Source organism: Streptomyces sp. NPDC058697, from assembly GCF_042715345.1.
In the GTDB taxonomy this organism is placed as follows: Bacteria; Actinomycetota; Actinomycetes; order Streptomycetales; family Streptomycetaceae; genus Streptomyces; species Streptomyces liliifuscus.
In genome coordinates this window covers 1-57671 of sequence record NZ_JBHXSU010000024.1, presented here as the reverse complement: position 1 = coordinate 57671, position 57671 = coordinate 1, and the positions used below count along the sequence as shown (strand labels likewise).

Sequence of the window (57671 nt, the reverse complement as noted above, 5' to 3'; positions counted from 1 at the left end):
TCGCGGTCTCGTTGGGCGGAGGTGACTCGGCCGACGCGGCGCAGACCGGTGCCTCCCCGTCGCCCGGCGAGTCCGCCGGGAAGCCGGTCTTCGCGCACCCAGGGATGCTGCACAACGCCGGTGACCTCAACCGGGCCAAGGTGCGCGTCGCCGCCCGCCGGGAGCCCTGGACGGCTGGCTGGCAGCGGCTGACCGCCAACCGGCACTCCGCGAGCACCTGGGCCCCCAGGCCGCAGGCCACGGTCGTCCGCGGCGGCACCGGCCAGAACTACGTGACCCTCTACAACGACATCCACGCCGCCTACCAGAACGCCCTGCGCTGGAAGATCGCCGGCACGAAGGACAACGCCGAGGCGGCCGTCGCGATCCTCAACGCCTGGTCGGCCACGCTCACCACGGTCACCGGCAACGCCGACCGCTTCCTGGCCGCCGGGCTCTACGGCTACCAGTTCGCCAACGCCGCCGAGCTGGTGCGCGACCACGACGGCTTCGACCTGGTCCGCTTCCAGAAGATGATGCTCAAGGTCTTCCACCCCATGAACGAGGACTTCCTCACCCACCACAACGGCGCCGTCATCACCAACTACTGGGCCAACTGGGACCTGTGCAACGTGGCTTCCGTCATGGCGATCGGCATCCTCTGCAACGACAGGGCCCTGTTCGACCGCGCGGTGGAGTACTTCAAGAAGGGCGCGGGCAACGGCTCGATCGGGAACGCCATCCCCTTCGTCCACGAGTCAGACGACCTCGCCCAGTGGCAGGAGGCCGGCCGCGACCAGGGGCACACCGCGATGGGCATCGGCCAGATGGGCGCGATCTGCGAGATGGCCTGGAACCAGGGCGTCGACCTCTACGGCCACGACGACAGCCGGTTCATGAAGGCCGCCGAGTACGTCGCCAAGTACAACCTCGGCGGCGACGTGCCCTTCACCAAGTACACCTGGCGCAGCGGCACCGGGCGGGGCAAGTACAACGAGCAGGCTGTGATCTCCGGCATAGCGCGTGGAGAGACTCGTCCCGTTTGGGAGATCCTGCACTACCACTACGCGCGCCGCCGCCGGCTCTCCGTTCCGAACATCACGGCCATGGCTGAGAGGGTGCGTGCGGAAGGCGGGGGCGGCGACTACGGGCCGAACAGCGGCGGCTTCGACCAGCTCGGCTTCGGGACGCTGCTCTACGCCAAGTGACACCTCTTCGGGAAGGGACGGACGTGAACGGGCGGCAGTGGCGTACGACGATCGCGGCGGCGCAGGCCGGTGACCGGCGCGCGCTCGACGAACTCGTCGAGGGCTGGCTGCCGTTGGTCTACAACATCGTCGGCCGCGCGCTGAACGGTCATGCGGACGTCGACGACGTCGTGCAGGAGACCATGCTGCGGGCCGTCGACAACCTCGGCACACTGCGTGATCCGGACAGTTTCCGCTCCTGGCTCGTCGCCATCGCCATGCGGCAGATACGCGACCGGGCCAGACGCCGGACCTCCGAGTCACTGGCCGACGACGCCGCCCAGGAGGCCACCGACTTCGCCGAACTCACCGTGCTGCGGCTGCAGTTGGAGGGCCAGCGGCGCGAGGTCGCCGAGGCGGTGCGCTGGCTCGACGACGAGGACCGGCAACTGCTGTCGCTGTGGTGGCTGGAGGTCGCGGGCGAACTCACCCGGCGCGAACTGGCGGCGGCCGTGGGTATCAGCCGCCAGCACACCGCCGTACGCGTCCAGCGGATGAAGGCCCGCCTGGAGGCCGCGCGCGGCATCGTGCGGGCGCTCGACTCGTCCTGCCCCGGACTGCGCGAGGTGACCGCCCGCTGGGACGGGCGCCCCGACTCGGTGTGGCGCAAGCGGCTGGCCCGGCACATCAGGGGCTGCCGACACTGCGCCGCGCCCGGCGAGGCGGTCGTACCGGCCGAACGGCTGCTCGTCGGGCTCGCGCTCGTCCCGATCCCGGTCGGCTTCACGCTCTCGCTCGCCCTCGGCGGCAAGACGGCGGCCGCCGCGACGACCGCCGCCACGGGGGTCGGCTGGTCGGCCAAGGTCGTCGCCGCGCTCACCAAGCCCGCCGTCGCCATGACCGCCGGGGCGACCATCGTCGCGGGCGGCGCATACGTCGTCACCCAGCCGGACTCGGCGCCGCCCAGGGCCGCCGCGCCACCCACAGCGGCGAGCACCTCGCGACCGAAGGCACCGAGCCCCACCGCGAAGCCCAGCCCGTCACCGTCTCCCAGCAGAACCCGCCAGGACCTGTACGGCACGGTCGTCGACGCCCTCGACAAGGCCCCGGACCCGAACGCGCGCCCCGGGGACCTGCCGCGCCGCCCCGAAACCGGGCTCACCAGCACCGGCGGGCCCAAGGCCGTGATGCAGCACCGCGGGGACAGCGTGACGCTCAGCGGCCGGGGCTATGTGCTGGTGCGCTGGCAGATCTCTCCCAAGTCGCGGCCAGGCGCCCTGGTCATGCCGGCCTGGACCGGCCTCAAGGGGAAGCTGTTCCACGTGGCGTCGGGCGGCGGCCGCCGGATGGACGACACCTTCGCGGAGAACGCCGACGGCTACACCTCCGGCATGGGCGGGCCGCGCGTCGGATACACCGTCCTGCCGGCCGGCACCCAGCAGATGTGGCAGAACGAGTACTTCTACGTCGACGGCACCGTCACCCTCGTCCAGAACGAGCGCGGCGCCGACTACGGGCTGATCGTCTTCCCGTCGAACCGGGACGCCGTGACCCAGGACGTCATGACCGGCCCCGCCCAGGGCGCCATCCGCTACGGCCTCGTCCGCGACACGGGAAAGGACACGACACCGATCCCGCAGTACGTCACCCGCTCGACCCCGGCGGACGCTTCGACGGTCCGTCAGAAGTCGCGGGTGACGGGCTAGTTGCCCGGTCCTGGGCGGCCATCACCTCGTCCCCGTGGTCGAAGGCCCACGCCCCGAACGACTCGATCGGGTCGAGCAACGTCCGCCCCAGCGCGGTGAGTTCGTACTCCACCCGGGGCGGCGACCCGGGGTACGCGCGCCGCAGGACCAGACCGTTGAACTCCAGCCGCCGCAGGGTCTCCGTCAGCACTTTCTGGCTGATCCCGCCGATGTGCTCACGCAGTTCACCCGGCCGCCTCGGCCCGTGCCGCAGTGCCCAGAGGACCACGGCGTTCCAGGTGTTGGAGAGCAGGTCGAAGGCGAGCCGGGCACGGCAGTCGGCGAGGAAGAACGGTTCGGTGCTCACACACCGAATGGTGCCCGAGCGGCTTCCTACTGTCGGGGGAGACCGACTCACGGACCGGAGGTACGGGCGGATGCGGATAGGGATTCTCGGCAAGGGCGGCATGGCGGACGCGCTCGGCACGCAGTGGCGGCGGGCCGGACACGAGGTGCTCGCGGGCAGCCGCTCGGGCGGACTGAGGGAGGCGGCCGAGTTCGGCACGGACGCGGTGATGCTGGCGCTGCCGTACGCGGCGGTGGTCGACGTGGTCGCCGGTCTTGAGCCCACGCTCCGCGGGCGGGTGCTGATCGACTGCACCAACCCGGTGGGCCCGGGCTTCGCCCTGCTCACGGCGGGCGGACCCGCGGCGGCCGAGCGGATCGCCTCCGCCGCCCCGGCCGCGCCCGTCGTCAAGGCCTTCAACCTCTGCCACGTGGACGTCTGGCGGCTGACCCCGCCGGTCTTCGACGGCCGCCCGCTGGCGGTCCCGCTGTGCGGCGACGACGAGGCTGCGCTGACCGTCGTACGCCGGCTCGTACGCGACCTGGGCTGCGAGCCGTTGAACGCGGGCGGCCTGGACCGGGCCGGGCTGCTGGAGGCGACGGCGGCGCTGCTGATCGGGTTGTGGGTCGGGGAGGGAGCGGACGCCCAGGCGATCGCCCCGCCACGGGAGTTCGCGCAGCCCTCTGGCTAGGCCTTTGGGCCCTTGCGCAGGGCGCACAGTGTGTCGATGCGGTTGGTGGTGATCGAGTCGACGCCTGCGTCGAGGAGGCGCCGCATGGAGCGGCGGGTGTCGGGCGTCCACACGGACACCAGGTACCCGTCGCGGTGCGTACGGGCGATCACGTCCCGATTGGCAAGCCCGAAGCGGTAGTTGAGCCATCGGGGCCGTACCGCGTCGAGCAGCGCGGGCCGCGGGGGCGCGAGGGTCGTCCAGGTGAGGGCGATCTCCGCGGCGGGGTCGGCGGCGCGGACGGCGAGCATGACGTCGGCGCCGGCGCAGTAGTACACGCGGTCCTCGGCGCCGAGGTCACGGATGACACCGACGATCCGGCGGACGGCACGCGCGTCCGCCGGACCCGGCAGATCGACCATGAGCCGGCCGTCGTCCGTCGCCTTCAGGGCTTCCTCCAGCGTGGGAACACCGCCGGAGGTCAGGCCCCGCACCTCGTCCCAGGAGAGCGACCGCAACGGCCGGTCCTGCTCCCACAGCCGCTTCAGCGTGCTGTCGTGCAGCAGCACGGGCACGCCGTCGCGGGTGAGCCGGACGTCGATCTCCACCGCGTCCGCGCCCCGTTGGAGCGCGGAACGCAGGGAGTCGATCGTGTTCTCGCGGGCGCGGTAGGGGTCGCCGCGATGGGCCACGGCTGTCACGGTACGCATGGGCCCATTGTGCTGGCTCAGGGAGCGAGCCAGGCAGAGGTGTAGGTGTCGATGTCCGCCGCGAGCTTCGCCTTGCCGGTGTCGTCGAGGAAGGAGGCCTCGACGGCGTTCTTGGCGAGCGCGGCGAGACCCCGCTCGTCCAGGTCGAGGAGGCGGGCGGCGACCGCGTACTCGTTGTTGAGGTCGGTGCCGAACATCGGCGGGTCGTCGGAGTTGATGGTGACGACGACTCCGGCCCGTACGAACTCCTTTATGGGGTGCTCGTCGAGGGTGCGGACCGCGCGGGTGGCGATGTTGGAGGTGGGGCAGACCTCCAGCGGGATCCGGTGCTCGGCGAGGTGCGCGAGGAGCTTCGGGTCCTGGGCGGAGCTGGTGCCGTGTCCGATGCGCTCGGCACGCAGATCGGTCAGCGCGTCCCAGATCGTCTCCGGTCCCGTCGTCTCGCCCGCGTGCGGGACGGAGTGCAGGCCGGCCGCGATCGCACGGTCGAAGTACGGCTTGAATTGCGGCCGGGGCACGCCGATCTCGGGTCCGCCGAGCCCGAAGGAGACCAGGCCCTCCGGGCGGAGCTTGTCGGTGGTGGCCAGCCGGACCGTCTCCTCGGCGGATTCGATTCCCGCCTCGCCCGGGATGTCGAAGCACCAGCGCAGTACGGTCCCGAAGTCGGCCTCGGCGGCCGTGCGCGCGTCCTCGATCGCCTCCATGAAGGCACCCTCGTCGATACCGCGACGGGTCGACGAGAACGGCGTGATCGTCAGCTCGGCGTAGCGGATCTGCTGGCGGGCCATGTCCCGGGCGACCTCGTACGTCAGCAGACGTACGTCCTCGGGGGTGCGGATGAGGTCGACGACGGACAGGTACACGTCGATGAAGTGGGCGAAGTCCGTGAACGTGAAGTAGTCGGCCAGGGCCTCGGGGTCCGACGGCACCTTGGAGTCGGGGTGGCGGGCGGCCAGTTCCGAGACGATACGGGGGGAGGCGGAGCCGACGTGGTGGACGTGGAGTTCGGCCTTGGGCAGTCCGGCGATGAAGGCGTGCAGGTCGTGGTGGTCGGTCAAGGGTCTCTCCCCGGGACGGCGTCCGGCCGTGTGTCCGGCGGACGCGGGTGATCGGCTGATCGGTGGTTCAGGGATCATCGTAGGACGCGGTCCCTGCGGGGGAGGCCCGGGCCGTAGCATGACGCTACGTACGACAGAGGGGACTCCGCGCATGTCCGACGACGCGCAGACGCCGGGTGCGGCGGGCGGCGACGAATCGGGGGTCCGCCCCGAGGACGCGGCTCCCTCGGCGAAGGTTCCGCTGAGCAAGCCGCCCGCCGAGCCGAACCCCTGGGCCCCGCCGGTGGACGCGGCCCCTGGGGAGGGTGCCGGCCCTCCGCCGCCTTCGGTGCACGACCAGCAGACGGTGACGTCGCTGCCGGGCGGGATGCCGCAGGTGCCGTGGGCGGGGCCGGGTGCGGGTTCGGTTACGGGGCCGGGTGCTCCGGTGCCGCCCGGCTCGGGCTCTGCGGCCCCCTCGGCCCCCTTGCCCGGCTCAGGCCCGCAGCCCTGGGCCGATCCGTTCGCGCCGCCGGCCGCCTCGGCTCCGCCGAATCCCTACCCGTACGCGCCCCCGGCCGGGCCCCACCTCCACCCCGCTCCCGGTTCCTCCGTCCCGCCGCCTCCCATCGCGCCCGAGGGCCCTGGGCAGATGCCGTACGGATACGGCTACCCGGGCTACGGTGGCCCCGGCTACGGCTGGCCGGGGATGCCGATGGCGCCCAGCAACGGGCTGGGCACGGCCGGGCTTGTGCTCGGCATCATCGCGGCGGTGGGGTTCTGCTTGTGGCCGGTCGCCCTTGCCTGCGGGATTCTCGCGGTGATCTTCGGTGCGATCGGGCGGGGGAAGGCTCGCCGGGGCGAGGCCACGAATCCCGGCCAGGCGCTGGCCGGGATCATCTGCGGGGCCGTCGGTATAGCCCTGGCCATCGCCTTCGTGGTGGTGTTCCTCATCGTCCCCGACGACTCCGAAAGCGACTCGGGAACCGTTGACGACGGCTTCAACACGTCGTTGACCGTCTCCGGCTGACCTGCGGCCCGGTGGGGGTTGGTCGCGCAGTTCCCCGCGCCCCTGGGGTGCGTGGGGCTTGACGGTGTGTGTCGGGTGCGGGCCGTCTGTGGCCGGTCGCGCAGTTCCTCGCGCCCCTGGGGTGGGTGGGGCCTGATGTTGTGTGTCGGGTGCGGGCCGTCCTTGGCTGAGCGCGCAGTTCCCCGCGCCCCTGAAAAGCGTAGGGCGCCTCATGCCTTTTTTGGGGGCGCGGGGAACTGCGCGAGCAACCCACGACAACCCGCACCCAGCCCACGGACCCGAATCCCCCCAGGGGCGCGGGGAACTGCGCGCTCAGCCAAAGACGGACCGCACCCAGCAAGCGAACCCGACGCCCCCTGGGGCCAAGGGGCGCGGCCCGCCCCCGTCACGCAGCCGCCCCCAACCGCCCCCGTGCCTCCATCAACGCGAACCCCAGCAGGTTCGGCCCCCTCCACCGCTCTGGATCGAACGCTCGGTCGTCGTCGGCCGACAATCCGATGCCCCACACCCGGTCAAGAGGGCTGGCCTCAACGAGGACCCGCTCCCCCGTACCCAACAGGAACGCCGCCAGCGAACCGTCCGAGGCGAACTTCCCCACGCTCCCCTCCACGACGATCCCGAACCGCTCCCGCTCCCACACCGCCTCGTCGAACCCCCGCACCAGCCGCCCCGCCTTCTTGGCGAGCGCGGGATTCGGGGCGTCGAGAGCGAGCCGCTCAGCCCGCTCGTCACCGAACAGCCGCGCTTTCCGCGCCATCATCCAGTGCTCGGCCGTGCGGTACTCCACTCCGTCCACCGTGAACGGCGACGGCCACCACTGACTCAGACAGCCCGCCCCCACCTGCCCGTCGGCCCGCGCCCGGTGCCCCCAGAAGTGGAGGTACTTGACCTTGACCCCCGACCGGACCGCGCTGACCAGCGCGTCCCGCGAATCGATCTTCCCCATGCACGCGAGTCTGGCAGGAACCACTGACACTCCGTCCCGCCTTTTCCAAGCGAACTCGACACCTGGTCGACAGATTCCGTCGCGTAACCAAAAGGCAACAACGGAATCACTTGTTGGAGGGCCGTTGCTCTGTCAGGATCGGCACTCAAATCGAGCTGGAGCTACGCCGACCCCCGGTCAACGGGGAGGACGGCGGAGGAGAGCGACATGCACAATCCGGGCCATCGCTTCCAGGCACAGGACCGCTTCGAGGCGGGCGCGCAGTACATCGCGGGCCGGCCGACGAAGGGCACGTCCGGCCGCACCCACGCGGTCGTCGACCCGGCCACCGGTGACGACGTCTACACGTACGAGCTGGCGAGCACCGTGGACGTGGACGCGGCGGTCGCAGCCGCCCACGAGGCGTTCCCGGGCTGGGCCGCGACCACCCCGGGCGAGCGCTCGGACGCCATGCACCGCTTCGCCGCCGTGCTGGCCGACCGCGCGGAGGAGTTCGCGCAGGCGGAGTCCCTCCAGTGCGGCAAGCCGATCAAGCTGACCCGGGAGTTCGACGTCCCGGGCACGATCGACAACACCGCCTTCTTCGCGGGCGCCGCCCGGCATCTGCAGGGCCAGTCCGCGGGCGAGTACTCCGGCGACCACACCTCGTACGTACGCCGTGAACCCATCGGTGTCGTCGGCTCCATCGCGCCCTGGAACTACCCCCTCCAGATGGCCGCCTGGAAGGTCCTCCCGGCGATCGCCGCGGGGAACACCATCGTGCTGAAGCCCGCCGAGCTCACCCCGCTCACCTCGCTGCTGTTCGCCGAGGCCGCCACCCAGGCGGGCATTCCCGACGGTGTCGTCAACATCATCACCGGGGCCGGCAAGGACGCCGGTGAGCATCTCGTCGGTCATCCCGATGTCGCGATGACTTCGTTCACCGGGTCCACCGCCGTCGGCAAGCGCGTCGCCGAGATCGCCACCGCCACCGTCACGCGCCTTCACCTTGAGCTCGGCGGCAAGGCGCCCTTCGTGGTCTTCGACGACGCGGATCTGGAGGCCGCCGTGCACGGCGCGGTGGCGGGCTCCCTCATCAACACGGGCCAGGACTGCACGGCCGCCACGCGCGCGTACGTGCAATGGCCCCTCTACGAAGAGTTCGTTTCCCGGACGGCGGAGCTGATGGCCACCGTCCGGCTCGGCGATCCCTTCGCGCCCGACACCGACCTCGGGCCGCTCATCTCGGTCGCCCAGCGCGACCGCGTCGCCGGATTCGTCGACCGGGCGCGCTCCTACGCGCGCGTGGTCACCGGCGGCGAGATCCCGCAGCACCTCAAGCACGGCGCCTACTACCGGCCCACCCTGGTCGCGGACGCCGCGCAGGACAGCGAGATCGTGCAGTCCGAGCTGTTCGGCCCCGTCCTCGTGGTCCTGCCCTTCGACAGCGACGACGAGGGCATCCGGCTCGCCAACGACACCCCGTACGGCCTCGCCGCCTCCGCGTGGAGCCGTGACGTGTACCGCGCGAACCGTGCCACGCGCGAGATCAAGGCGGGCTGTGTGTGGGTCAACGACCACATCCCGATCATCAGCGAGATGCCGCACGGCGGCTACAAGGCGTCCGGCTTCGGCAAGGACATGTCCTCGTACTCGTTCGAGGAGTACACCCAGATCAAGCACGTCATGTTCGACAACACCGCGGTGGCCAGGAAGGACTGGCACCGCACGATCTTCGGGGACCGCTAGTCGTCACCGGCCAAGACCAGGCCGCACCCTCCCGAAAGGGCACCACGAGCATGGAGCAGTACGAGCCCGACAGTCTGTCCCCGGCCCAACTGGCCGCCATGCGGCGCAGCCTCAGGAACGGCAGGGCCTCCCTCAGCCGCCGTTCGCTGCTGCGTGCGTCCGCCGGCGGCGCGCTCGCGCTGGGCGGGATCGGGACGCTGAGCGCCTGCGGGATCCCCGCGGCGAAGAACACCGCGGGCGTCTCGTCCGAGGACCACTCGGCCAAGGAGAAGCAGATCAACTTCTCCAACTGGACCGAGTACATGGACGTGGACGACAGCGAGAAGCGCCATCCCACGCTCGACGAGTTCACCAAGCGCACCGGCATCAAGGTCAAGTACACCGAGGACATCAACGACAACGTCGAGTTCTTCGGGAAGCTCAAGCCGCAGCTCGCGGCGGGCCAGGACACCGGCCGCGACCTGATCTGCGTCACCGACTGGCTGGCCGCCCGGCTCATCCGCTTCGGCTGGGTGCAGAAGCTGAACGCCTCCAACCTGCCGCACGCGTACGCCAACCTCTCCCAGCAGTTCCGTACGCCGGACTGGGACCCGGGGCGCGCGTACTCCTACCCCTGGACCGGTATCTCCACGGTCATCGCCTACAACAAGAAGGCGCTGGACGGCGTGGAGGTGAAGTCCCTCTCCGACATGCTCGACAACCCCAAGCTCAAGGGGCGCATCGGCTTCCTGTCCGAGATGCGGGACAGCATAGGGATGACGCTGCTCGACCTGGGCAAGGACCCGGCGAAGTTCACCGACGACGACTTCGACGCGGCGATCGCCCGCCTCCAGAAGGCCGTCGACAAGGGCCAGATCCGCCGCTTCACCGGCAACGACTACACCTCCGACCTCACCAAGGGCGACCTCGCGGCCTGTGTCGCCTGGGCCGGTGACGTCGTCCAGCTCAAGGCGGACAGCCCGGACGTCGACTTCGTCATCCCGGAGAGCGGCTATCTGACCTCCACGGACAACCTGCTGGTCCCCAACAAGGCGCGGCACAAGACCAACGCCGAGCGGCTCATCGACTACTACTACGAGCCCGCTCCGGCCGCGCAGCTCGCCGCGTACATCAACTACGTCTGTCCCGTCGACGGCGTGAAGGCCGAGCTGGCGAAGATCGACGAATCGGCGGCCGACAACCCGCTGATCATTCCGGACGCCGCCATGGCGGCCAAGTCCCACTCCTTCCGCTCCCTGAGCACGAAGGAAGAGACGGCCTACGAAGAGAAGTTCGCAAAGCTGACGGGAGCGTGATCACCGTGACCATGAAGAACACAGACACCAGCGGTGACGTCCGCCTCTCCGGAATCAGCAAGACCTACGGCTCCTTCACCGCCGTCCACCCGCTCGACCTGACCGTGCCCCAGGGCTCGTTCTTCGCGCTCCTGGGGGCCTCGGGCTGCGGCAAGACCACCACCCTGCGCATGATCGCCGGTCTGGAGGAACCTTCCTCCGGCACGGTCAGGCTCGGCGACCAGGACGTGACGAACCTGCCGCCGTACAAGCGGCCGGTGAACACGGTCTTCCAGTCGTACGCGCTCTTCCCGCACCTCGACATCTTCGAGAACGTCGCCTTCGGTCTGCGCCGGCGCGGCATCAAGTCGGTGAAGAAGCAGGTCGAGGACATGCTGGAGCTGGTCCAGCTCGGCGAGCAGGCCCGGAAGAAGCCGCACCAGCTCTCCGGCGGCCAGCAGCAGCGCGTCGCCGTGGCCCGCGCTCTGATCAACACCCCGAAGGTGCTCCTCCTCGACGAGCCCCTCGGCGCCCTCGACCTCAAGCTGCGCCGCCAGATGCAGCTGGAGCTCAAGCGCATCCAGACCGAGGTCGGCATCACGTTCGTGCACGTCACGCACGACCAGGAGGAGGCCATGACGATGGCCGACACGGTCGCCGTGATGAACGCGGGCCGCGTCGAACAGCTCGGCTCGCCCGCCGACCTCTACGAGAACCCGAACACCACGTTCGTCGCCAACTTCCTCGGCACCTCGAACCTCATCGAGGCCGAGGTGGACACGAAGAGCGGCGACGAGATCGTCCTCAAGGCGGGCGGCGGCAAGCTCGTCCTGCCCGAGGCACGCTGTTCCGCGCCCACGACGACCGGCGGCAAGGTCCTCGTCGGCGTACGCCCCGAGAAGATATCGCTCACGCACGCCGACGACGCGGGCGAGATCCCGGCGGGCCGCAACCGCATCACCGGCACGATCGCCGACTCCAGCTTCATCGGCGTCTCCACGCAGTACGTCATCGACAGCCCGGTCTGTCCCGAGTTCGAGGTCTACGCCCAGAACATAGACCGCGACTCCCGGCTCGTGCCCGGCACCGAGGTCGTCCTGCACTGGAACCCGGCCCACACCTTCGGCCTGGACGCGGCACAGGACATCGACGCCGGCATCGAAACGGTCGAGGAAGAGGCGGCCTGATGACGACCGTCACCGACGCGCCACCCCTGGCGCCCACGCCCGCGCCCGAGGAGCGCCCGCCTCGAAAGAGAAGGCGCCTCACCCCGTACTGGCTGCTGCTCCCCGGCATCCTCTGGCTGCTCGTCTTCTTCGCGCTGCCGATGGTCTACCAGGCCTCCACGTCCGTGCAGACGGGCTCCCTGGAGGAGGGCTACAAGGTCACCTGGCACTTCGCGACGTACTGGGACGCGGTGGCCGACTACTGGCCCCAGTTCCTGCGCTCCATCGCGTACGCCGGCACCGCCACGATCCTGTGTCTGCTGCTCGGCTACCCGCTCGCGTATCTGATCGCGTTCCGCGCGGGCCGCTGGCGCAACCTGATCCTCATCCTGGTGATCGCGCCGTTCTTCACCAGCTTCCTGATCCGTACGCTCGCCTGGAAGACGATCCTCGCGGACGGCGGCCCGGTCGTCGGCGCCCTCAACACGCTGCACGTCCTGGACGTCACCAGCTGGCTCGGCATCACGGCCGGGGACCGGGTCCTCGCCACGCCGCTCGCGGTGGTCTGCGGTCTCACGTACAACTTCCTGCCGTTCATGATCCTGCCGCTCTACACCTCCCTCGAACGCATCGACGGGCGGCTGCACGAGGCGGCGGGCGATCTGTACGCCAGGCCCTTCACCACCTTCCGCAAGGTGACCTTTCCGCTGTCGATGCCCGGTGTCGTCTCCGGGACGCTGCTCACGTTCATCCCGGCGAGCGGCGACTACGTGAACGCCGATCTGCTCGGCTCCACCGACACCCGCATGGTCGGAAACGTCATCCAGACGCAGTTCCTGCGGATTCTCGACTATCCGACGGCAGCGGCGCTCTCGTTCATTCTCATGGCCGGGATCCTTGCCATCGTCACGCTCTACATTCGCAAGTCCGGGACGGAGGATCTGGTTTAAATGGCCCTCGTACGCTGGCTGAAGCGCCGTCTCGTCGTCATCGCGGGTCTGCTGACCCTCGGTTATCTGCTGCTGCCCAACATCGTCGTCACGGTGTTCTCCTTCAACAATCCGAAGGGGCGCTTCAACTACGAATGGCAGCAGTTCTCCACGGACGCCTGGACCGATCCCTGCGGGGTCGCGGACCTGTGCGGCTCGCTCTCGCTGAGCCTGCAGATCGCGGCCTGGGCGACCCTCGGCGCGACCGTCCTCGGCACGATGATCGCCTTCGCGCTCGTCCGCTACCGCTTCCGGGCGCGCGGCGCCGTGAATTCGCTGATCTTCCTGCCGATGGCGATGCCCGAGGTCGTGATGGCCGCCTCGCTGCTCACGCTCTTCCTCAACCTGGGCGCGCAGCTGGGCTTCTGGACGATTCTGATCGCCCACATCATGTTCTGTCTGAGCTTCGTGGTGACCGCCGTCAAGGCCCGTGTCATGTCGATGGACCCGCGGCTGGAGCAGGCCGCCCAGGACCTGTACGCGGGTCCCGTGCAGACCTTCGTCCGTGTCACCCTGCCGATCGCCGCCCCCGGAATCGCCGCCGGAGCGCTGCTCGCCTTCGCGCTCTCCTTCGACGATTTCATCATCACCAATTTCAACGCGGGCTCGACCGTCACCTTCCCCATGTTCGTCTGGGGCTCGGCCCAGCGCGGAACACCCGTTCAGATCAATGTCATCGGTACGGCCATGTTCATCGTCGCCGTACTGTTCGTGCTGGCCGGAATGGTCATCGGCAACCGAAAGAACCGCCAAAAGGCATAGCAGCGCAAGAACACCGGGAAAGCAGCAGTCGTAGGGAGTTGAAATCATGGCCCCAAGCGCCATGAGCCGTGACAAGAACTGGGCGAAGTCGCTGTCGGACGCCCAGCCGGTCTCGTACTGGCTGGACGACCCGGGCAGGCCCCGGCCCGAGCCCGCCCTCACCACCGCCGAGACCTGCGACCTGCTCGTCGTCGGCGGCGGCTACAGCGGACTGTGGACCGCGCTCCTCGCCAAGGAGCGCGACCCCGGGCGCGAGGTCGTCCTGGTCGAGGGCCGCGAGGCGGGCTGGGCCGCCTCGGGCCGCAACGGCGGTTTCTGCGCCGCCTCCCTCACCCACGGCCTGGCCAACGGCCTGACCCGCTGGCCCGACGAGATCCACAAGCTGGAGGAGCTGGGCGCCCGCAACCTCGACGGCATCGAGGCCACCGTCGCCCGCTACTCCCTCGACTGCGACTTCGAGCGAACCGGCGAGATCGACGTCGCCACCGAGCCGTACCAGGCGGCCGAACTCCGCGACTGGTACGAGGAGTTGGAGCGCCGCGGCCTGGCGGACGGCGTCGACCACCTGGACGCCGAAGCCGTACGGGAACAAGTCGACTCACCGACTTTCCTCGCGGGCCTGCACGACCGCCGCGGTGTCGCCATGCTGCACCCCGCCAAGCTCGCCTGGGGCCTCAAGCGCGCCTGCGTCGAGCTGGGCGTCCGGGTGTACGAGAACACGCCCGCGCTCACCCTCAAGCCGTACGGCGCCGGTATGGCCGTACGCACTCCGTACGGCAGCGTCCGCGCCCGCCGGGTCGCCCTCGGCACCAACATCTTCCCCAACCTGGTCAAGCGGGTGCGCTCGTACACCGTCCCGGTCTACGACTACGCGCTGATGACCGAGCCGCTGACCGCCGACCAGCTCGCCTCGATCGGCTGGAAGAACCGGCAGGGCCTCGGGGACTCGGCGAACCAGTTCCACTACTTCCGGCTGTCCGCCGACAACCGGATCCTGTGGGGCGGCTACGACGCGGTGTATCCGTACGGGGGCCGGGTGCGCGCCGAGTACGACGACCGGCCTCAGACGTACGCGAAGCTCGCCGGGCACTTCTTCACCTGCTTCCCGCAGTTGGAGGGCGTCCGCTTCAGTCACGCGTGGGGCGGCGCGATCGACACCTGCTCCCGCTTCTCGGCCTTCTTCGGCACGGCCCACCAGGGCCGCGTGTCCTACGCGGCGGGCTATACCGGCCTCGGCGTCGGCGCCACCCGCTTCGGCGCGGACGTGATGCTCGACCTGCTGTCGGGGGAGCGCACGGAACGTACGTCGCTGGAGATGGTCCGCAAGAAGCCGCTGCCCTTCCCGCCGGAACCCTTCGCGTGGACGGGCATCGCGCTCACCAAGTGGTCCCTGGCGCGGGCGGACTCGCACGGCGGCCGACGCAATCTGTGGCTGAAGACGATGGACCGGCTGGGGCTCGGCTTCGACAGCTGAGACCGTGTGACCCGCTTCACTCCCAACAAGTTGTCAGAACCCGCGTAATGCCGGGCCCGGACCTCCCTCTCCCCTGTGACGCGACCAGCGTCGACACGAGAAAGAGGGAGGTTCCGCCATGACAGGGGCCAAGACGGCGGTCGAGTGGCTGGCATCCGTCGCTCCGGATCCAGAGGCCTGCCGCTGGGAATGGGAGCGCAACCCGCTGGGGGTCGCGCTGCTGCCGGCGGGCAGGGCCTGGGACGTACTCATCCTGCGCGGCGAACTCGGCTATCCGACGCTCGACGTGCTGACCCGGGTGCTCGACCAACCGGGCCCGGTGCTCGTCGACTTCGGCGACGCCCGGATGGGGTTTTTCGTGCCCCCGGGCACGGCGGCCCGGTGGCTCGGCACGGGGGTGCGCACGGCGGGGCACGGTACGTGGATCGTGGTGCCGTATCCGGGGAGGTCGACCGGCGGGGTCCGCTGGCTCGTCCCACCGGACGGCTCCGGCACGCTCACCGACCCGACCCTGCTGGAACTGGCGATGCACGAGGCGGCGGCGGGCCTGGCGACCGATGACCGCGACTAGCCGCCGAAGACCGCGGCCGAGCGCCGTTGACCACGGCTTGCCGTCGATGTCCGCGACCGGCCGCCGGAGGTCTTGACAACCTGGATTGGTCTGGACCAAATTGGGCGCGCTCCACCCTCCAATTCCCCCACGCCAGGAGGTACTTGTGGATCGCGTCAGATCTGTCCTAGCCCTCTGTGCGGCCACCGTCCTGGCCGTACCAGGCATCACCGCACTCTCGTCGGCCGCCCGTGCGGCCGACGCGGACCTCGCCAGGAACGGCGGGTTCGAGGCGGGACTCGACAGCTGGACCTGCACGGCGGGCAGCGCGGTCAACTCGCCCGTGCGGAGCGGCGGTTCGGCACTGAAGGCGACCCCGGCCGGCAGTGACAACGCGCGCTGCGCGCAGACCGTGACCGTCAAGCCCGACTCCCAGTACACCCTCGCCGGATACGTCCGGGGCGACTACGCCTACCTCGGCGCGAGCGGCACCGGTACCACCGACGTCTCCACCTGGACGCAGTCCGCGCCGGACTGGCAGCGGCTCACCACGACCTTCCGCACCGGCCCGTCCACCTCCAAGGTCACGATCTACACCCACGGCTGGTACGGCACCGGCGCGTACCACGCCGACGACATCTCCCTGGTCGGCCCGGGCGTCGACGCCGGACAGCCGCCGGCCGCTCCCGCCACCCCCACGGTCGGCACGGTCACCTCCACCAGCGTCGCCCTGTCCTGGCCGTCCGTCCCCGGCGCGACGGGCTACGCGATCCACCGGAACGGCACGCGGATCCAGTCGGCGAACGGCACGTCGGCCACGGTCACCGGGCTGTCCCCGTCCACCGCGTACTCCTTCCAGATCACCGCCGTGAACGAGGCTGGCGAGTCCGCGAAGTCCCCGGCGGTCACGGCGACCACGACATCCGGTCCGGGCGGCGGCGACCCCGCGGACCTCCCCGCCCACGCCCTGGTCGGCTACCTCCACGCGAGCTTCGCCAACGGCTCCGGCTACACACGCATGGCCGACGTCCCGGGCAGCTGGGACGTCATCAACCTGGCCTTCGGCGAACCCACCTCGACCACCTCCGGCGACATCCGCTTCAGCCTCTGCCCGGCCACCGAGTGCCCGAACGTCGAGAGCGACGCCGAGTTCAAGGCGGCGATCAAGGCGAAGCAGGCGGCGGGCAAGAAGGTCCTGATATCCATCGGCGGCCAGAACGGCCAGGTGCAACTGACGACCACGGCGGCCCGCGACACGTTCGTCACCTCGGTCTCGAAGATCATCGACACCTACGGTCTGGACGGCCTGGACATCGACTTCGAGGGCCACTCGCTCTCCCTGAACGCCGACGACACCGACTTCAAGAACCCGAAGACACCGGGGATCGTCAACCTCATCTCGGCCCTGAAGACCCTCAAGGCCAAGTACGGCGACGACTTCGTCCTGACGATGGCGCCGGAGACGTTCTTCGTCCAGCTCGGCTACCAGTACTACGGAACCGGCAAGTGGGGCGGCCAGGACCCGCGCGCCGGCGCCTACCTCCCGGTCATCCACGCCCTGCGCGACGACCTCACGCTTCTCCACGTCCAGGACTACAACTCGGGCCCGATCATGGGCCTCGACAACCAGTACCACTCCATGGGCGGCGCCGACTTCCACATCGCCATGACCGACATGCTCCTCACGGGCTTCCCGGTCGCGGGCGACGCCAACAACGTCTTCCCGCCTCTGCGCCCCGACCAGGTCGCGATCGGCATGCCGGCGACGCCGAATGCGGGCAACGGCCACGTACCGTCGTCCGAGACCAACAAGGCCCTCGACTGCCTGACCAAGAAGACCAACTGCGGCTCGTACGCGACCCACGGCACCTGGCCCGCCCTGCGCGGCCTGATGACGTGGTCGATCAACTGGGACCGGTTCGGAGGGTGGGAGTTCTCGAAGAACTTCGACAACTACTTCGGCTGACGAGCCGTGTCGCTGCTGCTGGCGCTCGTGACCGTCGCGAGCCCCAGCAGCAGCATGGCGCTGAGACACCAGCTCCCCGCCACGTCCAGCGGCCAGTGGTAGCCCCGGCGGACCAGGCCGAATCCCACCGCCGTCACCAGCACCAGGCAGCCGATGACCAGTTCGCGACGGCGATAGCGGCTGTGGAGCCAGGGGAGCAGCAGGAGAACGGCCGCCCCGTAGGCGACGGCGGCCGTGGCCGTGTGGCCCGAGGGGTAGTAGCCGTCCCCGGCCATGCCGGGCGGCCCGGTGCGTCCGACGATTTCCTTCAGAGGCACGACCAATGCCGGTACGGCGGCCATGGCGACCAGCGCCGCGAGCGCCGGAACCCACCAGCGGGCCAGGCCCGCGCGCCGAGCCCGCCAGGACACGTAGGCGACGACCACGAGCAGCACCGGAACGGCCACCGCGAGATTCCCGAGATCCGCAAGAAACTCGGCGGCACCACTGGGCAGCCGACTCCCCCTGACCTCCCCGGCCAGCCGCTCGTCCGCCCGGCGCACGGGGGTGTCGACGGCTGCCTGCCAGGTCAGGAAGGCGAAGAGGAGGCCGAGCGGCCAGAGAACCCAGACCGGCGGCACCGAAACTGGGTGTCCTCCAGCCCGACCCCGACTGTCAGGCGCATGTGGCGATGAACGCCGCTCCGGAACGCTGGTCATGCCCCACACCTTGCCAGCCATGATCGCCCGGGATGACGATGGCGCCCTTTTAGGGGCGCGGGGAACTGCGCGACAAGCCCCCACCAACCCGCAGCCAACCCACAACACCAGCCCCGCAGACGCCCACCCGTAAAAACGCCGAAAGGCTTGCACCAGGGGGGGTAGGTGCAAGCCCTTCGGTGGAACCGATCAGATCGGGTTGCCGCTCGCCCCGGGGGGTTTGGGGCGGGCGACTGTCCGATCGGTGAGGAGACCCGAAGCCAGAGACTCCGGTTGTGTGCGCGAGGCACGCCCAGGGCGAAGCTGGGGAGGCCCCGTCCCGGTACCGTCCACAGTCCCCTGTGGCCGGGGTGTATCTCTCATCTGGGTAGAACCTACGTCAGGGGTGAGGCGTGCGACAGGTGGATTCGCGTCCCGTCATGCACCTCGCACACGTTCTTCACACGCCCCGCTCCTCACCACCGCGACACCGGAACCGATGAGACGGACTCCGCTCAGATGCGGGCAAAAGCCTGCTCGATGATGTCGAGCCCCTCGTTCAGCAGGTCCTCGCCGATGACCAGCGGCGGCAGGAAGCGCAGCACGTTCCCGTAGGTGCCACAGGTCAGGACCAGCAGGCCTTCCTGGTGGCACGCCTTGGCGAGCGCGGCGGTCGCCTCCGCGTTCGGCTCCTTGGTCGTACGGTCCTTGACCAGCTCGATGGCGATCATCGCGCCGCGGCCCCGGACGTCGCCGATGATGTCGAACTTCTCGGCCATCGCGCCCAGCCGGGCCTTCATGAGGGCCTCGATGTTCTTCGCCTTCGCGTTGAGGTCGAGCTCCTTCATCGTCTCGATCGAGCCGAGCGCGCCCGCGCAGGCCACCGGGTTGCCGCCGTAGGTGCCGCCCAGGCCGCCCGCGTGCGCGGCGTCCATGATCTCGGCGCGGCCTGTCACGGCGGCGAGCGGCAGACCGCCCGCGATGCCCTTGGCGGTGGTGATCAGGTCCGGGACGACACCCTCGTCCTCGCACGCGAACCACTGGCCCGTACGGCAGAAGCCGGACTGGATCTCGTCCGCGACGAAGACGATGCCGTTGTCCGTGGCGAACTTGCTGAGGGCCGGCAGGAAGCCCTTGGCGGGCTCGATGAAGCCGCCCTCGCCGAGCAGCGGCTCGATGATGATCGCGGCCACGTTCTCCGCGCCGACCTGCTTGCTGATCTGGTCGATCGCCTGCGCGGCGGCCTCGGGGCCCGCGTTCTCGGCACCGGTCGGCCAGCGGTAGCCGTACGCCACCGGCACGCGGTAGACCTCGGGCGCGAACGGGCCGAAGCCGTGCTTGTACGGCATGTTCTTCGAGGTCAGCGCCATCGTGAGGTTGGTGCGCCCGTGGTAGCCGTGGTCGAAGACGACGACGGCCTGCCGCTTGGTGTACGCCCGCGCGATCTTGACGGCGTTCTCGACGGCCTCGGCGCCGGAGTTGAAGAGCGCGCTCTTCTTGGCGTGGTCGCCCGGGGTCAGCTCGGCCAGCGCCTCGGCGACGGCCACGTAACCCTCGTACGGCGTGACCATGAAACAGGTGTGGGTGAAGTCCTGGAGCTGGGCGGAGGCCCGGCGTACGACGGCCTCGGCGGACGCGCCGACGGACGTCACGGCGATGCCGGAACCGAAGTCGATCAGACGGTTCCCGTCGACGTCCTCGATGATCCCGCCGCTCGCGCGCGCGGTGAAGACGGGCAGCACGGACCCCACTCCGGCCGCGACCGCGGCGATACGGCGGGCCTGCAGCTCCTGCGACTTCGGACCGGGAATGGCGGTGACGACGCGGCGCTCCTGCGGAAGTGTGCTCATGAGGGGCTCCCTGGGGGGTCTTGCGAACGGCTTGGGGAAGGTCTTTGGGAAGGGCTTCGATGGCGCCCGGCTTCCTTTTTCGCAGGCTAGAGCCGGGAATGGGGGGTGGGCATGCTCCATCTGGGCGGTGTCGGGAGATTCGGTTGTCCGCCATGGACATAGCGTGGGCGCGGAGCGGCGAGGGGCCGGGGTGTCCGTATCGCCGCGTACCCGGCCCGGTAAGCGGTGAACTCCCCTTGTGAGGGCGTTAGATTGACTCGCAAACCACGTATGGAGCGGCTGGTCAGGGGTGGCAGAGGCGATGGACAGCGACGGCACGCAGGACGCACGGGGCACGCACGCCGATCGTGTGCCGCGGCCGGCGGGACCGCCCCAGGTGCCGCCACGGCCCGCGCAGGCGCCCGGGATGCCGCCGGCTCCGGACGGGTCCGCCTTCCTCACCTGGCTGCGGACGCCCCGGCCCGAGGCCGCGCCGGGAGTGTGGCGCTTCGGGCATCTGCCGCGGCCGGACGAGGAGCCGGAGCAGATTCCGGCCCGGCAGCTGATCGGCGGGGCGCTCATCGCGTTCCTCGTGGGATGGCTGATCTGGTCGCTGCTGTGGAACGGCTACCTCGGCGGATGGTGGCTGCTGCCGCTCTACGCGATGATCCCCGATTCCTGGGCCGAGCCCCACAGCTTCGGCTCCGTCGTGGTCGTCTACGCCTACTACGTGGCCATCGCCCTGGGAATCATGATCGGAGTCGGGCGCCTCGGCCGCTGGAGCGAGGTGTGGCAGCGCTACGGGCTGCCCGCGTGGCGCCGCGCCGCGCCCGTGAGCGAGCGCCCGCCCGCGCCCGAGGAGGACCCCGCCCAGTGGAACCAGCTCCGCGCCGCCGGAGCCGCCGACGCCGCCGAACGGCTGGGCGCCGAGGCCAGGGCCGGACGCATGCGTGATGTCGACCAGGCCAGGATCGCCCGGGCCTGGCAGGGCGTGCGGAGCGGCCGGCACAGTCTCGCCACCTTCAGCGGGGCCGTCCTGCAGGACGGAGCCGCCGCCTGTCTGCACCCCTCCGGCGAGCGGGACCTGCCGGGACGGCTCGCCGAGCACGACCTCGTCACCGGGCAGGTACGGCTCGGCACGACCGCCGACGACCCGCGGAACCCGTACTCCTACCGCGGGACCGGCCTCGCACTCGGACCCGACCTGCTGGGCACCTCGCTGCTCGCCGTCGGGCCTGCCGGGTCCGGCAAGACCGGCGGGGTCGTCTGGCCGCTCGCCGAGTCGCTGTGCCTGCACGCGCTCGCGGGGCGGGCCGCCGTGGTCGTCGTCGGGGCCGCGGGGGCGGGGCTCGGGCCGGTGGACGCGTACGACGTCGTGGTGCGGGTGGGCAACCCCGAGTCCGTGTACGACCTCGATCTGTACGGCGGGACCACCGACCCCGACGAGGCGGCGGCCGTGCTCGCCGAGGCGCTCGTCGGGGACCTCGCCGATCCGCATCCGGGCGCCGACAGCAGGCGGTCCACCACCGTGCTGGCCCAGCTGCTCGGTCCGTACCGGGGCGTGCACGGCCGTTTCCCTTCCGTGCCCGAGCTGAGGCAGCTGCTCGACGGCGCGCCCGGACCGCTGGGCGCACTGCGCAAGGCGCTCACGGAGGGCGGGCAGGAGTCCCTGCTGCGCGAACTCGACGCGCGGGAGCGGCAGTTGGGGCATCCGGGGGATGCGGGAAGTGTGCTCGCCGACCGGGTGGCGCTGCTCGACCGCCCCGCGTTCGCCGGGTTCTTCGACACGTCCGGGCAGTCCCGCCCCTTCTCCCTGCGTGCCCTCGACCACCCCGTGCGGGTGCGGATCGACCTGCCCGAGCGCGGGCACGCCGATGCCTCCCGGATGCTGGCGCGGCTCGTGCTCGCCCAGTTCGCGGCGAGCGTCGCCGTACGGGAGGACCGGTCGCTGTTCGCCTGTCTCGTGCTCGACGACGCCACGGGAGTCATCACGCCCGAGTCCGTACGGGGCATTCAGCGGCTGCGGTCCGCCAACGCCGGTGTCGTGATGACGCTGCGCACGCTCGACGACGTACCCCGGCCGCTGCGGTCGCCGCTGCTCGGCGCGATCGGGTGCCGGATGGCGCTGTCCGGGCTCACACCGTGGGACGGGCAGGACTTCGCCGAGGTGTGGGGCAAGGAGTGGACCGAGGCGCGGGACGTCACCGACCGGCAGATCATCGCGGAGACGCCGGCCGGCAAGGCCGTACACATGCTGCGGCGGGTGATCACCGGCAATGCGCCCACCGCCCGGGCCGTGACCGTGCGGCAGGTCGAGCGTGAGCGGTGGTCCGCGTCCGAGCTGGCGCACGGGGTGCCGCCGGGGCACGCGGTGCTCTCGCTCACCAGCGTGCGTGGAGAGCACGCGCCCCCGCTGCTGGTGGATCTGCGGAGCTGAAGCGGGTGCGGGAGGCGGGTGCTCCACGCGCACGCTGGTGAGGGACATTTGACGGGTGCGCCGAGCAGGACGTCCGGACATATGGTCACGGGCCGACCGTACGGTGAGGCAGAATCGACATAGGTCGTTCATACGCTGCGGCCAAAGGATCGCAAAGATCACATCGTCCGCGACCGTCGAAGAACCTGTGAAGACCCGAAGACCTGAAGGCCCCATGCCCCCCACGCTCGCCTCGCTCGTCCATCACTCGGCGCTCAAGCTCACCGTGCGCGCGGGCGGGGAACGTCTGGACACCCCCGTCCGCTGGGTGCACGCCAGCGAGCTCACCGACCCTGTGCCGTACATGGAGGGCGGGGAACTGCTCCTCATCACCGCGCTCAAGCTGGACGCGGAGGACGCCGACGCCATGCGGCGGTATGTGAAGCGGCTGGTGGGGGCCGGGGTGGCCGGGCTCGGCTTCGCCGTCGGGGTGCACTACGAGGAGACGCCCAAGGCGCTCGTCGACGCGGCGGAGGGTGAGGGGCTGCCGCTGCTGGAGGTTCCGCGGCGCACGCCGTTCCTCGCCATCAGCAAGGCCGTGTCCGCCGCCATCGCCGCCGATCAGTACCGGGCGGTGACGGCAGGCTTCGCGGCGCAGCGGGAACTGACCAAGCAGGCGTTGAGCGACGGGCCCGAGGGGCTGCTGACCGCGCTCGCCTCGCAGGTGGACGGCTGGGCCGCCCTGTACGACGCGTCCGGCGCCGTCGTCGCCACCGCGCCCGAGTGGGCGGGACGGCGGGCCGCCCGGATCACCGCCGACGTGGAGAAACTGCGCGAGCGGGCCGCGCCCGCGAGTTCCGTCGTCGGCGGTGGCGCGGGTGACGGTGACGGTGAGGGCGGGGGTGGGAGCGGGGAGGACCGGGTCGAACTGCACTCGCTCGGGACGGGCCGGAGGGCACGGGCCGCGCTGGCCGTGGGGACGGCGGCCGCCCTTGGCACGGCCGAGCGGTACGCCGTGCACTCGGCCATCGCCCTGCTGACGCTGACCACGGAACGGTCCCGGTCGTTGTACGCCGCCGAGCAGCGGATCGGGGCGGCCGTGCTGCGGATGCTGCTGGCCGGGCAGCCGGATCATGCGCGGGGGGTCGCCGGGGACCTGTACGGGGGACTGCTGGACGCGCCCTACCGGATGATCCTGGCCGAGGCCGCGTCGGCTTCGGCGGGGCGGGCCCGCGCCCGGGCAGGGGACGCGGACACGGACACGGACGGTGGCGGCGCCACGGTCAGCGCCGAGGCCGCCGCCGCCCTCGCCGATGCCGGCGGCGATCTCGTGGCCGGGCTCGGTGAGGTCGTGGAGTCCGCCGCCGCCCGCTCCGGCGAGGCCGTGCTCGTGGTGCCCGACGGGGAGCGGCTCGTCGTGCTCGCCGCGGACCGGGGTGCTGTCGTTGCCGCCTGCGCCCAATACGCCGAGGCCGTCGGGGGCGCTCAGGGCGGTGGTGAGCAGGCCGGCGACGAGGACGAGCTGGTGGTCGGGATCTCGGCTCCCGCCGGGCCCATCGCCGCGGGGGCCGCCTACAAGCAGGCCGAGCAGGCCCTGTCCGTCGCCCGGCGGCGGGGGCGGGTGCTCGTCGAGCACGAGGATCTGGCCGCGGGGTCCGTGGTGCCGTTGCTCGCGGATGACGCGGTGCGGGCGTTCGCGGACGGGCTGTTGCGGCCCCTGTTCGAGCACGACGCCACCGGGCGGGGGAATCTTGTCGCCTCTCTGCGGGCGTGGTTGTCGCGGCATGGGCAGTGGGATGCGGCCGCGGCGGATCTTGGGGTGCATCGGCATACGTTGCGGTACCGCATGCGGCGGGTCGAGGAGATCCTCGGACGGTCCCTGGACGACCCGGATGTACGGATGGAACTGTGGCTGGCCCTGAAGACGACGGCGTCGGCGGAGTAGGAGGGGCTTTTTCCGCCCCCGCCGCCCCTACCCATTCCCGTCACTACTCGGGGCCAGCCCCCGAACCCCCGCTCCTCAAACGCCGGAGGGGCTAAAGATTGCGCAGTTCCCCGCGCCCTTAGGTCTTTGGTCTTTAGGGGCGCGGGGAACTGCGCGACCAGCCACGACGAACCCGCACCCGAAATCGCACCCCACGGGGTCTGGGGCGGAGCCCCAGGGGATGGGAATGGGTAGGGGCGGCGGGGGCGAGAAAAGGTCGGCGACTAGGCCAAAGCGGCGCACCCCGGTAGGGGAGTGCTACGACTCGGACAGACGCTGCCGAGGCGCCGCGGGCCTACCGTGGACGACGAAGACCAAGAACACCCCCCATCGCGGAAGGGCCCGGACTCGCACATGACCGACACCCACGCCTTCTGGCTCGCCGGCCGCCAGGCCACAGGCGAGTCCACCTTCGACGTCACCTCCCCGTGGGACGGCCACCCCGTCGGCAAGGTCTCCGTACCGACCGACGCCCAGGTCGAGGAGGCCGTGGCCGCCGCACACGCCGTACGGGACGAGTTCGCCGCCACCCCCGCCCACGTACGCGCCGCCGCCCTCGACCACGTCAGCCGCCGCCTGGTGGAGCGGACCGAGGAGATCGCCCGGCTCATCTCCGCCGAGAACGGCAAGCCGGTCAAGTGGGCCCGCGGCGAGGTAGGCCGGGCCGTGTCGGTGTTCCGGTTCGCGGCCGAGGAGGCCCGCCGGTTCAACGGCGGCGAGGCCCAGCGGCTCGACACCGACGCCGGCGGCCAGGGGCGCCTCGCCCTCACCCGCCGCTTCCCGAAGGGCGTCGTCCTCGGCATCGCACCCTTCAACTTCCCGCTGAACCTCTGCGCCCACAAGATCGCCCCCGCGATCGCGGCCGGCGCCCCGATCATCCTCAAGCCCGCTCCCGCGACGCCCCTCTCCGGGCTGCTCATCGGCGAGCTGCTGGCCGAGACCGACCTGCCGGCCGGGTCCTGGTCCGTGCTGCCCGTGGCCAACGACAAGATGCCCGCCCTCGTGCAGGACGAGCGGCTGCCGGTCATCTCGTTCACGGGGTCGGACAAGGTCGGCTACGCGATCATGGACTCCGTACCGCGCAAGCACCTCACCCTCGAACTGGGCGGCAACGGCGCGGCCGTCGTCCTCGCCGACTGGGCGAGCGACGAGGACCTGGACCGGGCGGCCTCGCGGATCGCCACCTTCTCCAACTACCAGGGCGGCCAGTCCTGCATCTCCGTACAGCGGGTGATCGCGGACGCCTCCGTGTACGACAGGCTGCTGCCCCGCGTGGTCGCCGCCGTCGAGGCGCAGGTCACCGGCGATCCGGCCGACGACGCCACCGATGTCGGGCCGCTGGTGAGCGAGGACGCCGCCAAGCGGGTCGAGACGTGGGTCGACGAGGCCGTGAAGGCCGGCGCCACGCTGCTCGCGGGCGGCAAGCGCGACGGTGCCTCGTACGCGCCGACCGTGCTGGCCGATGTGCCGGCCGATGTGACCCTCTCCTGCGAGGAGGTCTTCGGGCCCGTTCTCACCGTGCAGAAGGTGGAGGGGGAGGCGGCCGCCTTCGCCGCAGTCAACGAGTCCAAGTACGGGCTGCAGGCAGGGGTGTTCACCCACGACCTGCAGACCGCCTTCCGTGCTCACCGCGCGCTCGAAGTGGGCGGGGTGGTGGTCGGAGACGTGCCTTCCTACCGCGCCGACCAGATGCCCTACGGCGGCGTGAAGCAGTCCGGCGTCGGGCGTGAAGGCGTGAAGTTCGCGATGGACGACTACACGTACGAGCGCGTGCTCGTGCTCACGGGACTCGCTCTCTGAGACCGGGCGCGAGGCGTCATGCCACGGCCGGAGTCCGCTGTGCGGGGACTCCGGCCGTTGTCGTACCTCGTCCGGACCCTCAGCCGGAGAAGCCGACGTGTGCGAGCCGCACCGGGCCGCGCAGCCCGATGTGCAGGTCGTGGACCTCGGTGGCGTCGAACGGGGCGACGACGGTGGTGTAGTCGTACGGTCCCGACGTGACCGGGACATCGAGCCGGGCGATCACCGGGCCGCCGTCCAGGGCCAGTTCGAGTGAGCCCTCGCCCGACACCTCGACGGTGACCCTCCTGGTCGCCGGGCCGAAGTCGCAGCCCCGGTAGACCAGTTCGGCTGTGTTCCCCTGGCTCTCCTGGCTGCCGTGGTTCCCGTGCGCCGGTGTCACCGCATCGCCCGACAGCTTCGTACGGTCGACGATCTCCGCGCCCCGCTGCTCGTCGAAGTCGGCCGCGTTCAGGCCGAGTTCGAGGACCGGGCGCGGGGTGGCGGGCGGGCCGTCCAGTTCGACCGTCGCGCGCAGCCGGACGTCCTCGCTGGACGCGCCCACGAGGAGTTCGTACGGGCCGGGCTCAAGGCGTCGGGTGCCGTGGGCCACGTCCCAGAACTCGAAGGCGGACAGCGGGAGTTCGAAGGTCAGCTCGGTTGAGGTGCCGGGCAGTACGTGGACCCTGCGGTGGGCCAGCAGTTCGCGGCGGGGGCGGGAGACCGAGGGCGTCACGGCACGGGAGTAGAGCTGGGCCACCTCGTCGGCCGGTGTGTCGCCCGTGTTGGTGACCGTGAAGGTGACGCGCACGGAGCTCTCGCCCACGTGAGCGACGAGGTTCCCGTACTCGAAGGACGCGTACGACAGGCCGTGGCCGAAGGGGAAGAGCGGGGTGCCCTCGAAGTACAGGTACGTCTGGCGGCTGCCGATCACGTCGTAGTCGAGCAGGTCGGGGAGGTCCGCGTCCGAGGCGTACCAGGTCTGGGGGAGCCGGCCCGCCGGGGAGACGTCGCCCGCCAGGACGCGGGCCAGGGCCGTGCCGGCCGCCTGGCCGCCGTGGGCCGTCCAGAGGACGGCGGGGAGGCCGGTCGGATCGGTCGCGTACGGGTAGGAGGACGTGATCACCAGGGCCGTGCGGGGGTTCGCGGCGCGGGCCGCCTCCAGGAGTCGCTGCTGGTGGGCGGGGAGGGCGAGGGTCGTGCGGTCCTCCGTCTCGCGGCCGTTGATGTGCGGGTCGTTGCCCGCGACCACGAGGACCACGTCGGCCGAGGCGGCCGTGCGGGCCACCGTGTCCTCGCCGCGTTCCGTGATCTCCAGTTCGAGGATTTCCGGGTTCTCGGCGGCAACCTTCACGCCGTCGGCGGTGACAGAGACGTAGCGACCCGTACCGACATGCTTCAGGAGGTGACCGCCCTCATGGGATCCGTGGGATTCAGGGGATGCCAGGGATTCATGCGATCCGTGAGGCTCCAGGCGGAAGGTCTCCTGGACGACCCAGCCGCCGGGCTGGTCGGCGGAGGCGCGTACGAAGCCGTCGTCGGCGACCGAGAGATAGCGGCCGTCGGGGGCGCGCAGGGTGAGGACGCCCCCGCCCCAGTCGATCAGCGCGAGTTCGGTGCCCGTGGTGTCGGTGGTGAGCGGGGGCAGGTCCGTGCGGCCCGCGAGGAGGGCCGGGTCCAGCGCACCCTCGGCGCCGCGGACCTCGTCGGTCGCGTCGTCGGCCGGCGGCACGCTCAGATACGTACCGGCGGAGGTCTTCAGGCGTACGCGGTCCACGCCTTCGGCGAAGTCCACGCGGTCGGCGCCGAAGCGTTCGTAGAGGCCTTCGAGCGGGGTGGAGCGGTGGATGAGGGTGCCGCTGTACCAGTCGAGCTTGCACTCGTCGGCGAGGAGGCCCACCACGGCGATGCGGGTGTCCTGTCCGGTGAGAGGGAGCAGGCCGTCGTTCTTGAGGAGGACGATCGCCTGTTCCGCGGCTTCCCGCGCGAGGGCGCGATGTGCGGGGGTGTCGAAGTCCTTGGCGTCGGCGTACGGGTCCAGGCGCGGGTCGAACTCGCCGAGGCGGAAGCGGATCGCGAGCTGGCGGCGGACCGCCGCGTCGATGTCGGACTCGGTCAACAGGCCCTGGTCCAGGGCTCCCTGGAGGCGTTCGACGATCTGCGAGCTGTCCGTGCCGTGGTCCGTGAAACTGTCGACGCCGGCGATCAGGGAGGCGGCCGTGGCCTCCTCGTGGGTGTCGAAGTAGTGCTCGTGGTCGACCAGGTTCGAGGGCGCGCCCGCGTCCGAGCAGACCAGGAGGTCCCGGTCCGTCCAGGTGCGCAGCTGCTCGCGCAGATACGGCGACACATGGTTGGGGCGGCCGTTGACCAGGTTGTACGCGGGCATCACGCCGGCCACCGTGCCCGCCTCGACCGTCTCGCGGAAGGCGCGCAGGTCGTACTCGTGCAGCACGCGCGGGCGGACGGAGCTCGACGCGGTCGCCCGGTCCGTCTCGTTGTTGTGCGCGAGCCAGTGCTTGAGGATCGGGGCCGTCCGCCAGTACGCGGGGTGGTCGCCGCGCAGGCCCCGGGTGTAGGCGGTGGCGATCGCCGAGGTCAGCTTCGGGTCCTCCGAGTAGCCCTCCTCGTTGCGGCCCCACAGGGGGTGGCGCAGCAGGTTGACCGTGGGCGCCCAGACGTTGAGGCCCACGCGGTCGTCGCGCGAGCGCATCGCGCGGGCCTCGGTGGAGACCGCCTCGCCGACCCGGCGTACGAGCTCGTCGTTCCAGGTCGCGCCGAGGCCGACCGCCTGGGGGAACACCGTCGCCGGGCCCATCCAGGCGACCCCGTGCAGTGCCTCCTGGCCGGTGCGGAACGCGGCGACACCGAGCCGCTCCACCGCGGGTCCGAACTGGTGCAGCATCGTGACCCGTTCCTCCAGGGTGAGCCGCGACAGAAGATCGTCGATGCGCTTCGCAAACGGCAGCTGAGAGTCGCGGAAAGGCGGCGTTTGAGCGGTCACGCGAGGATCCCTCTGTGGAAGGTGCGGGAGAACGGCGAAGGACTTTCGAAGCGCTTCGATGCTCATTCGACTCCGGGGTGGGTGTCAAGACACCCAGACGCAACAACTCCGAATCCTCACCGCCATCCCAAGGGCCGGAAGCGACCGGTTCAGACCTTTATACCTCCGAGGAATGTTGGAATCGGCTCTTGTGCACCCCCAGGTGTTCACTTAACCTCGCAGCAACATCGAAGCGCTTCGACTCTCGTCGATAGTCGAAGATGTCGCCCCCGGAGGGTGCGCATACCTCCGAGGTCCGCTTCAGCTCAGCCAGTTCCACTCAGACACCGCAGCCGACGGCCCCACCGCCGGGTGTCCTGCTGTGCGCCATGAAGGGTTGACGCAATGACGCCGAACACCTCCGCCTCCGCCCCCAGCCGGAGAAGCTTCCTCGCCTCCACGGCGGTCGTCACCGCCGCGGTGGCCGGCGGGATGCCGCTGCTGGCCGCCTGCGGCGGTTCGCAGGAAGGCCGCAAGGAGGGCACCACGTCCGGGAAGGACGCGAAGAAGCTCCTCCCGGCCTTCGTGGCGCGAAACGTCGTCAGCCCCGACATCCCGGCGAAGAACGGCTCGGCCGCGGGCTTCACCAAGGCGATAGCCACCGCCGACCTGAAGACCTCGGTCGAGAAGAAGCTCGGCAGCGGCGGCGGGCTCAAGGTCATGGCGCCCTTCTGGGGCACTCCTCCGTCGGGGAGCAACCCGTACTACCAGGCCATGAACAAGGCCATCGGCGTCGACGTCACCTGGCAGAACCAGGACGGTGTCACCTACGACGCGAAGCTCGGCGCGGTCCTCGCCTCCAGCGACATCCCCGACGTGGTGGTCGTGCCCGGCTGGAACCTGATGGGCAAGATCCCCGGCGCCATCAACGCCAAGTTCGCCGACCTCGGCCCGTATCTGTCCGGCGACGCGGTCAAGGACTACCCGAACCTCGCGGCCGTCCCGACCGACGCGTGGCAACGCTCCATCTTCGGCGGCCAGTTGCGCGCGATCCCGATGCCCGCGTCGTACGTCACCGACATCGCGCCCCTCTACCGCAGGGACCTCTTCGAGGCGAAGGGGTACAGCGTCCCGAAGAGCCCCGACGAGTTCCTGTCCTGGGCCAAGGAGGCCACCGACGCCAAGTCCAAGGTCTGGGCCTGCGACGACATGAAGTGGACGTCGTTCAACATCTTCGGCGTCCTGTCCGGCAGCGACAAGGCGCTGTGGTGGAACCTCGAAGGCGGCAAGCTGATCAACCGCGTCGAGACCGACGCGTACCTCGAAGCCCTGGAATGGACACGGAAGCTGTACGCGGCCGACGTGGTCCACCCCGACGCGCGGTCGGGCAAGGCCGGCGGCGACGCGGGCAACCGGTTCAGCGCGGGCGAGGTGCTCGTCTACAACCAGAACATCTCCTCCTGGTGGGGCAAGATGTCCGAACAGCTCACCCAGAACCCGGACTTCGACATGGCCGCGTTCGACATCTTCGGCCCCGACGGCGGCGACCCGAGCCTGTGGGCGGTCCAGCCCGCCAACATCTTCACCTTCATCAGCAAGAAGGCGTCCAAGACACAGATCAAGGACTTCCTCGCCATCGCCAACTTCTGTGCCGCGCCGTACGGCACCACGGAGTTCATGCTCACCAACTTCGGCGTCGAGGGAACCGACTTCGAGGTCAAGAAGGGCCTGCCCACCAAGACCGAGAAGGGCGTCAACGAGGTCAACGGCGCCTTCGACTACACCGGTGACGCGGCGCCCTTCGTCGCGCACCCCGACCTCCCCGAGGTCACCAAGGGCATGGTCGAGTGGCAGCAGCGGATGGGCGCCTTCACCAAGAAGTCCTCCTTCTACGGGCTCACCGTCACCGAGCCGAACCGCTGGTCCAACCTCGCCGACGACTTCGAGCAGTTGGAGGACGACGTCGTACGGGGCCGCAAGAAGGTCAGCGACGTCCAGCAGGCCGTCTCCGACTGGAAGCAGCAGGGCGGCGACAAGCTGCGCGACTGGTACAAGAAGCTGCTCGACGACAACGGCTCCTCGGCGAACTGACGCCGGACCGAGGCAAGGAGAAGGCCGTGTCGCACAGCACGGTGCCCCGGGGCAGGGCCCAGGCGAAGACGCAGGCGAAGGACGGGGCGCCTCCGTCGGCGGAGGCGCCCGGGGCGGTGAAACCGGGAAAGAGCAGGGGCAGGAGCAAGGCCAAGGGCGACGGGCTTTCCGGGAAGGTGAGTCTGCGGATCCGGCTGCGGCGCGACCGCACGCTCATCCTGATGACGGTGCCGGCGATCCTGCTCATCCTCGTCTTCAACTACATACCGGTGTTCGGCAACGTCGTCGCCTTCCAGGACTACGACCCCTACCTGAGCGACAACGGCTTCGTCGCCATGCTGCAGAGCCCCTGGGTGGGCTTCGAGCAGTTCGACCGGGTCTTCGCCGACTCCGAGTTCTGGCATGCCGTGCAGAACACCTTCGTCCTGTTCTTCCTCCAGCTCGTGCTCTTCTTCCCGATACCGATCCTGCTCGCGCTGCTCATCAACAGCGTGCTCAGGCCCCGGGTGCGCGCGATGGCCCAGGCGATCATGTATCTGCCGCACTTCTTCTCCTGGGTGCTCGTCGTCACCGTCTTCCAGCAGATCTTCGGCGGCGCCGGCGTCATCGCGCAGACGCTCGCCGACCACGGAAGCACCGGGTTCGACCTGATGACGGACCCGGAGAGCTTCAAGTACCTCGTCACGCTCCAGAGCGTCTGGAAGGACGCGGGCTGGGGCATCATCGTCTTCCTCGCCGCGCTGTCGTCCGTGTCGAACGACCTGTACGAGGCCGCCGCGATGGACGGCGCCAACCGCTGGCGCCGCATGTGGCACATCACGCTGCCCGCACTGCGCCCGGTGATCGCGCTGCTGCTGGTGCTGCGCGTCGGTGACGCCCTCACCGTCGGGTTCGAGCAACTGCTGCTCCAGAGACAGGCGGTGGGCCCCGAAGCCTCCGAGGTCCTCGACACCTATGTGTGGTGGAACGGCATCCGCAACCAGGACTTCAGCTACGCGGCCGCCGCCGGTCTGATCAAGGGCATCGTCGGTCTGACCCTCGTCCTCGTGGCCAACAAGGTCGCTCATCTCATGGGCGAGCAGGGGGTGTACAAGAAGTGACCGCTCTCATCGACAAGCCGACCGAGGCCGCCGTGAAGCGCGATCGGCGACCGGGCCGTTGGGCGGCTCCGCCCCGGCCGCCCTGGGAGGAGAAGCCCAGCCAGGTCGGCCTCGCCTCCAAGGGCCTGGTCCTCACCATCGCGGGCCTCGCGATCCTCTTCCCTCTCTGGATCGTCATCGTCACCAGCCTCCAGTCGAAGAAGACCATCGACGAGGCGGGCGGCCTGGTCGTGATCCCCAAGGGCATCACGTTCATCGCCTACCAGGAGCTGCTCAGCGGCGGCCAGGTGCAGCGCGCGGCACTCGTCAGCCTCGGTGTCACCCTCGTCGGCACGGTGTTCAGCATGGCGGTGTCGGTGCTGTGCGCGTACGGGCTCTCGCGGAGCGGGTCGCTCGGGCACCGGTGGATCCTGATGACGCTGCTGGCCACGATGTTCTTCGGTGCGGGGCTGATTCCGACCTATCTGCTGGTGCAGGCGCTCGGTCTCACCGACACCTATCTGGCGCTGATCCTGCCCAGCGCGGTGAGCGTCTTCAACATTCTTGTGCTGCGGTCTTTCTTCATGGGCATCTCGCCCGAACTCATCGACAGCGCGCGGATCGACGGTGCCGGTGACTGGCGGATTCTGTGGAAAATCGTCATGCCGTTGTCGCGGGCGGTGATCGCGGTGATTTCGCTGTTCTATGCGGTGGGGTACTGGAGTGCGTGGTTCAACGCGTCCATCTATCTCACTGACCAGGACATGATGCCGTTGCAGAACGTCATGATCCAGCTGGTCCAGAAGCAGGAACGGCCGGTGGGGCTTGCGACCCAGGTCAACACCGGGCAGTTGTCGTCCCTCGCGATTCAGATGGCTGTGATGGTGATGGCGTTGCTGCCGGTCGCGGTGCTTTCGCCGTTTGTACAGCGGCATTTCAAGAAGGGCATGCTGACCGGTGCGGTCAAGGGGTGACTTGCGTCCCCCTTCTGGCTTGGCTTGGGATTGTTGGGCTGTTTTTCGGCCGCGGGTTGGATGTGGCTGGTCGCGCAGTTCCCCGCGCCCCTTGAGGGGCGCTCGTCGTCCGCTGCTCCTTTTGAAGTTTCCCCCTTTCTTGGAACGAGGTATGTCATGCGCACGCCCCGCCTGAGCAGACGCGCCGTCCTTGCCGGGACCGCCGCCACCGTGGCTTGCACTGCTGTCTCTGGAGCGGCTGTCAGCCCTGCGGTGGCCGCCCCGGTCGCGGGCGGGTCCGCGTACCGGTGGCGGAATGTGGTCATGGGCGGGACCGGGTTCGTCACCGGGGTGCTGTTCCATCCCTCCGTACGTGGTCTCGCCTATGCCCGTACGGACATCGGCGGCGCCTACCGCTGGGACGACCGCGCCTCCCGGTGGACCCCCCTCACCGATCACCTCGGGTGGGACGACTGGAATCTGCTCGGTGTGGAGGCGATCGCCGTCGACCCCGGGCACCCCGGGCGGGTCTACCTCGCCCTTGGCACGTACGCGCAGTCGTGGGCCGGCAATGGTGCGGTGCTGCGGTCCGAGGACAGGGGCGCGACCTGGAGCCGGACCGATCTCGATGTGAAGCTCGGGGCCAATGAGGACGGGCGGGGTGCGGGGGAGCGGCTGCTGGTCGATCCGCGGGACAGCGACACGCTGTGGCTGGGGACGCGGCACGACGGATTGCTGAAGTCCACCGACCGTGGGGTCACCTGGGCCGCCGTGAGCGGGTTTCCGGCGAAGGCGAGCGCTTCCGGGCAGGGCGTCGTGTTCCTCGTCGCCGCCGGGCGGGCCGTCTACGCCGGCTGGGGTGACGGTGACGGCACCTCGGGCACGGCGAACCTGTACCGCACGGCCGACGGGACGGCGTGGGAGGCCGTTCCCGGGCAGCCGTCCGGCACCGCTGCCAAGGTGCCGATCCGTGCCGCGTACGACACGCACACCCGCGAGCTGTACGTGACCTACGCCAACGCGCCCGGACCCAACGGCCAGTCCGACGGCAGCGTGCACAGGCTGCGCACCGCGACCGGCAAGTGGGCCGATGTGACCCCCGTGAAGCCGGGTGGCACGACGGACGACGGCTCCGCCGACACCTTCGGCTACGGCGGGGTCGCCGTGGACGCCCGCCGCCCGGGCACCCTCGTCGTCTCCACCAACAACCGCTGGGCCGACATCGACACCGTGTACCGCACCACGAACGGCGGCCGTACCTGGACGTCCCTCAAGGACGCTGCTGTGTTCGACGTGTCCGAGACTCCTTACCTCAAGTGGGGCGACGACAAGCCGAAGTTCGGCTGGTGGATCCAGGCGCTGGCCGTGGACCCGTACGACTCGAAGCACATCGTGTACGGGACCGGGGCGACCCTCTACGGCACCCGCGATCTGAAGCGCTGGGCGCCGCAGATCCGGGGCCTGGAGGAGGCATCCGTGGTGCAGCTGGTGTCGCCCCCGGCCGGGGAGGCGCACCTGCTCAGCGGCTCGCGGGACATCGGCGTGATGTACCACGAGCGGCTCACGGCGTCGCCGGCGCGCGGCATGGCGGCGAACCCCGTGTTCGGGTCGGCGACGGGACTCGCGCAGGCCGCGGCCAGGCCGTCGTACGTGGTGCGCAGCGGATGGGGCGACCACGGCAACGGCGCCTACTCGAACGACGGCGGACAGACCTGGGCGCCCTTCGAGGCCCAGCCCGACATCGCCAAGAACGCACCGGGGCCGATCGCCGCCAACGCCGACGGCAGCGCGCTGCTGTGGTCCTTCGTGCACTGGGACGGCACGAAGTACGCAGCCCACCGGTCCACCGACAGCGGCACGACCTGGTCCGAGATCTCCTCCTTCCCGAAGGGCGCCACGCCGGTCGCCGACCCGGCCGACCCGACGCACTTCTACGCATACGACACCGACACAGGAACGCTACTCGCCAGCACTGACAGTGGCCGTTCGTTCACGGCCCGTGCGGGTGGACTGCCAGCCGGGGACGCCCAGTTCAAGCTCGTCGCCGCGCCCGGGCGGAGCGGTGACCTGTGGCTCTCCACCAAGTGGAACGGGCTCTACCGGTCAACCGACGGCGGGGCGAGCTTCTCAAAGGTGGCCAGCTGCTGGGCCTCGTACACGCTCGGTTTCGGCAAGGCCGCCGACGGCGCCGACTACCCCGCGATCTACCAGGTCGGCTCGACGGACACCATCACCGCCGTGTACCGCTCCGACGACGAGGCGAAGACCTGGACGCGGATCAACGACGACGCCCACCAGTGGGGCTGGACCGGCGAGGTCGTCGTCGGTGACCCGCGCGTGTACGGCCGGGTGTACCTGGCGACCAACGGGCGCGGCATCCAGTACGGGGAGCCTCTCCGATGAGCCACTCGAACGTGAACCCGGACCCGGACCAGGACCTGAAGCCGGACCCGAACCCGAACCCCCCGAACGCGAACCCGGCCCCGGCTCCGGCTTCGGCTCCGGCTCCGGCTCCGACGACCCCAGGCCCTCCCGGCCTAACCGACGCCACCCGCGGCCGCATTCTCTTCGGCGGCGACTACAACCCCGAGCAGTGGCCCGAGGAGACCTGGCACGAGGACGTACGCCTCATGAAAGCGGCCGGCGTCAACTCCGTCACGCTCGGCGTCTTCTCGTGGGCGAAGCTCGAACCAAAGCCGGGGGAGCGGGAGTTCGGCTGGCTGGACCGGCTGATGGACCTCATGCACGAGAACGGCATCGGGGTCGTCCTCGCCACGCCCACCACCTCGCCCCCGCCCTGGATGGGCCGCCTCCACCCGGACACACTGCCCCGTGACGAGGACGGCCGCACCGAGTGGTGGGGCGGGCGCCAGCACTTCTCGCACTCCAGCGCCACCTACCGCCGGTACGCCGCCGCGATCACCGAGGACCTGGCCGCCCGCTACGGCAGCCACCCGGCCCTCACGATGTGGCACATCAACAACGAGTACTGCACCTACGACTGGGGCGACGAGGCCGCCGCCACCTTCCGCCGCTGGCTCAGGGACAAGTACGGCACGCTCGACGCCCTCAACTCGGCCTGGGGAACGGCCTTCTGGAGTCAGGGCTACGGCGACTGGGAGGAGATCCTGCCGCCGCGGCACGCCCACTACATGAAGAACCCCAGCCAGGTGCTGGACTTCAAGCGCTACACCTCCGACATGCTCCTGGAGTGTTACGTCGCCGAGCGCGACATCGTCCGCCGGCACTCCCCGCACATCCCGGTGACCACCAACTTCATGCCGATGTGGGTCGGTCAGGACGCCTGGAAGTGGGCGGCGGCGGAGGACGTCGTCTCCGTCGACATCTATCCCGACCCGCGCGACCCCTTCGGCGCCCAGAACGGCGCGCTCATCCAGGACATGACCCGCTCCCAGGCCCGCGGACCGTGGATGCTGATGGAGCAGGCCGCCGGACCCGTGAACTGGCGGGGCGTCAACCACCCCAAGCCGCGCGGCCTCAACCGCCTCTGGTCGCTCCAGGCCGTCGCCCGGGGCGCCGACGCCGTCTGCTACTTCCAGTGGCGGCAGTCCCGCCAGGGCGCGGAGAAGTTCCACTCCGGCATGGTCAGTCACGCGGGGGAGCAGGGCCGCACCTACCAGGAGGTCAAGCAGCTCGGCGCCGAACTCGCCTGCATTGGCGGCGAGGTGACGGGCAGTCACTCGACGGCGGACGTCGCGATCCTCCACGAATGGAACGCCTGGTGGGCCGGTGCGCAGGAGGGCCGTCTCTCCTCCGAGGTCGACCATCCGCAGGTCGTGCGAGCCTGGCACCGCGCCCTGTGGGAGGCCCACATCACCACGGACTTCGCACACCCGGAGCACGACCTGTCCGCCTACCGGCTGATCGTCGTGCCGCAGCTCTACCTGCTCACCGACGCGGCGATCGACAACCTCGTCGCGTACGTACGAGGTGGCGGCACCCTCGTCAGCGGCTTCCTCACCGGTGTCGCCGACGAGGACGACCGGGTACGGCCCGGCGGCATGGACGAGCGGCTGCGGGAGCTCTTCGGCATCCGAACCCTGCACGAGTGGTGGCCGCTGGACGCGCGGGAGACCGCCGAATGTGACGGGTTCCGGGGCACGTTGTGGTCCGAGGAGATCGAGGCCGAGGAGGGCGCGGTCGCGGAAGCCCGCTACAAGGGCGGCGAACTCGACGGGATGCCGGCTGTGTTGCGCAAGGAGCGTGCCTGGTACGTCTCCACACTGCCCGAACCCGCCACGCTGCGCGAGCTGTTGGCGGGCCTGGCGTCCGGCGCGGGTGTGCGGCCGGTGCTCGACGGGCTTCCCCCGCAGGTCGAGGCCGTCCGCCGCGGAGACGTGCTCTTCGTGCTCAACCACGGGCGCGAGGCGGTCACCGTGCAGGTGCCGGGGACGTATCGGGACCTGCTCACCGGTCAACAGGTCGCGGGCGTAATGGAGTTGGGGCGTCTCGGAGCGGCGGTGCTTTCACCGTGAGCGCCGACGCATCCCACTCACCCTCACCCTCACCATCGCCCTCACCCACATCCTCGCCCTCATCCACATCCCCACTCTCGCCCTCGCCGCACGCCACCTGGGAGCCGCGCCCGGCCCTCCGCTGGGAGGACACCTTCCTCAGCGGCAACGGCCGTCACGGCGCCATGGTGTTCGGTGATCCGAACGACGACCGTGTGATCGTCACGCACCACACCCTGGTCCGCCCCAACGGCGGCGAGCACGCCAGGCCCCCGGAGCTGGCGGACCAACTGCCCGCACTCCAGGACAGGTTGCTCGCCGGAGACCTGACCGCGGCCGAGGAGTTCACAGACGGGCGCCCGCTGCAGTGGGTGCAGCCCTTCCACCCCGCCTTCCAGGTGCGGCTGCGCAGGCTCGCCGACGGGCAGCGCGGCTACCGTCGCTCGGTCGACTTCACCACGGGCGTCGTCGAGGCGGTCTGCACGGGCTGGAGCAGCCGTGTCTTCGTCTCACGCGCGGACGACGTGATCGTCCAGCACGTCACCTCTCCCGGCCTCACCGCGGACATCGCGCTGGACCACCGGCTCCCCGGCGCCCCCGAAGGGCTGGCGGTCGGCGACGGGGTGATCCTCACGCCCGAGGGCGCCGTGCTCACCCTGAGCGCCCGCTATCCCGGCAGCGACCGCGCGTACACGGGAGTGACGCTCGCGGTCGTCACCGGCGGCCGTACGACGCTGACCCCGCCCGGGATCCGTGTGACCGGGGCCGAGTCGGTCCTGCTGCTGACCCGGGTGCGGCGGCACACCGGGGAACCGGACACCGTGGCGGAGACGCAGGCTCTGCGCGAGCTGCTTCCGGACGGTCTGCTTCCGGACGGCTTGCTTCCGGACGGCCTGCTTCAGGACGGCAGGGACGGTGAGGAGTCGTACGGCAGCCTCCTTGAGCGCCACCTGGACCTCCACCGCACCGCGTACAACCGCGTCTCCCTCACTCTGGACGCGGATGACGCCGAACGTGCCCTCCCCGGCTCGGAGTTGCTCAAGCGTCCCAAGAGCCCCGCACTGCTCGAACGGCTCTTCGCGGCCGGCCGTTACCACCTGCTGTCCTCCGCCGGGATGCTGCCGCCGAGGCTCACGGGGCTGTGGACCAGCGACTGGGACACGGCGTGGTCCGGCGCGTTCACCACGGACGCCAACCTCAATCTGCAGACGGCGTCGGCCGTCGCGGGCGCGCTGCCCGAGGTCGTCGAGGCCCACGCCTCCCTGATCCAGGGGCAGTTGCCGCACTGGCGGGACAACGCCCGGGCCGTCTTCGGCACCCGAGGCATCGTCGCCCCACCGCACACGGACGGCGAGTCCGGGCACACGTACCACTTCAGCCGCGAATATCCCCTGCACCTGTGGACGGCGGGCGCCGACTGGCTGCTCAAGCCACTCGTCGACCACGACGAGACACGCGGAGAGCGCGACCCACGGCTGGCGGCGGCACTCGCCGAACTCGCCCTGTTCTACGAGGACTTCCTCACCCGGACCGACGAGAACGGCCGACTCGTCGTCGTACCCTCCTACTCGCCCGAGAACCGCCCGGCGAACGCGAGCTGGGGCGCGATCAACGCCGCCATGGACCTCTCGGCGGCCCGGCACGCCCTGCTCACGGCGGCCGCGTACCACCCGGGACCGGACGCCGACCGCCGGCGCGCGCTCGCCGAGCGGCTGCCCCCGCACCGCATCAACGACGACGGAGCGCTCGCCGAGTGGGCGTGGCCCGGCCTCGACGACACGTACGACCACCGGCACCTCAGCCATCTGTACGGCGTGTGGCCGCTCGACGAGATCAATCCGTACGACACCCCGGATCTGGCGGCCGCCGCGCACCGGGCGCTCGAACTGAGGGGTGCCGAGAACGACTCCGCTCACGGCCATCTGCACCACGCGTTGGTCGCGGCCCGGTTGCGCGACGGTGAGCGGGTCGCGCACGCGCTCGGCCAGGTGCTGGAGGGCGACTTCTTCCACGCCTCGCTGATGAGCGCGCACTATCCCCGCCGCGACGTCTACAACGCGGACGCCGCCCACGCCCTGCCCGCCGTGATCGTCGAGACGCTGATCCAGTCGACCCCCGACCGGCTGGTCCTCCTGCCCGCACTGCCCGCCGAGTTCCCGGAGGGTGAACTCCGGGGCGTACGGACGAGGTTCGGCGCCGAGGTCGACCTCGGCTGGAGCCCGGCGGGAGCCCGCGCGGTGGTACGGCCCACCCGGACCCACCGCGTCGACCTCAGGACTTCCTCCGGAGCGCGACCGCTCCACCTGCGAGCCGGAGAAGACTGCGTCCTCACCCTGGGGCCGCAGTAGATCCACAGCAGATCCGCACCAGATCCACAGCAGTTCGAACCCCCACACCCCCCCACCCATGGAAGGGACACCATGGCAACACGCACGCTGACCCGGATCACCAAAGCACTCCTGGCTCCGGCGCTCGCTCTCGGCGCCACCATCGGCCTCGCCTCCGCGCCCGCCTCGGCGGCCGTCTGGAACTCCTGCGACCAGTGGGGCAACACCAGCCTGAACGGCTACACGCTCTACAACAACATCTGGGGCTCCGGCGCCGGCAGCCAGTGCATCTGGGCCAACTCCGGTACCAACTGGGGAGTTTGGGCCAACCACCCCAACACCGGCGGCATCAAGTCGTACCCGAACTCGAAGAAGGTGGTCAACAAGACGATCACCTCGCTCGGTTCGCTCAGCAGCAGCTACAACGTCACCGTGCCGTCCTCGGGCGCGTACAACACCTCGTACGACATCTGGGACACCGACTACGACTACGAGATCATGCTCTGGGTCAACTACAACGGAGCCGTCGGCCCGTTGGGCACCTCGCAGGGCAACGTGACCCTGGGCGGCCACACCTGGACCGTCTACAAGGGCAACAACGGTGCCAACGAGGTCTTCTCGTTCCTGCGCACCTCGGACTCGAACTCCGGGACCGTCAACGTCCTGCCGATCCTCAAGTGGATCAAGGACACCAAGGGCTGGATGGGCAACGAGACCATCGGCGACGTGCAGTTCGGCTTCGAGATCACCTCGTCGTCCGGCGGTCTGGACTTCGCGACCAACAACCTGACCGTTTCCAGCAGTTGAGCCCCGCCGTCACCGGCTGGTGACCGTACGCCCGGGTCGGCGCCGTCCCCCACGCGGGGCCGGCCCGGGCTGCGCACATCTCTGCGCCTACCGCTGCGACGTCGTCTCCCTCACCCACGGCAGCAGCGTCCGCTCCGCGAGCACCAGCGCGTAGAACAGCGCCACACTCATCACACCGAGCAGGGCGATCGCGGCGAACGCCAGCGCGGTGTCGGAGTTCGCCCCGGACTGCACGACGACGAAGCCGAGCCCCTCGTCCCCGGCGCTGAACTCGCCGATGACCGCGCCGACGGCCGACAGCGGCATGGCGACCTTCAGCCCGACGAAGATCTGCGGCAGCGCGCTCGGGAAGCGGAACCTGAGGAACGTCTGGGTGCGAGAGGCACGCAACGACCGCGCCAGCTCGACGAGTTCGACCGGCGTCGAGGTGAGCCCGCCCGCGACCGACAACACGACGGGGAAGAAGCAGACGAGCAGTGCCATGACGACCTTCGGCTGCTGTCCGAAGCCCATCCACACCACCAGCAGCGGGGCCAGCGCCACCTTGGGCACCGCGTTGAACGCGACCAGGAGCGGCGAGAACATCAGCTCCACGATCCGCGACGCCGCGATCGCCACCCCGATCACCAGCCCCGCCACCACGGCCAGCGCGAAGCCCAGCACGATGACGACGAGCGTGGTGACCGCCTCGCCCAGCAGATAGCCGGGCACGCGGAGGAAGGCGTCCAGCACGTCGGCCGGTGACGGCAGGACGATCTCCGGTACGTCGAACACGACCACGGCCAGTGCCCAGGCACCGATCGCGGCGGCCAGCCCGAGCACGGGCCAGCCGAACTCCATCACCCGCCTGAGCACTTCAGGACTTCGGCACCAGATCGAAGGAGACCAACTGCTCGGGCGTCAGACCGGACTTGACCGCCCCGGCGTCCACCAGCGCCTTGATCGCCCCGGCCACCCGTTCCCGGTCCATCGTGCCGATCGGCGCCCCGTCGTCCTTGGGCTGTACGGCCTCGCCGACCAGTTCGATCTCCGCGGCGGCGGCTTTCTCGTTGACGGTCGGGTGCTTCTTCGCCAGCACCGCGGCCGCTTCCTCCGGGTGGTCGATCGCGTAGCGCATGCCCTTGAGCAGCGCCGATGTGAAGCGTCTGACCAGGTCCGGGTCCTCCTCGGCGATCTTCGTGGTGGTCGTGATGGCCGAGCCGTAGCTCTCGGTCAGGAACTTGCCGAACGGCAGGACCACGACCTGCTTGCCCTTGACGGCGTTCTCGATGTTCGGGCGGCCCACCCGGTACTGGCCGACCGCGTCGACCTTGCCGGCCGCGAGGTTGACCCCGAGCTGCTGGGGTTCGAGGTTGACGAAGTCGACCTTGTCGGCGTCGAATCCGGCGAGCTTCGCGTATGCCGGGAAGAGGGCCCCGATGACCGAACCGGCCGGGTCCGCGATCTTCTTGCCCTCCAGGTCCGCGGGCTTGCTGATGCCGCTGTCGGCCAGCGCCATCACGGCGGCGTCCGTGGTCTGGTGGACGGCCGCGACCGCGGTCACGCCGGACACCTTGCCGCCGCCGACCTGCATGATCGTGCTGCTGAGGTCGACGGGCGCGAACTGCGCCCGCCCGCCGGCCAGCGCCGCCAGGCTGATGGCGCTGCCCTGCCCCGGCTGGATGGTGACCGAGACGCCGGCGTCGCTGAAGTAGCCCTTGTCCTGGGCGACATAGGCGTACGCCTCACGCCCGAAGGTGCCGAAACCGGTGATGTAGGTGACCTTGTCGGGCGAGGAACCGCCGGACGAGGACGCGCCCTTGCCTTTGTTGTCGTCGTCGGATCCGCAGGCCGTGGAGAGTGCGGCCGTCATCAGGACGGCCAGGAGCGCGGCGGGTAACCGCGTATTCCGTCTCATGGCTCTCAAGTGGAGCTGTTGAGCCGGAAGTTGTCGATACCGAAGACCTGGTTGTCATGTAACAAACATCGACCGAGGTGGTTGATCACGGATTGCGCCGCCCTATCCTCGGCCGTACCGCTACCGCTACCGCTACCGCTACCGCTACCACTCAAGGTGAACCGGTGATGGAGGGCAGCCCGTGATCCGAGTGCGCGGCGTGTCGAAGAGTTTCAACGGCCGCAGGGGGACCGTGGAGGCCCTGCGCGGCATCGAACTGGACGTCGGGGACGGCGAGTTCGTGGCGGTCCTGGGCCGTTCCGGCTGCGGCAAGTCCACCCTGTTGCGGGTGATCGCCGGACTGCTCCCGGCCTCCTCCGGCGAGGTACGGATCGCGGACGAGCCCGTGCGGGAACCGCGCAGGGACGTCGTCATCCTCTTCCAGCGCCCGGCCCTGCTTCCCTGGCGGTCGGTGCTCGACAACGTCCTGCTGCCCATCCAGGTACACGGCCGACCACGATCCGGACATCGGGAAACCGCACGGCAGTTGCTGTCCACCGTCGGCCTGGACGCCCCCTTCCACAAACGCCTGCCGCACGAGTTGTCCGGCGGCATGCAGCAACGCGTGGCCCTGTGCCGCTCACTGATCCAGCGGCCGCGCGTGATGCTGATGGACGAGCCCTTCTCGGCCCTGGACGCCCTGACCCGCGAGGAGTTGTGCGAGGTGCTGCAACGCGTGCACATGGAGTACGCCGCCACGGTCGTCCTCGTCACCCACTCCATCGAGGAGGCGGTCCTGCTCGCCGACCGGGTCGTGGTGCTCAGCCCGCGCCCCGGCCAGGTCCGTACGGTCCTCGACGTCCTGGTACCCCGGCCCCGCTCCCTGGGCCACGACGCACACGCCGCCGAACTCGCCCGCTGCCGGGCCGAGTTGCACGACCTGCTGCTGGCCAGCCATAAGACGGGAGTGTGAGCGGGGAGATGGAACTGCGCCTCTTCACCGAGCCGTACCACGGGGCCACCTACGACGAACTGGCGCGCGCCGCCCGGCACGCGGAGGAGTGCGGCTTCGAGGGGTTCTTCGTCGCCGACCACTACCACCCGATGCACTACACCGACGCCCTGCCCGGACCCACCGACGCCTGGACCACCCTCGCCGGCCTGGCCCGCGAGTCCTCGCGCATCCGGCTCGGCACCCTCATGACCTCGGCCACCTTCCGGCACCCCGGCCCGCTCGCGGTCATCGCCGCCCAGGTCGACGCGATGAGCGGCGGAAGGGTCGAACTCGGCCTGGGCGCAGGTTGGTTCGCCCTCGACCACAGCGCGTACGGCATCCCGTTCCCGCCCCCGGCCGAACGCTTCGAGCGGATGGAGGAACAGCTCCGGATCGTCACCGGCCTGTGGGCGACCCTGCCAGGCGAACGCTTCTCGTACGAGGGCCGCCACTACCGCCTGACCGACTCGCCCGCCCTGCCCAAGCCCGTCCAGCGGCCGCGGGTGCCGATCATCGTGGGCGGCCGCGGCCCCCGCCGCACACCGAGGCTGGCCGCCCGGTACGCCGACGAGTTCAACCTGCCCTTCACCTCACCGGAGCAGAGCGCCGACCTGTTCGCGGGCGCGCGAGCCGCCAGGGAATCGGCAGGTGGGCCTCCCCTGATCCTCTCGGTGTGCCTCGGCATAGCCTCCGGCCGCACCGGGGCCGAGATCGACACCCGCCTCGCCCTGCTGCACGAGCCGTCCCGCCTCCCTCCGGAGGAGCCGCTGTACGGCCCTCCGGGGAAGATCGTCGACGTGCTCGGCCAGTACGCCGACCTCGGGGCCTCCCGCGTGTACGTGCGTCTGCGCGACCTCTCCGACCTCGACCACCTGGACCTGCTGGCGGCCGAGGTCGCGCCGCAACTCCCTTGAAAAGAGAGGTTGTTACTCGGCGATCGGGAGAGCCGCCCCGTCCCGCAGGAAGAGCGGGATCCGGTCCAGCGGGGCGTCGACCGTGACGTTCGTGCCCCCCTCGTACGAGACTCCCGTCCAGGCGTCCGTCCACCGCGCCCCGGCCGGGAGATAGGCCGTCCGCACGCTCGCCCCCGCCGTCAGGACGGGCGCGACCAGCAGATCCGGGCCGAAGAGATACGAGTCGGCGACCGACCAGGCCGTCTGGTCGTCCGGGAACTCCAGGAACAGCGGCCGCATCACCGGCAGCCCCTCCTCGTGCGCGGCCCGCATCACGTCGAGGACGTACGGCTTCAGGCGTTCACGCAGCCGCAGGTACTTCTCCATGATCGTGCCGGCCTCCTCGCCGTACGACCAGACCTCGTTCGGGCCGCCGGTCATGTCCGGGCCGAGCGGCATGCCCGGGTTCCGGAAGCCGTGCAGCCGCATCAGCGGGGAGAGCGCGCCGAACTGGAACCAGCGGATCATCACCTCGCGGTACGCCGGGTCGTCCGGGTCGCCGCCGTGGAAGCCGCCGATGTCGGTGTTCCACCAGGGGATGCCGGACAGTGACGTGTTGAGGCCCGCCGCGATCTGGCGGCGCAGGGTCGCGAAGTCCGTGCCGATGTCGCCGGACCACAGGGCGGCGCCGTAGCGCTGACTGCCCGCCCACGCCGAGCGGTTGAGGGTGACGATCTCGGTCTCGCCGGCCGCGGTCATGCCTTCGTAGAAGGTGCGGGCGTTCTCGCTCGGGTACATGTTGCCGACTTCGAGGCCCGGGCCCGCCCAGTAGCGCAGGTTCTCCTGGAAGCCCGGCTTCAGCTCCGGCTCGCAGGCGTCGAGCCAGAAGGCCGTGATCCCGTACGGCTCCAGGTAGTTCTCCTTGATCCGCGACCACATGAAGTCGCGCGCCTCGGGGTTCGTCGCGTCGTAGAAGGCGACCTGGACCGTGGAGGCGACCTCCTTGTCCGGCCAGTCGGCGTGCGCCATCGGTCCGTACTGCGTACCGATGAAGTAGCCGCGCTGCTCCATGAGTTGATGGTTCTCGGAGAGTGGGGAGACGGACGGCCAGACGGACACGACCAGCTTGATGCCGAGCTCCGTGAGCTCCCGCTGCATCGCCGCCGGGTCCGGCCACTCGGCCGGGTCGAACTTCCACTCGCCCAGGTGCGTCCAGTGGAAGAAGTCGCAGACGATCGCATCGATGGGCAGACCGCGGCGCTTGTACTCCCTTGCCACGCCGAGGAGTTCGTCCTGGGTGCGGTAGCGCAGCTTGCACTGCCAGAAGCCGGCGGCCCACTCGGGCAGCATCGGCGTACGGCCGGTCACCGCGCTGTAGCGGCGCTGCGCGTCGGCCGGCTGGCCTGCGGTGATCCAGTAGTCGATCTGCCGGGCCGAGTCCGCCACCCAGCGCGTGCCGTTGCCCGCGAGTTCGACGCGTCCGATGGCCGGGCTGTTCCAGAGCAGGGTGTAGCCGCGGCTGGAGGTGAGCACTGGGATGGTCACCTCGGCGTTGCGCTGGACCAGGTCGAGGACCGCGCCCTTCTGGTCGAGCAGCCCGTGCTGGTGCTGGCCCAGGCCGTACAGCTTCTCGCCCTCGTACGCGGCGAAGCGCTGCTCCAGGCGGTGGTGGCCGTTGCCGACCGGGGTGTAGAGGCGCGGTCCCGGCCACCAGAAGTGGGCGCGCTCCTCGGTGAGGAGTTCCGCCGAGTCGTCGGTGCGCAGGAAGCGGACGAGGCCCTCGGCGTCGACCTCGACGGTCAGCGCGCCGACGGTCAACTGCCCACGCGCGTCCTCGATCTTGACGGAGTCCTCGGTCGCGGGCGCCTCGTCGAGCAGCGCGCCCGGCAGCCCCTCCAGGACCGGCCCGCCGAGCCTGGCCCGGACCCGGACCGCGTCGGGGCCCCACGGCTCGATGCGTACGGTCTCCTGGCGGCCGCTCCACTCCAGGGCGCCGTCGCGTTCGCGGAACGTGCCGACGGTGGGGGAGGACTGGGCGAGGCTCGCGGGCCCCTGGCCGGGCTGTCCTGGGTTACCGGACGGACCCTGCTGTCCGGGCTGTCCGGGCTGGTTTTCGGCAGGCTGATTCACGTGGGGTGCTCCTGAAGGAAGGAGTGGCGACAGGACCCGGTGACGCGGCTCCGGCGGACCGGGACAGGTGAGGACGCCCCAACGCCCGTGAGGTGAGGGGTGGTTGGGGCGGGTGGTTCAGGAAGCGGCCGGGCCCGTACTCGCCCGTACCGTCAACTCGGGTGCGAGAAGCACGACTTCGTCCTTGCCGCGCCCTTCGAGCTTGGCGATCAGATGCTCCACGGCGTGCCGGCCCATCTCTTGCGCGGGGATGGCGACCGAGGTCAGCCGCACCGAGGCCTGGGTGGCGACCTGGTCCGGGCAGATCGCGATCACCGACACGTCCTCGGGCACCGCCCGGCCCTGTCGGCGCAGCAGCGCGAGCAGCGGCTCGACGGCGGACTCGTTCTGCACGACGAAGCCCGAGGTGCCGGGGCGTTCGTCGAAGATCCGGGACAGGGTCAGCGACATCGCGTCGTAGCCGCCCTCGCAGGGGCGGTGCAGCACGCGCAGGCCCAACTCCCGTGACCGGGACCGGAGTCCGTCGAGCGTACGCTCGGCGAAGCCCGTGTGCCGTTCGTAGACCGCGGGCGCCTCGCCGATGACAGCGATGTCACGGTGACCGAGCATCGCGAGATGCTCGGCGCACAGCGCGCCCGTCGCGCCGAAGTCGAGATCGACGCAGGTCAGGCCGCTGGTGTCGGCGGGCAGACCGATGAGGACGGACGGCTGGTCCGTGCCGCGCAGCAGCGGCAGCCGTTCGTCGTCGAGCTCGACGTCCATCAGGATCATCGCGTCGGCGAGCCCGCTGCCGGTGACCCGGCGCACGGCGTCGGGGCCCTCCTCGCCGGTCAGCAGCAGCACGTCGTACCCGTGCGTGCGGGCCGAGGTCGCCACGGCGATGGCGATCTCCATCATCACGGGTACGTACATGTCCGTACGGAGCGGGATCATCAGCGCGATGATGTTGGACCGGCTGCTTGCCAGGGCCCGGGCTCCCGCGTTGGGGTGGTAGCCGAGCTGCTGGATGCTCTGCTCGACCCGCTCGCGGGTGCCCGCGGAGATGGACCGCTTGCCGCTGAGGACATAGCTCACCGTGCTCGCCGAGACTCCGGCGTGCTGGGCGACCTCGGCGAGGGTGACCATCCAGCTCTCCAAGCGTTGTGTGAAGCGCTTCGACAGTGCGCGTTGCGGATAAGGGGCGAGTGAGGGTGGCTCGACAGTAGCTTGATGGCGGGTGGGTGTCCATAGGTTGTCGAAGCGCTTCGACTCCGTCGGTTTTCTTGGGGCGCCTATGGAGGTGGGGGGTTCGGTGGGGTGGCGGGTGCGGGTTGTGTTGGGCTTGTCGCGCAGTTCCCCGCGCCCCTTAGTGGGAGGCTTCGCCCCCACTATCCCCCCGGGCCCCCGAGTGAGTGTTTCCCTCTTGTGTGCGTTGGGTTGGGCCGAACGGCGCGTGAGGGGTGGTGGGGGTGGGCGGAATCGGGTACATACGATCGAGTAGAACCGGTCGGTAACCGTACCGGAACCAAGATCCCTATTCGCGGCGAGGTGAGCCTCTTGTCCGCAACACCCCACCAGCCCGCTGTCACCGAACGTGAAGCCCGGCAGGTCGCCGAGGCGGCGCGGGAGCAGGACTGGCGCAAGCCCAGCTTCGCCAAGGAGCTGTTCCTCGGCCGCTTCCGGCTCGATCTGATCCATCCGCACCCGATGCCGCCCGACGAGGACGTGCAGCGCGGCGAGGAGTTCCTCGCCAAGTTGCGCGACTTCTGCGAGACGAAGATCGACTCGGCCCTCATCGAGCGGGAGGCCCGGATCCCGGACGAGACGATCAACGGGCTCAAGGAGCTCGGCGCGCTCGGCATGAAGATCGACACCAAGTACGGCGGCCTCGGTCTGACGCAGGTGTACTACAACAAGGCGCTCGCCCTGGTCGGCTCGGCGAACCCGGCGCTCGGCGCACTGCTCTCCGCGCACCAGTCGATCGGCGTACCGCAGCCGCTCAAGCTCTTCGGCACGCAGGAGCAGCGGGACATCTTCCTGCCGCGCTGCGCCCGTACCGACATCTCCGCCTTCCTGCTCACCGAGCCGGACGTGGGCTCCGACCCGGCGCGCCTCGCCACCAGCGCGGTGCCGGACGGCGACGACTACGTCCTCGACGGGGTGAAGCTCTGGACGACCAACGGCGTCGTCGCGGACCTGCTGGTCGTGATGGCGCGCGTGCCGAAGTCCGAGGGCCACAAGGGCGGCATCACGGCGTTCGTCGTGGAGACCGCCTCGGAGGGCGTCACCGTCGAGAACCGCAACGCCTTCATGGGGCTGCGCGGGCTGGAGAACGGTGTCACCCGCCTCCACCAGGTCCGAGTGCCCGCCGCGAACCGGATCGGTCCGGAGGGCGCGGGTCTCAAGATCGCCCTCACCACGCTCAACACCGGGCGGCTCTCGCTGCCCGCCATGTGCGTCGGCGCGGGCAAGTGGTGTCTGAAGATCGCCCGCGAGTGGTCGTCCGTGCGTGAGCAGTGGGGCAAGCCGGTGGCGTTCCACGAGGCCGTGGGCGCGAAGATCTCCTTCATCGCGGCGACGACCTTCGCACTGGAGGCCGTACTCGACCTGTCGTCGCAGATGGCCGACGAGAACCGCAACGACATCCGCATCGAGGCCGCCCTCGCCAAGCTCTACGGCTCCGAGATGGCCTGGCTGATGGCCGACGAACTGGTCCAGATCCGCGGCGGCCGCGGCTTCGAGACCGCCGACTCGCTGGCCGCCCGCGGCGAACGGGCCGTCCCCGCCGAGCAGGTGCTGCGCGATCTGCGCATCAACCGCATTTTCGAGGGCTCGACCGAGATCATGCACCTGCTGATCGCTCGCGAGGCGGTCGACGCCCATCTGTCCGTGGCCGGTGACCTGATCGACCCGGAGAAGTCCCTCTCGGACAAGGCGAAGGCGGGCGCGAACGCCGGGGTCTTCTACGCCAAGTGGCTTCCGAAGCTCGTTGCGGGCCCCGGCCAACTCCCGCGCTCGTACGGGGACTTCCACCCGGCGGGCCATGTCGACCTCTCCGGGCACCTGCGGTACGTGGAGCGGTCGGCCCGCAAGCTCGCCCGGTCCACCTTCTACGCCATGTCCCGCTGGCAGGGCCGGATGGAGACCAAGCAGGGCTTCCTCGGCCGGATCGTCGACATCGGCGCCGAACTCTTCGCGATGAGCGCCGCCTGCGTCCGCGCCGAACTGCTGCGCACCACCGGCGATCACGGCCGCGAGGCGTACCAGCTCGCCGACGCCTTCTGCAGCCAGTCGCGGGTCCGTGTCGAGGAGCTCTTCGGCCGGCTGTGGTCCAACACCGACGACCTCGACCGCAAGGTCGTCAAGGGCGTCCTCGGCGGTGCCTACACCTGGCTGGAGGAGGGAGTCGTCGACCCGTCCGGCGAAGGCCCCTGGATCGCCGACGCAACACCCGGACCATCGGAAAGGGAGAACGTCCACCGCCCCATCCGTTGACCTTTTCCCCAGGAATGCACTGCCGTCCCCGTCGTCATTCTGCCGCTTGCCGCACAGAAGGTGTGCGTCAACAATGAACAGAATGGCGAACGGGGACAAAATATGCGCCACGGTGTCGGGGAACAATACAGTCAGGGATTTTCTGTCCAGCTGACACGGGCGCGCGGGCAAGCGAGAGAACAGCTGAACGACCGCGCGCCGGCCCTGGTCGACGAGGAACCGCGGCCCTCCGTGGCCTCCTTCGATCCGGCGTCCACATTCTGCAGCGCGCCAATCGCCGCATTCAGATGCTGGTGGACGCGATCTGAGTGAGTCCGGTGCGGTTCGGCAGGGCCCCGAAGGGGCGCGGGGAACTGCGCGACCGGCCACGACGGACCAGTGGACGAAGCAACGTATTTCCAGCGGAGCGCTTAGTGGGGGTAATTCCAGTGCCGGCTCTCGGTCTCGACAACATCACCGGCCGGATCATGCGGGCCGGCGAGGGAAGAATCCTGCGCAAACTCCAGCGGATCGCGGAACAGGTGGGCTCCCTGGAGGAGGACTTCGAGCAGCTCACCGACGAGGAACTCCAGGCGCTCACACCGGAGTTCCAGGAGCGGTACGAGGCCGGTGAGAGCCTCGACGACCTGTTGCCGGAGGCCTTCGCCGCCATGCGAGAGGCCGCCCGCCGCACACTCGGGATGCGCCACTTCGACGTACAGATCATGGGCGGCGCGGCCCTCCACCTCGGCAACATCGCCGAGATGCAGACCGGCGAGGGCAAGACCCTCGTCGCCACGCTGCCCGTCTATCTGAACGCCCTGACCGGCAAGGGAGTCCACCTCGTCACGGTCAACGACTACCTCGCCCAGCGCGACGCCGACTGGATGGGCCGCGCCTACCGCTTCCTGGGCCTGACCGTCGGCGTCATCAAGACGCAGTCGACCCCGGCCGAGCGCCGCGCGCAGTACGCCTGCGACATCACCTACGGCACCAACACCGAGTTCGGCTTCGACTACCTGCGCGACAACATGGCCTGGTCGAAGGACGAACTCGTGCAGCGCGGCCACCACTTCGCGATCGTCGACGAGGCCGACTCGATCCTCATCGACGAGGCCCGCACCCCGCTGATCATCTCCGGCCCCGCCGACCAGCCCACGCACTGGTACGAGGCGTTCTCCAGGATGGTCACGCGGATGAGGGGCGTCGCCGTCCAGGACGAGAACTTCACCTCGCCGCAGGACAAGGAGCGCCTCGCCGAACTGCGGGCCACCCACGACTACGAGTACGACCCGAAGAAGCGCACGGTCGCGATCCTGGACAGCGGAGTGGAGTTCCTCCAGGACCAGCTCGGCATCGAGAGCCTCTACGAGTCCGACCACACGCCCCTCATCGGCCATCTGAACAACGCGCTCAAGGCCAAGGAGCACTTCAAGAAGGACAAGGACTACGTCGTCGTGAACGGCGAGGTCCTCATCGTCGACGAGCACACCGGCCGCATCCTCGCAGGCCGCCGCTACAACGAGGGCCTGCACCAGGCCATCGAGGCGAAGGAGGCGGTGACGGTCAAGGACGAGAACCAGACCCTCGCCACGATCACCCTCCAGAACTTCTTCCGGCTCTACGAGAAGCTCGGCGGAATGACCGGCACCGCCATGACGGAGGCCGCCGAGTTCCACCAGATCTACAAGCTCCACGTGGTGCCGATCCCCACCAACCAGCCGAACGCCCGCGAGGACGACCCCGACCAGATCTACCGGACCGTGGAGGCCAAGTACACCGCGATCCTCGACGACATCGCCGAGAAGCACGAGAAGGGGCAGCCCATCCTCGTCGGCACCACCTCCGTCGAGAAGTCCGAGACCCTCGCCGCCCGGCTGAAGCAGCGGGGCATACGCCACGAGGTCCTCAACGCGAAGAACCACGAGCGCGAGGCCCAGATCGTGGCCCAGGCCGGCCGCAGGGGCGCGGTCACCGTGGCCACCAACATGGCCGGGCGCGGCACCGACATCATGCTCGGCGGCAACCCCGAGGCGATGGCCCTCGCCGAGCTCGACCGGCGCGGCCTCACCCCCGAGGAGAACCCCGACGAACACCGGGCCGCCCTCGACCGGATCAAGGAGTCGGTCGCGGCCGAGCACGACGAGGTCAAGGACCTCGGCGGCCTCTACGTCCTCGGCACCGAGCGCCACGAGTCGCGCCGCATCGACAACCAGTTGCGCGGCCGCTCCGGCCGTCAGGGCGACCCCGGCGCCTCCCGCTTCTACCTCTCCCTCGGAGACGACCTGATGCGGCTGTTCCGTGCCCAGGTCGTGGAGCGCGTGATGTCGATGGCGAACGTCCCCGACGACGTCCCCATCGAGAACAAGATGGTCACCCGCGCCATCGCCTCCGCCCAGTCCCAGCTGGAGCAGCAGCACTTCGAGTCCCGCAAGGACGTCCTCAAGTTCGACGAGGTGCTCAACCGGCAGCGCACCCTCATCTACGCCGAACGCCGCCGGGTCCTCGACGGGGAGAACCTGCGCGAACAGATCATCCACTTCATGGACGACACCATCCGCGCGTACATCACCGAGGAGACCGCCGAGGGCTTCCCCGAGGAGTGGAACCTGGAGCGGTTGTGGGGGGCCTTCAAGCAGCTCTACCCGGTCCGGGTCACCATCGAGGACCTGGAGGACGCGGCAGGCCAGCGCGCCGAGCTCACTGCCGACCAACTCGTCGAGACCGTCACCGACGACGTCCACGCCCGCTACGAGGAGCGCGAGACCGAGCTCGGCGCGGACGCCCTGCGCGACCTGGAGCGGCTCGTCGTGCTCTCGGTCCTCGACCGCAAATGGCGCGAACACCTGTACGAGATGGACTACCTCCGCGACGGCATCGGGCTGCGGTGGACGCTCGGGCGGGAGCCGATCGTCGAGTACGAGCGCGAGGGGTACGACATGTTCGCCGCGATGACCGAGGCGATCAAGGAGGAGTCGGTCGGGTACGTCTTCAATCTGGACGCGTCCGGGAAGGCGACCGGTGGCCAGGAGGGGCTGGAGTCCGGCCGGCGTACCGATGGGCTGCATTTCAGTGCGCCCACGCTGGACACGGCGGAAGGGGTTGTCGAAGGGGACTTCGAACCGGCCGACGCGGTTCCGTCGCCTCCGGCGGAGAGCGTGGCCGATGCGAAGCCTCAGCAGAAGCGTGCGGCCAGGTCCAGGAGTCGCAGGAAGCGGAAGAGGTAGTCGGGAGCGCGTGAGGTAGGGGGCTGCGCGGTTTGGTGGCGGGTGCGGGTGCGGGTGCGGGTGCGGGTGTGGGTGCGGGTTGTGTTGGGCTGGTCGCGCCGTTCCCCGCGCCCCTAAAGGGGCACGGAGTGCCCCTTACGAGGCATGGTGGGACTCCCCTGTCCTGTTGCAGCGGCATTGCGGCAACAATGGGGGGATGAGCGACAGTCCAGCCCCCCTCGCCGATCCGCATCTTGTCTTCGATCCTGTGGACGGAGTCCGGGATGTGGTGATCCTCGGATCCACCGGGTCGATCGGGACCCAGGCCATCGATCTCGTGCTGCGCAATCCCGACAGGTTCCGGGTCACCGGGCTCTCCGCCGCGGGCGGGCGGGTCGGACTGCTCGCCGAGCAGGCGCACCGGCTCCGCGTACGGACGGTCGCCGTCGCGCGCGAGGACGTCGTACCGGCGCTGCGCGAGGCCCTGTCCGCGCAGTACGGAGCGGGGGAGACCCTCCCCGAGATCCTCGTGGGAGCGGACGCCGCCACCCACCTCGCCGCCTCCGAGTGCCACACCGTCCTGAACGGCATCACCGGCTCGATCGGCCTCGCCCCCACCCTCGCCGCCCTGGAAGCGGGCCGCACCCTCGCGCTCGCCAACAAGGAGTCGCTCATCGTCGGCGGCCCGCTGGTGAAGGCGCTGGCCAAGCCGGGCCAGATCATCCCGGTCGACTCCGAGCACGCCGCCCTCTTCCAGGCACTGGCCTCCGGCACCAGGGCCGACGTACGCAAGCTCGTCGTCACCGCGTCCGGCGGCCCCTTCAGAGGACGTACGAAGGCCGAGCTGGCCGACGTCACCCCCGAGGCCGCCCTCGCGCACCCCACCTGGGCCATGGGCCCGGTCATCACGATCAACTCCGCGACCCTGGTCAACAAGGGTCTTGAAGTCATCGAGGCGCACCTCCTCTACGACATTCCCTTCGAGCGGATTGAGGTGGTCGTGCACCCGCAGTCGTATGTCCACTCGATGGTGGAGTTCACGGACGGATCGACAATGGCCCAGGCGACGCCCCCCGACATGCGCGGGCCGATCGCCATCGGCCTCGGCTGGCCCGAGCGGGTCCCCGACGCCGCGCCCGCCTTCGACTGGTCGAAGGCGTCGAGCTGGGAGTTCTTCCCGCTCGACACCGACGCGTTTCCGTCGGTGGGGCTCGCCCGGCACGTGGGGGAGCTCGCGGGCACGGCCCCGGCGGTGTTCAATGCGGCCAACGAGGAGTGCGTGGACGCGTTCCTGAACGGCTCGCTTCCGTATCTCGGGATCATGGAAACCGTCACGAAGGTCGTCGCCGAGCACGGCACGCCCCGTACGGGAACCTCGCTCACCGTCCCGGACGTCCTCGATGCGGAGACCTGGGCGCGTGCCCGGGCCCGTGAACTGACAGCCCAGACCACAGCGACAGCGACAGCCACGACAGCGGCGGAGGCTCGTGCATGACGACCCTGATGATGATCCTCGGCATAGTCGTCTTCGCGATCGGCCTGCTCATCTCGATCGCCTGGCACGAGCTGGGGCATCTCTCCACGGCCAAGCTGTTCGGCATCCGCGTGCCGCAGTACATGGTCGGCTTCGGCCCGACCATCTGGTCGCGCAAGAAGGGCGACACGGAGTACGGGATCAAGGCGATTCCCCTCGGCGGCTACATCCGCATGATCGGGATGTTCCCGCCCGGCCCCGACGGCCGTATCGAGGCCCGCTCCACCTCGCCGTGGCGCGGCATGATCGAGGACGCCAGGGCCCAGTCCTTCGAGGAACTCCAGCCGGGCGACGAGAAACGCCTCTTCTACACGCGCAAGCCGTGGAAGCGCGTCATCGTGATGTTCGCCGGCCCCTTCATGAACCTGATCCTGGCCGTCGCGATCTTCCTCGGCGTGATGATGACCTTCGGCATCCAGACCCAGACGACCACGGTCGGCAAGGTCTCCGACTGCGTCATCGAGCAGAGCGAGAACCGGTCCGAGTGCCAGAAGAGCGACACCGCCGCGCCCGCCAAGGCCGCCGGGCTCCAGGGCGGTGACAAGATCCTCGCGTTCAACGGCGAGAAGATCACCGACTGGTCCACCCTCCAGGCCGACATCCGCGCCAACCCCGGCAAGGACGTCACCCTCACCGTCGAGCGCGACGGCAAGCAGCTCGACCTGACCGCCCACCTCATCCGCAACCAGGTCAGCAAGACCGACGGCGACGGCGGCTACGTCGAGGGCAAGTACGTGTACGCCGGCTTCCTCGGCTTCACTCCCGCCTCCGGCATCGTCCAGCAGTCGCTCGGGCAGTCCGTCGACCGCATGGGCGACATGATGCAGAACGGCGTCGAGTCGCTCGTCGCCCTGCCGTCCAAGATCCCCGCCCTGTGGGACGCGGCCTTCGGCGACGGCCCGCGCGAGGCGGACTCCCCGATGGGCGTGGTCGGCGCGGCCCGCGTCGGCGGCGAGGTCTTCACGCTGGACATCCCGCCGGAGAACCAGATCGCGATGATGCTGTTCCTCGTCGCGGGCTTCAACCTCTCCCTGTTCCTGTTCAACATGCTCCCGCTGCTGCCGCTCGACGGCGGGCACATCGCGGGCGCCCTGTGGGAGTCCCTGCGCCGCAACCTGGCGAAGGTGCTGCGGCGGCCGGACCCCGGTCCGTTCGACGTGGCGAAGCTCATGCCCGTCGCGTACGTGGTGGCCGGGATCTTCATCTGCTTCACGATCCTGGTACTGATCGCGGACGTGGTTAACCCGGTGAGAATCTCCTAGTCATACGGAGTTTGTGGCGGCCGGACATGATTTGTGTCCGGCCGCCCTCCATTGGGTGGACCTGCGCAGCGGATGTGCTCCCGTCCACGGGGGTGCCGTAATCTCGATGACTGGAGCCCGTCAGCTTTCGGGACCGACCGATCCTTACCTTGGGGTTGCACAGCAGATGACTGCGATTTCACTCGGCATGCCGTCCATTCCGACCAAGCTCGCCGAGCGCCGGAAGAGCCGGCAGATCCAGGTCGGAACCGTGGCGGTGGGCGGAGACGCACCCGTCTCGGTGCAGTCGATGACGACCACGCGTACGTCGGACATCGGCGCCACGCTCCAGCAGATCGCCGAACTGACCGCGTCCGGCTGCCAGATCGTGCGCGTCGCGTGCCCCACACAGGACGACGCGGACGCGCTCGCGACCATCGCCCGCAAGTCGCAGCTGCCGGTCATCGCCGACATCCATTTCCAGCCGAAGTACGTGTTCGCCGCGATCAAGGCCGGCTGTGCCGCGGTCCGTGTGAACCCCGGCAACATCAAGCAGTTCGACGACCAGGTCAAGGAGATCGCGCGGGCCGCCAAGGACACCGGCACGCCGATCCGGATCGGGGTCAACGCCGGTTCGCTCGACAAGCGGCTGCTCCAGAAGTACGGCAAGGCGACGCCCGAGGCGCTCGTCGAGTCCGCCCTGTGGGAAGCCTCCCTCTTCGAGGAGCACGACTTCCGGGACATCAAGATCTCGGTCAAGCACAACGACCCGGTCGTCATGGTCAACGCCTACCGGCAGCTGGCCGCCGCCTGCGACTACCCGCTGCACCTGGGCGTCACCGAGGCCGGCCCCGCCTTCCAGGGCACGATCAAGTCCGCGGTCGCCTTCGGCGCGCTGCTCGCCGAGGGCATCGGCGACACGATCCGCGTCTCCCTCTCGGCCCCGCCGGTCGAGGAGATCAAGGTCGGCATGCAGATCCTGGAGTCGCTGAACCTCAAGCAGCGGCGTCTTGAGATCGTGTCCTGCCCGTCCTGCGGGCGGGCCCAGGTCGACGTGTACAAGCTGGCGGAGGAGGTCACCGCCGGTCTCGAAGGCATGGAGGTGCCGCTCCGCGTCGCCGTCATGGGCTGCGTCGTCAACGGCCCCGGCGAGGCCCGCGAGGCCGACCTCGGCGTCGCCTCCGGCAACGGCAAGGGCCAGATCTTCGTCAAGGGCGAGGTCATCAAGACGGTCCCGGAGTCAAAGATCGTCGAGACGCTGATCGAGGAAGCCCTCAAGATCGCCGAACAGATGGAAGCGGACGGCATCCCGTCCGGCGAGCCGTCGGTGTCCGTGGCGGGCTAAGACCTTTCTCGCCCCCGCCGCCCCTACCCATTCCCGTCACTTACTCAGGGGCTACGCCCCCGAACCCCCAAAAGACTGCGCAGTTCCCCGCGCCCCTGAAAGG

The 57671-nt window shown here is 69.9% G+C and carries 39 protein-coding genes and 1 pseudogene (1 of these 40 running past the window's edge); 29 read left to right on the top strand and 11 right to left on the bottom strand.

Annotation, left to right across the window (positions count from 1 at the left end; genetic code table 11):
- Together ACFWXQ_RS37360 and ACFWXQ_RS37355 are read left to right on the top strand one after the other, a co-directional pair.
- Positions 1–1187: the 3' portion of an alginate lyase family protein gene (locus ACFWXQ_RS37360; RefSeq protein WP_383952446.1), read on the top strand. 88 nt of this gene lie to the left of the window's left edge; the window shows 1187 of its 1275 coding nt (coding positions 89–1275); its start codon lies beyond the left edge, outside the window; the stop codon is at positions 1185–1187.
- A gap of 23 nt (positions 1188–1210) precedes the next feature.
- Complete coding sequence (locus tag ACFWXQ_RS37355; RefSeq protein ID WP_383952444.1) at positions 1211–2872, top strand: RNA polymerase sigma factor; 1662 nt, start codon at positions 1211–1213, stop codon at positions 2870–2872.
- On the opposite strand, the gene ACFWXQ_RS37350 is transcribed toward ACFWXQ_RS37355, so the two are convergent.
- Complete coding sequence (locus ACFWXQ_RS37350) at positions 2811–3227, bottom strand: winged helix-turn-helix transcriptional regulator (RefSeq protein WP_383952460.1); 417 nt, start codon at positions 3225–3227, stop codon at positions 2811–2813. The genes ACFWXQ_RS37355 and ACFWXQ_RS37350 overlap by 62 nt on opposite strands.
- A 61-nt stretch (positions 3228–3288) precedes the next feature.
- Here ACFWXQ_RS37350 and ACFWXQ_RS37345 point away from each other — a divergent pair, with 61 nt between their 5' ends.
- Entirely contained in the window at positions 3289–3888 is a 600-nt protein-coding gene (locus tag ACFWXQ_RS37345; protein ID WP_383952442.1) for an NADPH-dependent F420 reductase, read from the top strand.
- On the opposite strand, the gene ACFWXQ_RS37340 is transcribed toward ACFWXQ_RS37345, so the two are convergent.
- Complete coding sequence (locus ACFWXQ_RS37340; RefSeq protein ID WP_383952440.1) at positions 3885–4577, bottom strand: glycerophosphodiester phosphodiesterase; 693 nt, start codon at positions 4575–4577, stop codon at positions 3885–3887. The two genes, ACFWXQ_RS37345 and ACFWXQ_RS37340, sit on opposite strands and share 4 nt — an antisense overlap.
- Before the next feature lie 17 nt (positions 4578–4594).
- Positions 4595–5687, bottom strand: a pseudogene (locus tag ACFWXQ_RS37335) (adenosine deaminase).
- Between the two features lie 99 nt (positions 5688–5786).
- On the opposite strand from ACFWXQ_RS37335, the gene ACFWXQ_RS37330 reads away from it, so the two are divergent.
- Entirely contained in the window at positions 5787–6644 is an 858-nt protein-coding gene (locus tag ACFWXQ_RS37330) for a DUF4190 domain-containing protein (protein WP_383952438.1), read from the top strand.
- 385 nt (positions 6645–7029) lie between these two features.
- On the opposite strand, the gene ACFWXQ_RS37325 is transcribed toward ACFWXQ_RS37330, so the two are convergent.
- Positions 7030–7590, bottom strand: a complete 561-nt coding sequence (locus ACFWXQ_RS37325) for an NADAR family protein (protein ID WP_383951933.1) — start codon at positions 7588–7590, stop codon at positions 7030–7032.
- A gap of 207 nt (positions 7591–7797) precedes the next feature.
- Here ACFWXQ_RS37325 and ACFWXQ_RS37320 point away from each other — a divergent pair, with 207 nt between their 5' ends.
- From ACFWXQ_RS37320 to ACFWXQ_RS37285, 8 genes are all read left to right on the top strand, one after another.
- Positions 7798–9318: a gamma-aminobutyraldehyde dehydrogenase gene (locus tag ACFWXQ_RS37320; protein ID WP_383951932.1), complete on the top strand. Its 1521-nt coding sequence runs from the start codon at positions 7798–7800 to the stop codon at positions 9316–9318.
- A 50-nt stretch (positions 9319–9368) separates the two neighbouring features.
- A complete protein-coding gene (locus tag ACFWXQ_RS37315) occupies positions 9369–10613 on the top strand; it encodes a spermidine/putrescine ABC transporter substrate-binding protein (RefSeq protein WP_383951930.1) in 1245 nt (414 codons plus the stop codon).
- Positions 10614–10624: 11 nt separating this feature from the next.
- A complete protein-coding gene (locus ACFWXQ_RS37310; protein WP_383951928.1) occupies positions 10625–11779 on the top strand; it encodes an ABC transporter ATP-binding protein in 1155 nt (384 codons plus the stop codon).
- Entirely contained in the window at positions 11779–12708 is a 930-nt protein-coding gene (locus tag ACFWXQ_RS37305) for an ABC transporter permease (RefSeq protein ID WP_383951926.1), read from the top strand. The genes ACFWXQ_RS37310 and ACFWXQ_RS37305 overlap by 1 nt, the downstream gene beginning before the upstream one ends.
- The gene (locus tag ACFWXQ_RS37300) at positions 12709–13509 is read left to right on the top strand and encodes an ABC transporter permease (protein ID WP_383951924.1); all 801 of its coding nucleotides are present in this window, start codon (positions 12709–12711) and stop codon (positions 13507–13509) included. It begins immediately after the preceding gene.
- Between the two features lie 46 nt (positions 13510–13555).
- Positions 13556–14983 (top strand): NAD(P)/FAD-dependent oxidoreductase, encoded by a 1428-nt coding sequence (locus ACFWXQ_RS37295; protein WP_383951922.1) that lies wholly within the window; start codon positions 13556–13558, stop codon positions 14981–14983.
- 118 nt (positions 14984–15101) lie between these two features.
- Positions 15102–15554 carry a hypothetical protein gene (locus ACFWXQ_RS37290; RefSeq protein ID WP_383951920.1) on the top strand — a complete coding sequence of 151 codons (453 nt, stop codon included), beginning with the start codon at positions 15102–15104 and terminating at the stop codon, positions 15552–15554.
- A gap of 145 nt (positions 15555–15699) precedes the next feature.
- A complete protein-coding gene (locus ACFWXQ_RS37285) occupies positions 15700–17499 on the top strand; it encodes a chitinase (RefSeq protein WP_383951918.1) in 1800 nt (599 codons plus the stop codon).
- Here the strand turns inward: ACFWXQ_RS37285 and ACFWXQ_RS37280 are convergent.
- Together ACFWXQ_RS37280 and gabT are read right to left on the bottom strand one after the other, a co-directional pair.
- Entirely contained in the window at positions 17487–18119 is a 633-nt protein-coding gene (locus tag ACFWXQ_RS37280) for a phosphatase PAP2 family protein (protein ID WP_383951916.1), read from the bottom strand. The genes ACFWXQ_RS37285 and ACFWXQ_RS37280 overlap by 13 nt on opposite strands.
- Before the next feature lie 572 nt (positions 18120–18691).
- Positions 18692–20026, bottom strand: a complete 1335-nt coding sequence (gabT, locus tag ACFWXQ_RS37275; RefSeq protein WP_383951914.1) for a 4-aminobutyrate--2-oxoglutarate transaminase — start codon at positions 20024–20026, stop codon at positions 18692–18694.
- A gap of 301 nt (positions 20027–20327) precedes the next feature.
- On the opposite strand from gabT, the gene ACFWXQ_RS37270 reads away from it, so the two are divergent.
- From ACFWXQ_RS37270 to ACFWXQ_RS37260, 3 genes are all read left to right on the top strand, one after another.
- A complete protein-coding gene (locus tag ACFWXQ_RS37270) occupies positions 20328–22442 on the top strand; it encodes an ATP-binding protein (RefSeq protein WP_383951935.1) in 2115 nt (704 codons plus the stop codon).
- Between the two features lie 214 nt (positions 22443–22656).
- On the top strand, positions 22657–24366 hold the full coding sequence (locus tag ACFWXQ_RS37265) for a PucR family transcriptional regulator (protein WP_383951912.1): 1710 nt from the start codon (positions 22657–22659) through the stop codon (positions 24364–24366).
- Positions 24367–24759: 393 nt separating this feature from the next.
- Positions 24760–26205, top strand: a complete 1446-nt coding sequence (locus tag ACFWXQ_RS37260; protein ID WP_383945264.1) for an aldehyde dehydrogenase family protein — start codon at positions 24760–24762, stop codon at positions 26203–26205.
- Positions 26206–26284: 79 nt separating this feature from the next.
- On the opposite strand, the gene ACFWXQ_RS37255 is transcribed toward ACFWXQ_RS37260, so the two are convergent.
- Positions 26285–29185, bottom strand: a complete 2901-nt coding sequence (locus ACFWXQ_RS37255) for a glycoside hydrolase family 3 C-terminal domain-containing protein (RefSeq protein WP_383945261.1) — start codon at positions 29183–29185, stop codon at positions 26285–26287.
- A gap of 384 nt (positions 29186–29569) precedes the next feature.
- Between ACFWXQ_RS37255 and ACFWXQ_RS37250 the strand changes: the two genes are divergently transcribed.
- The 7 genes from ACFWXQ_RS37250 (at position 29570) to ACFWXQ_RS37220 (ending at position 40896) form a co-directional block, all read left to right on the top strand.
- Positions 29570–31255: an extracellular solute-binding protein gene (locus tag ACFWXQ_RS37250; protein WP_383945258.1), complete on the top strand. Its 1686-nt coding sequence runs from the start codon at positions 29570–29572 to the stop codon at positions 31253–31255.
- 26 nt (positions 31256–31281) lie between these two features.
- The gene (locus ACFWXQ_RS37245; RefSeq protein ID WP_383945255.1) at positions 31282–32355 is read left to right on the top strand and encodes an ABC transporter permease; all 1074 of its coding nucleotides are present in this window, start codon (positions 31282–31284) and stop codon (positions 32353–32355) included.
- The gene (locus ACFWXQ_RS37240; RefSeq protein ID WP_383945252.1) at positions 32352–33308 is read left to right on the top strand and encodes a carbohydrate ABC transporter permease; all 957 of its coding nucleotides are present in this window, start codon (positions 32352–32354) and stop codon (positions 33306–33308) included. Before ACFWXQ_RS37245 ends, ACFWXQ_RS37240 begins: the two co-directional genes overlap by 4 nt.
- A gap of 156 nt (positions 33309–33464) precedes the next feature.
- On the top strand, positions 33465–35690 hold the full coding sequence (locus ACFWXQ_RS37235) for a 1,4-beta-glucanase (protein WP_383945249.1): 2226 nt from the start codon (positions 33465–33467) through the stop codon (positions 35688–35690).
- Positions 35687–37783, top strand: coding sequence for a DUF4434 domain-containing protein (locus ACFWXQ_RS37230; protein ID WP_383945246.1), 2097 nt, complete (start codon positions 35687–35689; stop codon positions 37781–37783). Before ACFWXQ_RS37235 ends, ACFWXQ_RS37230 begins: the two co-directional genes overlap by 4 nt.
- Positions 37780–40110, top strand: coding sequence for a glycoside hydrolase N-terminal domain-containing protein (locus tag ACFWXQ_RS37225; protein WP_383945243.1), 2331 nt, complete (start codon positions 37780–37782; stop codon positions 40108–40110). The genes ACFWXQ_RS37230 and ACFWXQ_RS37225 overlap by 4 nt, the downstream gene beginning before the upstream one ends.
- A gap of 72 nt (positions 40111–40182) precedes the next feature.
- Entirely contained in the window at positions 40183–40896 is a 714-nt protein-coding gene (locus ACFWXQ_RS37220; protein WP_189845186.1) for a hypothetical protein, read from the top strand.
- A gap of 87 nt (positions 40897–40983) precedes the next feature.
- Here ACFWXQ_RS37220 and ACFWXQ_RS37215 read toward each other — a convergent pair whose 3' ends face one another.
- Both ACFWXQ_RS37215 and ACFWXQ_RS37210 read right to left on the bottom strand, forming a co-directional pair.
- Positions 40984–41751 carry an ABC transporter permease gene (locus ACFWXQ_RS37215; RefSeq protein ID WP_383945239.1) on the bottom strand — a complete coding sequence of 256 codons (768 nt, stop codon included), beginning with the start codon at positions 41749–41751 and terminating at the stop codon, positions 40984–40986.
- Position 41752: 1 nt separating this feature from the next.
- Positions 41753–42793, bottom strand: a complete 1041-nt coding sequence (locus ACFWXQ_RS37210) for an ABC transporter substrate-binding protein (protein WP_383945236.1) — start codon at positions 42791–42793, stop codon at positions 41753–41755.
- 181 nt (positions 42794–42974) lie between these two features.
- On the opposite strand from ACFWXQ_RS37210, the gene ACFWXQ_RS37205 reads away from it, so the two are divergent.
- Positions 42975–43745, top strand: a complete 771-nt coding sequence (locus ACFWXQ_RS37205) for an ABC transporter ATP-binding protein (protein WP_383945233.1) — start codon at positions 42975–42977, stop codon at positions 43743–43745.
- 8 nt (positions 43746–43753) lie between these two features.
- A complete protein-coding gene (locus ACFWXQ_RS37200) occupies positions 43754–44680 on the top strand; it encodes an LLM class F420-dependent oxidoreductase (protein ID WP_383945270.1) in 927 nt (308 codons plus the stop codon).
- A gap of 12 nt (positions 44681–44692) precedes the next feature.
- Here ACFWXQ_RS37200 and ACFWXQ_RS37195 read toward each other — a convergent pair whose 3' ends face one another.
- Positions 44693–46789, bottom strand: coding sequence for a TIM-barrel domain-containing protein (locus ACFWXQ_RS37195; RefSeq protein ID WP_383945231.1), 2097 nt, complete (start codon positions 46787–46789; stop codon positions 44693–44695).
- A gap of 117 nt (positions 46790–46906) precedes the next feature.
- Complete coding sequence (locus ACFWXQ_RS37190; protein ID WP_383945228.1) at positions 46907–47914, bottom strand: LacI family DNA-binding transcriptional regulator; 1008 nt, start codon at positions 47912–47914, stop codon at positions 46907–46909.
- Between the two features lie 402 nt (positions 47915–48316).
- Here ACFWXQ_RS37190 and ACFWXQ_RS37185 point away from each other — a divergent pair, with 402 nt between their 5' ends.
- The 5 genes from ACFWXQ_RS37185 to ispG all read left to right on the top strand — a co-directional run bounded on the left by ACFWXQ_RS37185 (position 48317) and on the right by ispG (position 57568).
- Positions 48317–50263: an acyl-CoA dehydrogenase family protein gene (locus ACFWXQ_RS37185; RefSeq protein WP_383945225.1), complete on the top strand. Its 1947-nt coding sequence runs from the start codon at positions 48317–48319 to the stop codon at positions 50261–50263.
- Between the two features lie 467 nt (positions 50264–50730).
- Positions 50731–53469: a preprotein translocase subunit SecA gene (gene secA, locus ACFWXQ_RS37180; RefSeq protein ID WP_383945267.1), complete on the top strand. Its 2739-nt coding sequence runs from the start codon at positions 50731–50733 to the stop codon at positions 53467–53469.
- Between the two features lie 196 nt (positions 53470–53665).
- Positions 53666–54943, top strand: a complete 1278-nt coding sequence (gene dxr, locus ACFWXQ_RS37175) for a 1-deoxy-D-xylulose-5-phosphate reductoisomerase (protein ID WP_383945222.1) — start codon at positions 53666–53668, stop codon at positions 54941–54943.
- On the top strand, positions 54940–56244 hold the full coding sequence (locus tag ACFWXQ_RS37170; RefSeq protein ID WP_383945220.1) for a M50 family metallopeptidase: 1305 nt from the start codon (positions 54940–54942) through the stop codon (positions 56242–56244). Before dxr ends, ACFWXQ_RS37170 begins: the two co-directional genes overlap by 4 nt.
- Positions 56245–56410: 166 nt before the next feature.
- Positions 56411–57568, top strand: coding sequence for a flavodoxin-dependent (E)-4-hydroxy-3-methylbut-2-enyl-diphosphate synthase (gene ispG, locus ACFWXQ_RS37165; protein ID WP_383945217.1), 1158 nt, complete (start codon positions 56411–56413; stop codon positions 57566–57568).
- The last annotated feature ends 103 nt before the right edge of the window (positions 57569–57671 follow it).

Bases quoted from the DNA above. Each gene is read 5' to 3' on its own strand.
- ACFWXQ_RS37345 (WP_383952442.1), top strand. From the start codon at position 3,289: ATGCGGATAGGGATTCTCGGCAAGGGCGGCATGGCGGACGCGCTCGGC.
- ACFWXQ_RS37340 (WP_383952440.1), bottom strand. From the start codon at position 4,577: ATGCGTACCGTGACAGCCGTGGCCCATCGCGGCGACCCCTACCGCGCC.
- ACFWXQ_RS37330 (WP_383952438.1), top strand. From the start codon at position 5,787: ATGTCCGACGACGCGCAGACGCCGGGTGCGGCGGGCGGCGACGAATCG.
- ACFWXQ_RS37325 (WP_383951933.1), bottom strand. From the start codon at position 7,590: ATGGGGAAGATCGATTCGCGGGACGCGCTGGTCAGCGCGGTCCGGTCG.
- ACFWXQ_RS37320 (WP_383951932.1), top strand. From the start codon at position 7,798: ATGCACAATCCGGGCCATCGCTTCCAGGCACAGGACCGCTTCGAGGCG.
- ACFWXQ_RS37315 (WP_383951930.1), top strand. From the start codon at position 9,369: ATGGAGCAGTACGAGCCCGACAGTCTGTCCCCGGCCCAACTGGCCGCC.
- ACFWXQ_RS37310 (WP_383951928.1), top strand. From the start codon at position 10,625: ATGAAGAACACAGACACCAGCGGTGACGTCCGCCTCTCCGGAATCAGC.
- ACFWXQ_RS37305 (WP_383951926.1), top strand. From the start codon at position 11,779: ATGACGACCGTCACCGACGCGCCACCCCTGGCGCCCACGCCCGCGCCC.
- ACFWXQ_RS37300 (WP_383951924.1), top strand. From the start codon at position 12,709: ATGGCCCTCGTACGCTGGCTGAAGCGCCGTCTCGTCGTCATCGCGGGT.
- ACFWXQ_RS37295 (WP_383951922.1), top strand. From the start codon at position 13,556: ATGGCCCCAAGCGCCATGAGCCGTGACAAGAACTGGGCGAAGTCGCTG.
- ACFWXQ_RS37290 (WP_383951920.1), top strand. From the start codon at position 15,102: ATGACAGGGGCCAAGACGGCGGTCGAGTGGCTGGCATCCGTCGCTCCG.
- gabT (WP_383951914.1), bottom strand. From the start codon at position 20,026: ATGAGCACACTTCCGCAGGAGCGCCGCGTCGTCACCGCCATTCCCGGT.
- ACFWXQ_RS37270 (WP_383951935.1), top strand. From the start codon at position 20,328: ATGGACAGCGACGGCACGCAGGACGCACGGGGCACGCACGCCGATCGT.
- ACFWXQ_RS37265 (WP_383951912.1), top strand. From the start codon at position 22,657: ATGCCCCCCACGCTCGCCTCGCTCGTCCATCACTCGGCGCTCAAGCTC.
- ACFWXQ_RS37260 (WP_383945264.1), top strand. From the start codon at position 24,760: ATGACCGACACCCACGCCTTCTGGCTCGCCGGCCGCCAGGCCACAGGC.
- ACFWXQ_RS37250 (WP_383945258.1), top strand. From the start codon at position 29,570: ATGACGCCGAACACCTCCGCCTCCGCCCCCAGCCGGAGAAGCTTCCTC.
- ACFWXQ_RS37235 (WP_383945249.1), top strand. From the start codon at position 33,465: ATGCGCACGCCCCGCCTGAGCAGACGCGCCGTCCTTGCCGGGACCGCC.
- ACFWXQ_RS37230 (WP_383945246.1), top strand. From the start codon at position 35,687: ATGAGCCACTCGAACGTGAACCCGGACCCGGACCAGGACCTGAAGCCG.
- ACFWXQ_RS37220 (WP_189845186.1), top strand. From the start codon at position 40,183: ATGGCAACACGCACGCTGACCCGGATCACCAAAGCACTCCTGGCTCCG.
- ACFWXQ_RS37210 (WP_383945236.1), bottom strand. From the start codon at position 42,793: ATGAGACGGAATACGCGGTTACCCGCCGCGCTCCTGGCCGTCCTGATG.
- ACFWXQ_RS37200 (WP_383945270.1), top strand. From the start codon at position 43,754: ATGGAACTGCGCCTCTTCACCGAGCCGTACCACGGGGCCACCTACGAC.
- ACFWXQ_RS37190 (WP_383945228.1), bottom strand. From the start codon at position 47,914: ATGGTCACCCTCGCCGAGGTCGCCCAGCACGCCGGAGTCTCGGCGAGC.
- secA (WP_383945267.1), top strand. From the start codon at position 50,731: ATGCGGGCCGGCGAGGGAAGAATCCTGCGCAAACTCCAGCGGATCGCG.
- dxr (WP_383945222.1), top strand. From the start codon at position 53,666: ATGAGCGACAGTCCAGCCCCCCTCGCCGATCCGCATCTTGTCTTCGAT.
- ACFWXQ_RS37170 (WP_383945220.1), top strand. From the start codon at position 54,940: ATGACGACCCTGATGATGATCCTCGGCATAGTCGTCTTCGCGATCGGC.
- ispG (WP_383945217.1), top strand. From the start codon at position 56,411: ATGACTGCGATTTCACTCGGCATGCCGTCCATTCCGACCAAGCTCGCC.